Genomic DNA, 55,504 nt, shown 5'->3' with positions numbered 1-55,504 from the left:
GATGGCCTCGGCCACTTCCTTGCTCACATCGTCCGGATAGACGCCCAGCATGCCGCGCGTCACGCGGCCGCTGGCGCGCAGCTGATCGGCGACGCGCATCGCCTCGTCGATCGGGATCGCGAACGAGATCCCCATGAACCCGCCCGACTGGCTGTAGATCTGCGAGTTGATGCCGACCACCTCGCCACGCAGGTTCAGCAGCGGGCCGCCGGAGTTGCCGGGATTGATGGCCACATCGGTCTGGATCAGCGGCAGCAGGTCGCCGGTGTCGCGCGCCTTGGCGCTGACGATGCCGGCCGTGACCGTGTTGTCGAACCCGAAGGGCGAGCCGATGGCCATCACCCACTCGCCGACCTTGAGCTTGCCGACATCGCCCATGCGCAGTTGCGGCAGGTTGGTCGCCTCGATCTTGAGCACCGCGACATCGGTGCGGCGGTCCAGGCCGACGACCTTCGCCTTGAACTCGCGCTTGTCCGTCAGGGTGACCGTCACCTCATCGGCGTCGTCGACGACATGCGCATTGGTCATCACGTAGCCGTCGGCGCCGATGACGAAGCCCGATCCCAGCCCGCGGCGTTGCGGCGCGTCGTCGTCCTCGTCATCGTCCGGCGCGGGGGCCGGCGCCGCTCCCGGCGGCGCGCGGCGCTGCGGCGGCACGGGAATGCCGAAGCGGCGCAGCAGCTCGCGCATCTGCTCGTCGACCTGCGCGTTCGCGACCTTCACCTTCTCCGAGGTGCGGATGTTGACCACGGCCGGCCCGGCCTGTTCCACCAGCGCGCTGAAGTCGGGCAGCGCGCGCGCCAGTTCCGGCGCGGCCACGGGCACCGAGCCCGCGCCCGGCGCTGCCGGCTGGGCGGGCGTCTGGGCAGCGGCGGCGATCGATCCGCCCATCAAGGCGGCGCTGGCGATCGCCAGGGCGAGACGTCGAGGAGAGCGGGAACGGGCGGAATTGGGCATGAACACTCGCAGGTGGCGATGCAGGAACGAAAGGCTCACATCATGCCCGGAATTGTCTGCAGGCATCGCGTCAGCCCCGGGCGAGAAACAGATGGAGACGAAGCGGCGTCCACTGCGCGCCGAGCGCGCGCCGCGACAACGCGATCCAGCGCGACGGCGTCCGCCGGACACCCGGCGGGCCGGCATCGTCGGCGGGATCCAGCCGCAGCAACATCCATTGCTCGAGATCGATGAGGACCAGCGGCGAGATGGCAAGCGACTCTCCCGACCGCTGCCACCACCATCGCGCGCCGTCCCAGCGCAGCGTGTCCGGCGGCGCGCGGCGCACCGGCAGCGCGGCCGCCGCGCCGGCCACGGCGGCGATGGCCGGCAACACCCAGGCGCCTTCCGCGACGCCCAGTTGCAGCAGCGTGGCGACCATGGCGGCCGCCAGTCCACCGGCGAGCACCGCGCGCTGCGCCCGCTCCCAGCGCGGATCACGCGCCAATGAAAAACGCCGGGCAGCAGCCCGGCGTGATGTCGATCGGTCCGGCGTCATGGTCGCCGCCCGGATCGCGCTCGCGGATCAGATCCGCTTGAAGATCAGCGTGCCGTTCGTGCCGCCGAAACCGAAGTTGTTCTTCGCGGCGTACTCGATCGGCATCTTCCGCGCCTCGTTGGCGCAGTAGTCCAGGTCGCACTCGGGATCCTGGTTGAAGATGTTGATCGTCGGCGGAGCGACCTGGTCGTGGATCGCCTTGACGGTGAACACCGACTCGATGCCGCCGGCGCCGCCCAGCAGGTGGCCGGTCATCGACTTGGTCGACGACACGACCAGCCCGCCCTTGGCGTAGTCGCCGAAGGCCTGCTTGATCGCGTTGGTCTCGTTGGCGTCGCCCAGCGGCGTGGACGTGCCATGCGCGTTCATGTACTGGATCTGGTCCGCGTTCAGTCCGGCGTTGCGCAGCGCGTTGCGCATCGAGCGCGTCGGGCCGTCCACGTCCGGCGCGGTCATGTGGTACGCGTCGGCGCTCATGCCGAAGCCCACCAGTTCCGCGTAGATCTTGGCGCCGCGCCGCTTGGCGTGCTCGTACTCCTCGAGCACCAGCACGCCGGCGCCCTCGCCGAGCACGAAGCCGTCGCGGTCCTTGTCCCAGGGACGGGACGCGGTCTTGGGATCGTCGTTGCGGGTGGACAGCGCGCGGGCCGCGGCGAAACCGCCGACGCCCAGCGGGGACACCGTCGACTCCGAGCCGCCGGCGACCATGACGTCGGCGTCGCCCGCCTCGATCATGCGGCCGGCCTGGCCGATGCTGTGCAGACCCGTGGTGCAGGCCGTCACGATCGCCAGGTTCGGCCCCTTGAAGCCGCACTGGATCGAGACATGGCCCGAGATCATGTTGATGATCGAGGCCGGCACGAAGAACGGACTGATGCGGCGCGGGCCGCGATTGGTCAGTTCCGCGTGGGTTTCCTCGATCATCGGCAAGCCGCCGATGCCCGAGCCGACGAGCACGCCGATGCGTTCCGCGAGCGCCGGGTCGAGCGCGTCGCCCGTGGGCAGCCCCGCGTCGCGGATCGCCTGCAACGATGCCGCCAGCCCGTAATGGATGAACGTGTCCATGTGGCGGGCTTCCTTCGCGGGGATGTAGTCATCCACCTTGAAGTCCTTGACCTCGCCAGCGAAATGGCAGGCCAGGTTGCTGGCATCGAAACGGGTGATGGTGTCGATGCCGGTCCGACCGGCCACGATGTTGGCCCAGCCCTGCTCGACCGTGTTGCCCACGGGCGAGATCAGGCCGAGACCGGTGACGACGACGCGACGACGGCTCATGCTGCTTGCTTACGCCTTCTGGTGCTTGACCGCGTAGTCGATCGCCAGTTGAACGGTGGTGATCTTCTCGGCCTCTTCGTCCGGGATCTCGATGCCGAACTCGTCCTCGAGGGCCATCACCAGTTCCACGGTGTCCAGAGAATCAGCGCCCAGATCGGCGACGAAGGCCTTTTCATTGGTCACATCGGCTTCGGGCACGCCGAGTTGCTCGGCGATGATTTTCTTGACACGTGCTTCGATATCGCTCATGACTCCTCCAGGAGGGGTGGTTTGCTAGAACAACCCGGGATTCTAAGGCCTTAGAGTGGCGCCCCTAGTCGGACCTCCCGAGGCGCGCCTTCCACGATGGATACGGCGCGCGCTCGCACTCTATCAGCCCCACACCGGCCGGGTGAATCCGGTGGGTGGCCCGCCCGCGAGGGGCGGCGTCCACCTCAATTCATGTACATGCCGCCATTGACGTGCAGCTCGACGCCGGTGATGTAGCTGGCCTCCGGCGACGCCAGGAACGCCACCGCATGGGCGATCTCGGCCGGGTCGCCCAGGCGGCCCGCCGGGATCTGCGCCAGCAGCGCGGTCTTCTGCGCCTCGGGCAGCACGTCGGTCATGTCGGTGGCGATGAAGCCGGGCGCCACGCAGTTGACGGTCACCGAGCGGCTGCCCAGCTCCCGGGCCAGGGCACGCGTCATGCCCGCGACGCCGGCCTTGGCCGCGGCGTAGTTGGCCTGGCCCGCGTTGCCGGACGCCCCCACCACCGAGGTGATGTTGACGATGCGGCCGTAGCGCTGCTTCATCATCGGACGCATCACCGCGCGGCTGGCGCGGAACACCGCCTTCAGGTTGGTGTCCAGGACCGCGTCCCAGTCCTCGTCCTTCATGCGCATCGACAGCATGTCCTTGGTGATGCCGGCGTTGTTGACCAGCACCTGGATGCCGCCGTCCTGCTTGACGATCGCATCGATCAGCGCGTCGACCGCCGCGCCGTCGTTGACGTTCAGGACCGCGCCGCGGCCGCCGTGGGGGGCCAGCGCCTCGGTGATCGCCTGCGCGCCGGACTCGCTGGTCGCGGTGCCGATCACGACGAAGCCCTTCTGGGCCAGGGTCAGCGCGATCGCGCGGCCGATGCCTCGGCTGGCGCCGGTCACCAGCGCCACTTGCTTGTTGTCGGACATGGGAAATCCTCTGGAACGAAAGGGGTCGTCAGGCCAGCAGCGCCCGGGCCTCGGCCAGCGAGGCCGGGTCGAGCACCGTGGCGGCGGCGAGTTCGGCGTCGATGCGCTTGGCCATGCCGGCCAGCACCTTGCCGGGGCCGCACTCGATGACGGTGCCCAGGCCGCGGGCCTTGAGCGCCTGCATGACCTCGACCCAGCGCACCGGGCCGAACGCCTGGCGGTACAGCGCGTCGCGCAGCGCGACGGGATCGTCGGTCACGGCGACGTCGATGTTGTTGATCACCGGGAACGCGGCCGGCGCGAACGTCACCGCGGCGAGCTGCTCGCGCAGGCGGTCGGCCGCGGGCTTCATCAGGCTGGAGTGGAACGGCGCCGACACCGGCAGCGGCAGCGCGCGCTTGGCGCCCGCGGCCTTGAGCGCCTCGTTGGCCTTCTCGATGCCGCCCTTGGAGCCGGCGATCACCGTCTGCTTCGGATCGTTGAAGTTGACGGCCTCGACGACCTCGCCCGTCTCGGCGGCGACCTGCTGGCAGACCTCGCGGACCACCGCGGCGTCCAGGCCCAGGATGGCCGACATCGCGCCGGTGCCCACCGGCACCGCTTCCTGCATCGCCCGCGCGCGGAAGCGCACCAGCGGCAGCGCGTCGGCCAGGCTCAGCGCGCCGGCGGCGACCAGCGCGGTGTACTCGCCCAGCGAGTGGCCGGCCGCGGCCGACGGCACCAGGCCGGTCTCGGCGATCCAGGCGCGGTAGCAGGCGATGCCGGCGGTCAGCATCACCGGCTGGGTGTTGGTGGTCAGGTCCAGTTGCTCCTTGGGACCTTGCTGGATCAGCGCGCCGATGTCCTCGCCCAGGGCGGCCGAGGCCTCGGCCAGCGTGCGGACGACTTCCGGATGGTCGCCCCAGGCGTCCAGCATGCCGACCGATTGCGAACCCTGGCCGGGGAAGACGATTGCGAAGTTCTTGCTCATGGCGGTTCGAATCCGAGACTGTCTATATAGAGAAGGAGGAACGCGCGGCCTCGCGCCGGGACGGCCGGCGGGAAGCGCGTGGCGGCATCGACGCGGACGCCGCCGTCAGCGATCCATCAGAAATCCAGCAGCACCGCGCCCCAGGTGAAGCCGCCGCCGACGCCTTCCAGCATCACCGTGTCGCCGCGCTTGATCTTGCCGGCGCGCACGGCCACGTCCAGCGCCAGCGGAATCGAGGCGGCGGAGGTGTTGCCGTGCTCGTCGACGGTCACGATCAGCTTGTCCAGGGGCATCTTCAGCTTCTTGGCCGTGCCCTGCATGATCCGGATGTTGGCCTGGTGGGGGATCAGCCAGTCGATGTCGGCATCGGTGCGGCCGGCCTTGTCGAGCACCGAGCGCGCGACCTTCTCCAGCACGCCGACCGCCAGCTTGAACACCGCCTGGCCGTCCATCTTCAGCAGCGGATGGCCCAGGACCTCGCCGCCGGACACGGTGCCCGGGGTGCACAGGATGTCGACATGGCGGCCGTCGGCATGCAGCTCGCTGGCGAGGATGCCGGGCTCGTCGCTGGCGCCGAGCACCACCGCGCCGGCGCCGTCGCCGAACAGCACGCAGGTCGTGCGGTCCTTGAAGTCGAGGATGCGCGAGAACACCTCCGAGCCGATCACCAGCGCCTTGGTCGCGGCGCCGCTCTTGATCATCGCGTCGGCGACGGTCAGCGCGTAGACGAAGCCCGAGCAGACCGCCTGCACGTCGAACGCGGCGCAGCCGTGGATGCCCAGCTTGTGCTGCAGCAGGCAGGCGGTGGAGGGGAACACCATGTCCGGCGTGGACGTGGCGACGATGATCAGGTCGATCTCCTCGGCGCGGACGCCGGCCGACTCGAGCGCGGCCAGGCAGGCCGGCAGCGCGAGGTCGCTGGCGGTGACATGCGGGTCGGCGAAGTGGCGGGCGTGGATGCCGGTCCGCTCGACGATCCATTCATGCGAGGTCTCGATCCCGTCGCGGGCGAGGCGTTCCGCCAGGGCCGAGTTGGTGACGCGATTGGCGGGCAGGTAGCTGCCCGTACCGAGGATGCGGGCGAAGCGCGTGGAAGCAGTGGTCATGCAGCGTGGGCGGCGGTGGCCGCCTTGTCTCCTGCATCGCCGCCCTCCTCTGGCGCAGGGGCCGGAAGCGCCTGCAGCGTCGCGACGATGCGATCGTGAACCCGGTCTAGGAGCCGGTTGCGGGCCGCATCATACGCCCGGTTCAAGGCCTGCTCGAACGCGAACGCATCGGCCGATCCGTGGCTCTTGAACACCAGGCCGCGCAGGCCCAGCAGTGCCGCGCCGTTGAAGCGGCGATGGTCGACGCGGTTCCTGAAACGCTGCAGCACCGGCATCGCCAGCAGCGCGATCGCCTTGGTCCAGGGGGTGCGCGTGAACTCCGCCTTGATGAAGCTGGAGATCATGCTGGCCAGGCCTTCGGCGGTTTTTAGCGCCACGTTGCCGACAAATCCGTCGCAAACGACGACATCCGTCGTGCCCTTGAAGATGTCGTTGCCTTCCACGTTGCCGTGGAAATTGATCTGGTCATGGGCGGCCACCTCGCGCAGCAGTTCGCCGGCGCGCTTGATGGTCTCGTTGCCCTTGATCATTTCCTCGCCGATGTTCAGCAGCCCGACGGAGGGGTTCTCCTTGCCGTCGACCGCCGACACCAGCGCGCTGCCCATCACCGCGAACTGCAGCAGGTGCTCGGGGCCGCAGTCGACGTTGGCGCCCAGGTCCAGCACCGTGGTGAAGCCGCCGACCTGGTTGGGCATCACCGTGGCGATGGCCGGGCGGTCGATGCCCTCGAGCGTCTTGAGCAGGTACTTGGCGACCGCCATCAGCGCGCCGGTGTTGCCGGCCGAGACGCAGGCCTGCGCCAGCGCCGGCGAGCCGTCCTTGCCCGCCTTCAGCAGCGAGATCGCGACCCGCATCGACGAGTCCTTCTTGCGGCGCAGCGCGACCTCGATGGGGTCGTCCATGCTGACGACCTCGCTGGCCGGGACGATGCGGGTCCGCGGCCAGGCGGCGGCGGCCCGCAGCGCCTCGGGCTGGCCCACGAGCAGCAGCTCCGCCTGCGGATGCGCGGCGAGGAAGGCCTGGCAGGCCGGGAGCGTCACGGACGGGCCGTGGTCGCCGCCCATGCAGTCCACCGCCAGGCGGAGCGGCTCGGCGGAGGGCGATGAGCGGGTGGCGGGAGATGCGGTCATCGAAACCTGAGAAAAATCACCGGTCGAAGGTGCGACTGTAGCGAGCCTGCAAGAAGCGTGCGCGACAGGGACACCCTTCCGGAAGGAAGACCGGAAATGCGAAAGCCCGGCGACGCTGACAGCGAAACCGGGCTTTCTTCATTCGTGGGACCAGGCGGACGCGCCGCGGGGCGCTGTCCGGGCCGGCTGATCGATGTCGATCAGGCGGCGTCGGCCTTGGTCTTCAGCACCTTGCGGCCACGGTAGAAGCCGTTGGGGCTGATGTGGTGACGCAGATGCACTTCGCCGGTGGTCGGCTCGATCGCGGTGCCCGGGGTGCCCAGGGCATTGTGCGAGCGGTGCATGCCGCGCTTGGACGGGGACTTCTTGTTTTGCTGAACGGCCATGATTGATTCTCCTAAAGGCTTCGGCGGGCTTCGGTGGTTCGAGGCTTGCTCGGGCTCTCGAGAGAACTCGAGCTGTGCCGCGGATCCGACGAGGATGCTCCGCTACCGACGCCTCGGTCCCGGCGCGGCGCCCACATGGACGCTCATTTCGAACCGGGAAAGCCGGAAACTATAGCACAGGCGACACGCGACCGGCAAATCCTTGCGGTGGGAACCGCCATCGCCGCCCCGCGCCGCCCGGACTTCACGCCTTGCCGGCGCCGCCCTTCTTGAGCGCGGCCAGGGCCGCGAACGGGTTCGGGCGCTCCTGCGCCGGCGCGTCGTCCTCCTCGACATTGGCATGCGGCAGCGGCTCGGGGCACTCCTCGTGGCGCGGGACCACCGGCAGCGTCAGCAGCAGTTCGTCCTCGACCAGCTCGCGCAGGTTGAGGTGGCGCGCCAGCGCCAGCACGTCGTCGTCGGAATCCATGTCCAGCTCGGCGGCCTGGTCCTCGTCCTTGACGAAGCGGAACCAGCGCGACACCGCCAGGTCCTCACGCACCGGCTTCAGGCAGCGCTGGCAGGTGAGCGCGACCTGCGCCTGGGCGGACAACTCGAGCCACAGCTGCGCGTCGCCGCCCTTGGGCGTGCGCAGCTCGCCATGGGCGGCCCAGGTCACGGGCGGCCACTGGGCCGGGTCGGACTCGGGCGCGGCGGACTCGGCCAGGCGCGGCAGGCTCGGCGCGGGCCACTCGCCCTCGAGCGAGGCGCCCTCGCGGACGAAGGCCTCGACATCGAGCTTCAACGGATCGTACGAACGCGATTTCATGGGGCGCAAGTGTACGAGCCGCCCTTCCCCCGATGGGAGAATCCCGCCCCATGACCGCCCTTTCCGAGCCGCCCCGGACGCTGATCCTGGGGTCCACCTCGCGCTACCGGCGCGACCTGCTGGAGCGCCTGCGCGTGCCGTTCGACGTCGCCTCGCCCGAGGTCGACGAGACGCCGCAGCCGGGCGAATCGCCCGCGGCGCTCGCGCGCCGGCTGGCGCTGGCCAAGGCGCGCGCGGTGGCGGCGCGCTTTCCGGAGGCGCTGGTGATCGGCGCCGACCAGGTCGCGGACCTGGACGGCCAGCCGCTGGGCAAGCCCGGCACGCACGAACGCGCCGTCGAGCAGCTGCGCGCGATGCGCGGCCGCACCGTCGTGTTCCAGACCGCGTTGGCGGTGGTGTGCGCGGCGAGCGGTTTCGCCGCCGAGGACCTGGCGCCAGTGCGGGTCCGCTTCCGCGCCTTGAGCGACGCCGAGATCGAGCGCTACCTGCGCGCCGAGCAACCCTACGACTGCGCCGGCAGCGCCAAGGCCGAGGGCCTGGGCATCGCGCTGCTGGAGGCGATCGAGTCCGACGATCCGACCGCGTTGATCGGCCTGCCGCTGATCCGCACCGCGGCGCTGCTGCGCCGGGGCGGGCTCGACGTGATGAGCCGACTGCCCTGACCCCACCTTGAGCCCGCGACCGACTGCCCGAGCGTCGCGCCGCCCCACCTTCCCCTTCCTGCCTCTCGAGAGTTCCCGATGACCCGCGGCCGCCTCTACCTCGTTCCCAACACCCTGGACTTCGGCATGGAGGGCCAGGAGGTCGACCTGCGCGAGATCCTGCCCGACGCCGTGCTGGCGCGCGCCGCGTCGATCACGCACTGGGCGGCCGAGAACGCCAAGACCACGCGCGCGTTCCTGAAGCGCGTCGGCGCGACCCATCCACTGGCGGCGCCGCTGCAGGAGCAGCGGATCGAGGAACTCCCGCGTCCGCCCAAGGGCCGCGGCCCGGCGTCGACCGCCGCCACCGCGGCGGCGGCCGAGGACAAGGCCTGGGCGGCCTTGCTGCAGCCGGCGCTGGACGGGGTCGACGTGGGCCTGATCTCCGAGGCCGGCATGCCGGCGGTGGCCGACCCGGGCGCCCGGCTCGTGGCGGCCGCGCATGCGGCCGGCATCGAGGTCGTGCCGCTGGTCGGCCCGAGCTCGTTGCTGATGGCGATCGCCGCCAGCGGCCTGAACGGCCAGAGCTTCGCCTTCGTCGGTTACCTGCCGGTCGACGCCGTCGAGCGCGCGACCCGGCTCAAGGCACTGGAGGCCGCGTCCGCGCGGGAGCAGCAGACGCAGTTGATGATCGAGACGCCCTATCGCAACGCCGCGCTGCTGCAGGCGCTGCTGGCGACGCTGAAGCCGGGCTCCTGGCTGTCGGTCAGTTGCGGGCTGAGCCTGAAGGACGCGTGGACGCATTCGGCCACCGTCGCGCAATGGCGCAAGGCGCCGAAGGCGCTGCCGGACAAGGTGCCAGCGGTGTTCGCGATCCTCGGCGCGCGCTGAGCCCCACCCAAACGAAAGGCCGGACGCCTCACGGCGGTCCGGCCTTGCTGTTCCTGGTCGGCGCGAGGCGCGATCAGGATTCGCTGTCGGCGGTGACCGGCGGCCGCTTGGCGCCGAACAGCGCCGCGACCTTCTTCTTCGGCTTGATGTTGGACGACACGCTCCCTCGCGTCGCGCCGGCCGGGCCCTTCTCCCAGGACGGCGCCTCGACGCGCTCGCTGGCTTCATAGGGCTTGTCGAACAGCGGGTCGTAGGACTGGCGTTGCGGCGCGCGGGCCGGCGCGTGCGCGCCGTAGGCCTCGTCCCGGCGATCCTCGCGCTCGCGGCGGAAGTCGCGGCGCTCGCCGCCGCGGTCCTCGCCTCGCTCGCCGCCACGATCGCCTCGATCGGCGCGCGGACCGCGATCACCGCGATCGCCCCGGTCGCCGTCGAAGCGGCGGCGCGTTTCCTCGAGCTCGATCGGTTCCAGGTCCAGCTTGCGCTTGATCAGCTTCTCGATGTCGCCGACCAGGCGCGCGTCGCCCTTGGTCACCAGCGTGAAGGCCAGGCCCGAGGCGCCGGCGCGGCCGGTGCGGCCGATGCGGTGCACGTAGTCCTCGGCGTTGAACGGCACGTCGAAGTTGAAGACCGCCGGCAGGTCGGCGATGTCCAGGCCGCGGGCGGCCACGTCCGTGGCGACCAGCAGGTCGACCTCGCCGCGCTTGAACGCCTCGAGCGACTTCAGCCGCTCGTCCTGGGACTTGTCGCCGTGCAGGGCGGCGGTCCGCAAGCCGTCGCGCTCGAAGGCGCGGGCCAGGCGCGCCGCGCCGAGCTTGGAGTTCACGAACACGATCGCCTGGCGGATCTCGCGCTGGCGCAGCAACTGCTTGACCGCGGCGCGCTTGTCGTCGTCGTCGACGCTGAAGAAGCGCTGCTCGACGGTCGAGGCGGTGGCGTTCGGTCGGGCGACCTCGACCAGCTCCGGCTCCTGCAGGTAGCTCTGGGCCAGCTTCTTGATCTCCGGCGAGAAGGTCGCCGAGAACAGCAGCGTCTGGCGCGTCTTGGGCAGGTAGCTCAGGATGCGCTGCAGGTCGGGCAGGAAGCCGATGTCCAGCATCCGGTCGGCCTCGTCGAGCACGACGTACTCGACGTGGTTGAGCACGGCGTTCTTGGCCTCGATGTGGTCGAGCAGCCGGCCGGGCGTGGCGATCAGCACTTCGACGCCGGCCTTGAGCTGCAGCGTCTGGGGCTTCATGTCGATGCCGCCGAACACGCAGGCCACGCGCAGCTGCGTGTGCTTGGCGTAGGCCTTGACGTTGTTGGCGACCTGGTCGGCGAGCTCCCGGGTCGGGGCCAGCACGAGCGCGCGCACCGGATGGCGGGCGGGCGACATCGAGGCGTTCTCGTGCTTGAGCATGCGCTGCAGCAGCGGGATCGAGAACGCGGCGGTCTTGCCGGTGCCGGTCTGCGCGGCGCCCATCACATCGCGGCCGGACAGGACGATCGGGATCGCCTTGGCCTGGATGGGCGTCATCGTCGCGTAGCCCTGATCGGACACGGCGCGCAGCAGCTTGGGGTCCAGCGGCAGCGTGTCGAAACGGGGGCTCGGCGTCGGGGTGGTGTCGGTCATGGGCGCGGATTATCCTCCAAGCCCTCGAAAGCCCCGGGAAACCACCGATCCCGGCGTGTGCAACGCTGCGCGGTCCGGGCGCGATCCCTCACGGGACGGTCACGCCCGGCCCCTTGGAAATCACTGGGGCGAGCGATCGGTCAGCTTGCGCTGGTCGCCGCGGAAGACCATCCACTTCGGGGTGCGGAAGCGCACGATGCGCCAGTACAACGCGACGTAGGCGACGCCGAACAGCACCATGCAGGCGGCGATCATCGGCGTCGAGTCCCAGAACAGCAGCGCCGGCGCCAGCGACGAGATGCACAGCGTCCACAGGTAAGGGGCGGTCATCGAGTTGCGGCGCGTCATCAGGCGTGCGTCGCGGGCGCCAATCGCCCAACGCATCAGCCGGCGGTAGATCAGCGAGTGCAGGTGGATGCCGTCGGGATCGCCCGGGCTGGTGTTGCGCAGGAAGCGGCGGCGGTAGATCGAGAAGATCGTCTCGAACACCGGGTAGATGCAGACCATCAGCGCGAACAGCGGCGAGACCTCCGGATGGCGGTGGATCAGCAGGATCGCGATCTCCGCCAGGTAGAAGCCCATGAAGTAGGCGCCGCCGTCGCCCAGGAAGATCAGCCCCGCGGGGTAGTTCCAGACGAAGAAGCCCAGGATGGCGCCGACGCCGGCCAGCGCCCAGAGCGCGAGTTCGGTGTCGCCGACCTGGTAGGACACGTAGGCCAGCGACAGCAGCATCAGGCTCACGCACATCGAGGACAGGCCGTTGAAGCCGTCGATGATGTTGACCGAATTGGCGACGCCGGCGACGACGAAGATCGTGATGATCACCGCGCCGGCGGTGGTGCCGACGATGAAGTCCAGGCCGGGAATGTCGGTGCGGTTGATGGTGGCCTGGAGCAGCCAGCAGCCCAGCCCGGCGGAGACGGCGGTGGCGATCAGGCGCTCGCGCGGGGAGACCTTCTTGGTGAAGTCCTCGATGAGACCGGCGCCGAAGGCCGGCAGGCCGGCCAGCAGCAGCAGCACGCCGGTCCTGGCCTGAGGGTGCTTCAGCAGCAAGGCCGCCGCCACCATGCCGGCCAGGCCAACGAAGATCCCGACGCCGCCGATCCGCGGCACGGGGCGGGCGTGGAACTTCTGCGGGCCGGACAGGTCGTGGTCGGCGGACAGGTGCCCGTGCGTGGTGGACGAGTGCACGACATACAACGTGACGATCGCCGCCAGCGCGAACGGGATGAGCAAATACAACATGCGCGGCAGTGTAACGAGGGGCATCCCGCCGATGGGCGGTTTTGGCGCAACAGTGCTGCCATAGAATGCCGCGCTGGCCGCTCCGACACCCTTGTCTCGAGGTTCGTCCTGGGCGGCCAAGTTCATCTGAGACGAGATCACGCATGGAACTTCGCGCCCAACGCGCCCTTTCGCCGGTGTCGACGACTCCAGCCCGCGCCCCCCTCCGCAAGCCGGTCCTGGCGCTCCTGGCGGCCTGCCTGCTGGCGAGCGCTGCTACCGCGCAGACGACGGGAATTGGTCAGATCAGCTCCGACAACACGGGCGACCTCAACGGTCCGGTGCGGCTGAACTCGACGGGTCGCGCCGCGCAAGACGCGCCGTCTTCGCAACAGCAGGCCTCAACGCCCCTGGCCCGACCCGCGAAGTACGTCCCGGGCGAGTTCGAGATCTACGTCAACAAGCTGCTGGGCATCGACCTGACCGATCCCCTGACGCTGGACGCGCTCAAGCGTTCGGAGTCGGCGTATGCCGACGTGACGGCGATCTCGCAGACGCAAAGTGGTGCATTGGGAAAGACCGCCACGGTTTCCGCGGACAACGTCGTGCGCCGCCTGGGCGCCGACCTGATCTTCGACGACCGCCAGGCGCGCGGCGCCGAGGCCGAGGGCCCGCGCCAGGCGCCGTCGGACTACCTGATCGGCATCGGCGACGAGATCCAGGTCACGGCCTGGGGCTCGGTGGACGCCGACCTGCGCCTGACGGTGGATCGCGCCGGCCGCGTCACCATCCCGCGCGTCGGCCCAGTCCTGGTGGCGGGCGTGCGCTACGGCGACCTGAACGAAGTCGTTCGCGCCCGGATCGCGCAGGTCTTCAAGAACTTCCAGGTCAGCACATCGCTGGGCAAGCTGCGGACGATCCGCATCTACGTGACCGGCTTCACCGCCAAGCCCGGCGCCTACACGGTCAGCAGCCTGTCGACGATCGTCAACGGCCTGATCCGCGCCGGCGGCCCGTCCGCGGCGGGCAGCTTCCGGCAGATCGAGCTGCGCCGCAACGGCCAGGTCGTCTCCACCTTCGACGCCTACGACCTGCTGCTCAAGGGCGACAAGGCCAGCGACCGCGCGCTGCAGGCCGAGGACGTGCTGCACATCGGCCCGATCGGTCCGCAGGTGGCGGTCCTGGGCAGCGTGAACAAGCAGACCATCGTCGAATTGAAGCCGGGCGAGACGGTGGATGACGTGTTGCGCATGGCCGGCGGCTTCAGCGCCGTGGCGGACCGCTCGCGGCTGTCCATCGAGCAACTGAGCGACCGCAACGATCGCCGCGTCCGCGAGCTGCAGCTGCCGGCGCAACTCAAGACCGTGGCCTCCAACGGCGATGTGCTGCGCGTGTTCAGCAGCGTCAACACGGCGCTGCCGCTGTACAAGCAATACAAGCGCGTGACCGTCGAGGGCGAGGTCGCCCGTCCCGGCGAATACGTGCTGCCGCCGAGCAGCACGCTGCCCGACGCGATCGCTGCGGCCGGCGGCCTGACGCCTCAGGCCTATGTCTTCGGCACCGACTTCTCGCGCGAGAGCGTGCGCCAGTCGCAGCAGGAGAACTACGACCGCGCCCTGCGGGACCTGGAGACGGAGTTCACCAAGTACAGCAGCACGCAGCGCGCGTCCACCGCCGACGAGGCCGCGGCCAACGCGCAACGCGCGGCAGGCACGGAACGCCTGGTCCAGCGCCTGCGGGCCGTGCGCCCCACGGGCCGCGTGGTCCTGCAGCTCGAGTCGGACACCAAGCAACTCCCCAGCCTGACCGTCGAGGACGGCGACCGCCTGCTCATTCCGTCGGTGCCCACGACCGTCGGCGTGTTCGGTAGTGTGTTCAATGCCGGCAGCTTCCTGTTGCGCGACGGCGCCTCCGTCGACGACGTAATGAAGCTCGCGGGCGGTCCGACCCGCGGCGCAGATGCCGGTGGCGTCTTCGTGATCCGCGCGAACGGCACGGTCGTGAGCGCGCGCCAATCGAGTAGCGGCTGGCTGGGCTTCGGCTCGGGACTGACGGGGCTGTCGGCATTGCCGGGCGACACCGTCTTCGTCCCCGAGGAGATGAACAAGACCACGTTCATCCAGGAAGCGAAGGACTGGACGACGATCCTGTACCAGTTCGGCCTGGGTGCGGCCGCCCTGAAGACCATCAAGAATTGACGACGACATGAGCGAACAATCGCTGAGCACGGGGGCGGATGCTGTCACGCCGCCCTATCCCGTCGACGCACTCGATGTCGCGGTCACGCTGGCCGAGCATGCCAAGCCCATCGCGCTGATCACGGCCGTCGCGACGGCCGGGGCGGTCGCCGCCGCGCTACTGCTGACGCCGGTCTACACCGCCAAGGTCACGCTGCTGCCGCCGCAACAGCAGAACGCAGCCAGCTCGGCGCTGTCCCAATTGGGCTCGCTCGCGGGCCTGGCGGGTGGCGCGGCCGGCATCAAGAATCCGATCGACCAGTACGTCTCGCTGTTCCAGAGCAACACGGTCTCGGACGCGATCATCAAGCAGTTCAACCTGGTCGAGGTCTACGAGGCCAAGTTCCAGGAAGACGCCCGCAAGCAGCTGCACAAGCTGGTCGAGGTGGCGGCCGGCAAGCGGGACGGCATCATCAGCATCGAGGTGCAGGACACCGATCCAAAGCGCGCCGCGGCGATCGCCAACGCGCACGTCGACCAACTACGCTCGCTGACGGGTTCCCTGGCGGTGTCCGAAGCGCAGCAGCGCCGCAAGTTCTTCGAGGATCTGCTGACCCAGACCAAGGACAAGCTGACACAGGCGCAACTCGCGCTGCAGAGTTCCGGATTCAACGAGGGCGCGCTCAACGCGGAGCCGAAATCCGCGGCCGACGCCTTCGCCCGCATGCGCGCCGAACTGACGGCCGCGACCGTGCGCCTGGGCACGCTGCGCCGGAACATGGCCGACTCGTCGGCCGAGGTGCAGACGGCGCGCGAACAGGTCGCCCAGTTGCAGACGCAGGTCCAGCGACTCGAGTCCGCGGCCAAGGATGGCAACGGCGCCGACTACGTCGGCCGCTATCGCGAATTCAAGTATCAGGAAACGCTGTTCGACCTGTTCGCGAAGCAGTACGAGGCGGCGCGCGTCGACGAGAGTCGTGAAGGCGCGCTGATCCAGGTCATCGATCCGGCCTCTCCGCCGGAGCGGCGTTCGTCGCCCAAGCGCGCGCTCCTGGTCCTGGGCGCGGCCGCGGGTTCGTTCGCGGCCTCGCTGGTGTTCTTCATGCTGCGCCGGCTCCTGCGCGCGGCAGGGCGCGACGCCCACCAGGCCCGCAAGATCGAACGAATCCGCCGGGCACTCGGCCGTCAGCCGCGCTGACGGCACCACGCTTCGGCCCGCGGCGCGGACCGAAGCGAACCTGCCTGCTCAGCGGCGGAGGAATCGCGCCTTGTTGCCGGCCAGCGGCTTCAGGATGAGCGGCTCGAGGCGAGTGAACTTCTTCTCGTAGCGCTTGTCCTCGATGCAGCACACGGTCGCCTCGGGGAAGCGCGCGCGCAACTCGTCTGCCGTGGCGGTGCGCTTGGCAAAGATGAAGGACGGAGCTTCGCCCGCGCTGTCCGCCAGCAGGACCTGTTCGTCGGGTTCCGGCGCCTCGAGCCGGACGCAGCCGGGGATCGTCGGCAAGATCTCGTCGACCCAGCCCTGCAGCATCCGGAACTTGTCGTCCAGCTCCAGGTCCTTGTAGAAGGACAGCGACTTCGCGGCGGCCGGAGAGCCAGCGATGACCATCTTCTCCGGCCAGGACTTCGTGATGTTGGAGCCGATCAGGGCGACCGTGCGCGCGCCGATGGTGACGCCCGACGCGACGATGCAGGATCCCACGAGCCAGACGTCGTCCTCGATGACCACCGGGCGCTCGCCATACAGGGTGCAGCCTTCGATCTGCTCGCCGGCGGCGACGTGCGACCAGATCTGCGAGTACATGCCGACCCGCACGCCGTTCCCGATGGTCAGCCCGCCCGTGCCGTCCAAGATCGCGTTCTGCCCGAACCAGCCGTGCTGGCCGACCTTCACACCTTGGCCCGACATCACGAGGCAGCGGTCATGCAGCGTGGTCCAGTCGTCGATCTCGATGTCTCCGCCCGCGCAGATGAAGCGCACACCTGGGCCGATGACGCAGTAGTCCCCGATCGTCAGGCGGCCGGGTTTCGCGAATATGATCTCGGCCTCGTCCGAGATCCGCGTATGCCGACCGACGATGACTTCACCTTCCCCACTCTTGCGCATGCCCTTTTCCTCGTAATGGCCTAGCTCGAAAATCGAGGGCGCGAGGTTAAGTCAATCTCCAGGTCTTGTCACCCTTTACACCACCATGTCCGATACCCCGCTCCCCCTCGTGAAAGTCGGCATGCCGCCGGCTTCTGAACTGATGCCGGCGCTCGAGCAGGTGCTCTACAGCGGCCACATCGCCGAGGGCGAAGCGGTCTACCAGTTCGAGGCGGCTTTCGCGGCCCATTTCGGTCTGCCGCACGCGCTGGCCTTCAGCAGCGGCACCGGCGCGCTGCATGCCGCGCTCCTGCTTGGCGGCGCGGGCCCGGGCACCGAGGTCATCACGACGTCGATGACCGCGGAGCCCACCAACGTCGTCATCGTGCATACGGGCGCCAAACCGGTGTTCGCCGATGTCGACCCGCGTTCCGGCAACCTGTGCCCGAAGGCGGTCGAAGCCGCCGTCACGCCGCGCACTCGCGCCATCGTGGTGGTGCATTACGCCGGCTTCCCCGCCGCGATGGACGAACTGCGCGCGATCGCCGACCGCCATGGCCTGTACCTGATCGAGGACTGCGCGCATGCCCTCGGCAGCCGCTACGGCGACGCCGCCATCGGCACCATCGGCGATGCGGCGATCTACTCGCTGCAGGCCATCAAGCACATGACCACCGTCGATGGCGGCGTGCTCACGCTGCGCGATCCGGCCGCGATCGACACGGCCAAGGAACTGCGCTGGTTCGGACTGCGCAAGGGCGTGCCGCGCACCAGCATCGACGTGAAGCGCGCCGGCTACAAATACAACATGAACAACGTGACCGCGACCATCGGTCAGGTGCAACTGCGGCACATCGGCGGACTGATCGAGCGCCACATCGCCAACGGCCGCTATTTCGACGACAAGCTCGCGGAGATTCCCGGCATCGCCGTCACTGCGTTCGAATCGAAGGCGCGGCCGTCGTATTGGCTCTACACCGTCCTGTCGGACGACAGCGACGATGTCGAGCGGCGCCTCGCGGCCATTTCCGTGAGCGCGTCGAAGCTGCATCGCCCGAACCACCTGCATACGTTGTTCGGGCAGCAGGATGCCGACCTGCCTGGCCTGGCCGCGTTCTACCGCCGGATGGTCCACATTCCCTGCGGCTGGTGGGTCGGCGACGAAGATCGCGCCCGCATCGTCGCGGCGCTGTCCCGGGGCTGACGCATGCGCGCGGTCGCGTTGTTCCGTCCGGTCCACCTGGCCTCGATGGCGCAAGCCGTCGATGCCCTGCTCGCGTCCGGACAGATCGCCGCCGGCCCGCCGGTGGTCCGTTTCGAGCAGGCCTTCGCGGAACTTTGCGGCCGCCCGCACACGGTGCTGACGAGCGACATGTCGATGGCGATCCAGATCGCCCTGCGAATCGCCGGCGTCGGAGCCGGCGACGAGATCGTCGCCAGCCCTTTCGGCTGCATGTCGACCAACGCGCCGCTGGCGACGTCCGGTGCGCAGGTCGTCTGGGCCGACGTGCATCCGGACACCGGCATGCCCACGGCCAACGACGTCGCAGGCGCGATCACGCCGCGCACCAAGGCGGTCGTCGTCTATCACGCGGCGGGTTATCCGGCGGACATCGCCGCGATCGCGGCCCTGTGCCGGGCACACGGCGCGGTGCTGATCGAGGACTGCAGCACCGCCCTGGGCGCCGAGACCGACGGCCGCCCGATCGGCACGTTTGGCGACTTCGCGATCTGGTCCTTCTATCCCAACCGGCAGTTGCACGGCGGCGAGGGCGGCGCGCTCAGTTGCCGCTCCGCCGCCGAGGCCGTTCGCGCGCGCGCGCTGCGCCGTTTCGGCATCGACCTGACCGTGTTTCGCGATGGCCGCGGCGAGATCGCCGAGGACTTCGACATCCCCGACGTCGGCTGGGCAGGCACGATGAACGCGCTGAACTGCGCGATCGCCCTCGAGCAGTTGCCCACGCTGGCGGCCCGGCGCGCGCGGACCGCGCAAGTCGCTTTGGCCTATGATCACGGGTTCGCCGGCATTCCGGGCTGGCGTGCCGTGCCGGTCCCGCGCGGCGGCCGCTCCGCCTACTGGACCTACCTCGTCACGACGCCGGACGCGAAGGCGGCCATGGAGCACCTGAAGCGTCATGGCGTCGGCACCAGCGGGTTGCACGACCGGACCGACCGCTACAGCGGCTTCCGGTCCGTCACGCCGCCGCTGCCGGGGCTGGACGCTTGGATGAGGACCCATGCCGCCCTGCCCTGCGGCGACTGGATGACGGACGAGGACGTCGCCCATGTGATCGGGACCGTGCGGTCCTTCCAGCCCGAGTAGCACCTCGAAGACCACGCGGGGCAACCGTACCCCGCCTCCCAGACCCTAACGATTGCCAAGGAACCCATGCTGCAAGCCAACGAACTCGCCTCCGCCCTGAGCGGCAAACGCATCCTCGTGACGGGGGGCACGGGAAGCTTCGGCCACGAGATCCTGCGCGAGCTCGTCAAGCACAACGTCGCCTCGATCCTGGTGCTGAGCCGGGACGAGAAGAAGCAGCACGACATGCGCCTGCAGTACAGCGACCTGAAGGACCTGGATTTCATGATCGGCGACGTGCGCGACGCCGATCGCGTGAACGAGGCCTGCCGCAAGGTCGACCTGGTGTTCCACGCCGCCGCGCTGAAGCAGGTGCCGTCCTGCGAGCGTTCACCCTACGAGGCCGCGCTGACCAACGTCGTCGGCGCCGAGAACGTGCGCCGCGCCGCGATCGCCAATGATGTCGAGAAGGTGATCTCGGTCAGCACCGACAAGGCCGTGAAGCCGGTCAACGTGATGGGCATGACCAAGGCGATCCAGGAACGGATCATGCAGCAGCCCATCCCCAACGGCCCGACCTTCGTCTGCGTGCGCTACGGCAACGTGCTGGGCAGCCGCGGCAGCATCGTGCCGCTGTTCGCCAAGCGCGTTCAGGAAGGCCGTCCGCTGCCGATCACGCACCCCGGCATGACGCGCTTCCAGCTGACGCTGCCTGACGCGGTGCACCTGGTGTTCTGGGCGACCGTGCGCGGCGCCTCGGGCGACATGTGGGTCAAGAAGATGCCGTCCATCAACGTGGTCGACCTGGGCAAGTGGCTGGCCGAAGGCTTGAACGGCAACCCGGACTACCCGACCGAACTGGTCGGCACGCGCCCCGGCGAAAAGCTGCACGAGGTGCTGGTGTCGGAAGAGGAAATGTGGCGCGCCGTGGAGTACCCGGGCCATTTCCTTATCCCGTCGTGGCGTGAGTCCCTCAAGCCCGAGACCCAGAAGGTCCCGGCCTACTCCGAGTACTCGTCGGCGAACGTGGACTTCCTGAGCAAGGCCGAGTGCCACGACATGCTGGTGCGCGACGGTTGGCTGGCCGAGGGCGGCGGCGCCGGCCCCAAGGTCGGCCTGTACGTGGACTGAACCTGGCGGCTTGCCCGCGGGGCTGCTTCACCGCGCCCCGGCTTTCCTTCCCCTGACCCGCTGAACGCCCGATGACCGCGTCGACGCCGCCGATCCCGCCTGCCGGCCCCGCCACCCGCGAGGAATGGGCGGGCACGCGCGCGGTCATCGGCCTGTTCATCGTCTTCAACGTCGTCAGCCTGATCTATTCGCTGGTCACCGACGAGTACAACGGCGACTTCTACGGCGTCCCCGTGCGCATGAGCACCCTGGCGCTGTTCGGCATGTTCGTGCTGACGACACTGCCGTTCCTGGTGCTCGCGCGCCTGGGCCGCCGTTTCGACCGGACCCGCCCCCTGCTGGCGGTGAGCACGGCGATGGGCTTCCTGAAGGTGTTCGTGCCCTTGACGCTGGCCCTGCAGGCGTTCGTCACGTGGCGATACGGCGTGGGCATCATCGGCGGCGATCCGTACGAGGTCGGCGGCCCGATGAAGATCCTGGTGCTGTTGCTCAACCGCTTCCAGCCGTTCTATCTCGGCGCGCTGCTGATCGTGATGCTGCCCCGCGGGTCGTGGAAGCTGGAGTGGACGACGATCCTGCTGATGGTCGTCGTCGGTCTGCTACGCGCGGGCATCGGCGTGTTCCTGTACCTGGTGATCATCTTCGTCCTGAAGTACTTCAACGACGTGGTCGCCTTCGTGCGCCGCCGCAAGCTGGCCACGCTGGCCGTGCTGCTCGCCGCGCCCTTCCTGATCGCGACGCTCTACCAGTGGCGCAACACGCTGCGCGAGACCGAGTTCTCCGAGGAGAAGACGATCGCCGCGATCGCCGCGGGCCTGTTCACCGGCCGGATGTCATCGCTCACGAACACCGCGGTGATCTACGAGAACAGCGCGCACTTCTCGGTGGCATCGAAGGAACTGGTGCCCAGCTACTACTACCTTCAGACGCTGTCCACCTTCCTCGGGGCCGGCTTCAATCCGCCGCAGACCCCTCAGTTGATGCTGATCAACATGAATGGGGAAGGCATCGAGAACTTCTCGTACATGACCGGGTCGGTGGGTGAATTGATGATCGCCAACCACGTCTCCTGGCTCGTGGCCGCGGCCAATCTCGCCGCGGCGCTGCTGGTGACGGCCTCGACCCTCTGGCTGGCGCGCCAGTTCGACTCCCCCAAGGTGGTGCGGCTGGCGGTGGGCCTGCTCGCCTACCCGATCATGAGCGGGGTGCCGTCGGAGATGTCGGGCGTGCTGTACTTCTTCGTCGTCATGACGATGCTCATGATGACGGTGGCGGTGTTCATCCCGAAATCCGCGCGCGGCCCGCGATGAGCCCCTGGGTGGCCGCGACGCGCCGCCCTCCGATCACGATCCCCCCGAGGAGTGCAGTCTTGAGCAGCGCGATGTCGCTCGATGAATTGGTGACGGGGCGCTGCGTGCTCCTGGTGAATGCGATCCGCGCCGACGTGCCCTCCGGCGGCAACACCGCGACGCAGGCCCTGCTGACGCGCTGGCGTGAACGGGGCTTGTGCCGCCCGCATCAGCTCGACCTCAATCCCGGCGTCGGCACCTCGATGCTGGCGTTCGCGCTGGCGACGTTGCCCGCCGCGCTGTTCGTCCAGTGGGGGCGAATGTCGGGTCGGATCTGGCTGGAGTTCCTGTTCCGCGCCTCTCCCTGGCTGCTGCTGCGCTGCGTTTGGGCCCGTTGGCGCCTGCGGCCGGACGTCGTGGTGCTGAACCACCATGCGGCCTTCCTCTATCGCTGGGCCTTCGCCGGCAGCCGCTGCGTGCTGGTCTGGCATGACGTGCCCAGCCTCAAGCGCGACGAGTCGCGCGACGTTCGCCGCGACAAGCGTCGCTGCGCCGCGTTCGAGCGGTGGGCGATCCGCGGGGCGACGCTGAACGCGACCTTCTCCTTCGACGATGCCCGCGCGCTGGCCCTGCTGCATCGGCGTCCGGCCGAGGTCGTGCCCGTCATCACCCCGCCGGCCGCGCCACGCACCGTGCCGCCGAGTCCCGGCCGCTGGCTGCTCGTGGGCAACTGGACCCGCGCCGAGAACACCGAGGGGGCACAGGCCTTCCTTCTCGCCTGCGCCGAGTTCCTGGCGCGTGGCGAAGCGACCGCGACAGCCGAGTTCCATGTGGCGGGCCACGGTAGCGAGCAGTTCATGGAACGGCTGCGCGCCGCGCACCCGGCGGTGCGCTCACTCGACCTGCGCGTCACCGCGCGCTATGGTGAGATGCGCGATTTCGACGAGGCCGCCCTGCTGGCGCCGCTGCTGCGAGGCGCAGGCATCAAGCTCAAGACCATCGAGGCCTGGGCGGCCGGCATCCCCGTGGTGGGCACCCGGCAGGCCTTCACCGGCATGCCGGCGCGTCTCTGGCGCCGTGGCGGACTGCGCGTCCCGTCGATCGAGGCGATGGCGCGCCTGTGCCTGACCGCCGGCGCCTTTGCCGGCCACGCCGGGGCACTCGATCCGTCCGGCGCCTACGCCGCCTACCGCCAGGCTATCGTCGACAGCGCGGCCTGAGCCGGGCCGGGGCCGTCCGCGCGCCCGGTCCTTCAGCCGCCGTCGGCCGCCAGCAACACGTCGGCGAGCTGCGCCAGGTTGTCCACGGCCTCGCCCGGCATCGAGGCCTCCGGCGCGCCCGCGATCGAGAACGCCTGCGGGTACTGCGCGGCATAGGTGCGCATGAAGGCATTGTCCTGGCCGATGACGCGCGCGCCCGCCGCGGCGGCCGAACAGGCCAGGCCCGAGGCCGTCAACGCGTACTCCGAGGGCCCGGGCGGGAACAGGAACCACCGCGCCGCGCGCAACCCGGCCTCGAGCGCCTCGCGGGACAGGAAGCGCTTGCGCGCGAGCACCGCATCGGCATCCGTGTCGCCGGCCTCGATCACGCCCTCGCCATTGAAGCGGCAAGCAGTCGGACCGGCGTCCACGCCGGTGCCGTGAGCGGAGCCCGGCAGCCCGCGCAGCAGTTGCCGGACCGCCGCCACGTCGGCGGCCTTCTTGATCATCGCAAAGGCCCCGGCCCGCGGTGTCGCGACCGGTCCGGCCGGCGCCGCGAACACCCGGTCGCTCATCGGATGAGGACAGAAGGCCAGGCGCGCGCGCGTGCCGCCGCGCTCGCGAAGCACCCGCACGCCCTCGTCGGTGAGCATGAGATAGCGCAGCCGCGGCGACGCCAGGCGCAACGCCAGCGTCATGAGCTTCTCGCCGACCAGCCGTGGCCCCAGGCCGCTGTTGAGGAACTCGACCTCCGCATGCAGGAAGACCACCGTCGGCGCGCGGCGCCAGCGGCTGGACAGCGCCAGCAGCACGTGGGAGACGGGCGCGGCGTAGGCGACCACCAGCCGGTCGCGGCCACGCAGCGCGTTGAACGTCGGCCACAGGCTGCCGAGCTTGGTGGCGGCGCGTCCCCAGCGCGTGGGCAGATCCTCCACGCCTGCCAGCGAGTACGGTCGCGCGCGCACCCGCCCGGCGACACCGGCCGCTGGCTCCGCCATGACCGGCGCGTGCGCCGCCGTCATCGACCGCCAGCCATGGAAGGTCACGTCGGCGCCTGCGCCGCGCAATGCCTCCAGCACGCCGCGATTGAATTCGAAGTGATCGCCACCGGCCTTGCCGCTGTCGAGCACCCGCACCCTCACCCGGGAAGCCGCGCTCATGCGCGACGGCCCGACGCCGGGCGTTGCAGGGCGTCCAGGGCCTCCAGGTCCGGCCTGAACCGATCGCCGGCCAGGAAGCCGGCGACCGCGCCGATGCTGTCGAAGAGGTGCAGTTCCACGTCCATGCCGCCGCGGCCGGAGGATCGCGCTGCGCGGCGCAACCGTCCGCCCACCTTCTTCACCACCTGCGCGAGCAGCCGGGGCAGCCGCCACGGCGCCGCGCCGTAGCGCCGGGCCAGGCAGGGTTTCAGATGCGGCCAGATGTGCGGTTCGGTGACCAGCGCCGAAGCATAGAACGCGTCGTAGTCGACCGACAGGTCCTGGCCGAATCGACGGCCTACCTCGCGCAGCGTCTGCGGGTAGATAGTCAGTTCCGACCAGACCCGCGGGATCAGCGGATCCCACTGCTCGACGGTCTCGCGCGGCAGATGCTTCTGGTCCTCCAGGCGGCCATAGTGACGGCCGGCCGCGGTCATGCCGCCGCCGCTGTTGCGCGATGCGCCGAAGATGCTGATCGGGTACTCGACGTAGAGATAGTCGTCCATCACCAGCGCGAGCGCGGCGCTGAAGGCCATGTCCGGCGATGCGCCCGGCACGTAGGTGCCGGCGCGCGCCTTGATGCGCTCCAGCGATGCCCGCGAGACGATGCCGTGATAGAAGCGCGGCAGCTCGCCATAGTTGACGCCGCCGATGCGCAGGATGCGGTCGAGCTCGCCGCGCGCGGACATCCGCCGGGCGGCCCCATCATGCGAGCCTGCCAGCCAGAAGGCCCCGGGGCGGTGGTACATCGTCTCGCGGTCGAACTTCACCGTCGGCCACCAGTAGCGCCCGGCGCTGTACGACAGCGCCTCGCAGCCGATGCGCTTCATCCATTCGACGAAACTCATCACGTGCGGCGAGACGAGGTCGTCGTCGCCGATGAAGATCAGGAACTCGCCGCGACTGGCTTCGATCGCCTCGACCGTGTTGCCGACGATGGACAACGCCTCGGCCGTGTGGCGATAGCGCACGCGCGGATCGTCGATCTCGCGCGCGAAGTCGCCGGCCGGCATCGGATGGGCCGAGTTGTCCTGCACGACGATCTCCACGCGCGCGTCGTCCAGCGTATCGAGCTGGGCCCGCAGCACGGGCAGGAGCGTCTCATAACGATCCTTGGTCGGGACGATGATGGACAGGAGGGGGGCTGTGTTCATGGGTGATCGGGGCCCGAGACGGGCGCCGGTTTGGAATCGGGGACAGGGACAGGGGCGGAGGCGGAGGCAGCGCGGCCACCATGGCGCGACCGCAGCAGGGCGAGCACCTGGCGCCGCGCCGAGGCAACGACGACGCTGGCGGTCGCCGCCATCGCCACGCCGAGCGCGGCGCCTTCGGGCAGGCCAAGGTGGCGCAGTTGCGCCGCCGCCGCGCCGGCGGCCAGCACGCCGCTGCCCACCGCGGCCGTCGGCAGCGTCACGGCGCGCCAGGCCCAGTCCCGCAGCGCATCGGGCACGAAGCGCAGGTGCAGCGCCAGCCCGAGCCAGACCAGCGCGACGAGGTTCATGAACACCCAGGGCGTGGCCGCGCCGAGCAGGCCGAAGCGCTGGCTCAGCACATAGGTCAGCACCGGGTTCACGACCAGGAAGACGACGCCCAGCTTCAGGTTGGTCGAGTTGTGGCCGTGGGCCAGCGACAGGTGGTAAGGCATCAGCTGCAAGCTCAACAGCAGCGAGCCCAGCATCAGCACCTGCAGCACCGGCGCGGTCCGCGCGGCCAGGTCCGCGTCGCCCGTCCACAGCCGCACCAACGGCGCCGCCCACTGGCAGGCGAAGGCGGTCGTCGCGACCGCGACGATCGTGATGAGGCGCGCGTAGCCCAGGTACTCGCTGGTGAGTTCGGCGCGCCGCTGTTGCTCCACGTGCTGCGTCAGCCGGGGCAAAAGCGCCAGCGCGACCGGCAGCGTCAGCATGACCGGCGCCTGCGCGGCGATGCCGGCCAGCGAGTAGACGGCGTAGTCCTTGAGCGGCAGCGCGAAGCTGGTGACCAGCTTGTCCATCTGGGTGTTGAGCGCGGCGACGATCGCCATGCCCATCATGCCCAACGCGTACGCCCAGACGCCCCGCAGGCTGCGGGGCTCGAACCGCGCCCCAGCGCCTCCGCCCAGCTCCCGCCACAGCGCGTGGCGCAGCAATGCCAGGAACAGCAGCGCCGCGCCCAGCTGCCAGGCGAAGTACACGCGCAGGTCCGGCTTGAACCACAACGGCAACAGCACCAGCCCGGACCGCACCATGCTGAAGGCGACCGCGTAGCCATTGGCGCGCGCCTGTTGCTGCAGGCCCATCAGGCCGCCGCTGTACAGGCTCATGGCGAGTTGCGTCGCGGTGGTGGCGCCCAGCAGCGCGATGCACAGCGCCAGCAGCGCCGGATCGGACCCCTTGAGCCAGTGCGCCGCGATCCAGTCCCGGGCCAGCGCGACCACGAGCGCCAGCAGCGCGCAGCCGGCGAGCAGCAGCGTCTCGAGCGTACGCAACAGCGTGCGCAGGTAGGCCCGGTCCTGGCTGCGCGCCATCTCGCGCCCGAAGGCCGGCACCAGACCCGCATCGGCCATCAGCATCAGCGCCAGGACCACGTTCTGGAACGCGATGACGCCGTAGGACTCCACCCCCAACAGCCGGATGTAGAAGGGCACGAACAGGTAGATGGAGACGATGCCCCAGAGCTTCCCGATGTAGTTGGCGAGGATGTTGCGGAACAACATGGCGCGGTCATCCGGGCCGGCGGCGGCGGGCGCTCAGCCCCGCCACAGGAAGCGGGCCATGCTGCGCGAATGCCAGCGCAGGTGACGCCAGTTCTTCATCGTGGCCCGCCGCGCGTCGTGCATGACCTGCGTGCCCACGACCACCGTGGCCCACCCGCGTCGACCCAGGCGGCGACAGATGTCGGCGTCCTCGAGGTACATGAAATAGGCCTCGTCGAAGCCGCCCACCGCCGCGTAGGCATCGCGCCGGAAGGCCACGAACATGCCGGCCACCCAGTCCACGACCGTGCGGGGCGCGGCGCCCACGTCATAGTCCGGAGGATTGCGCAGGCCGCGCAGGCGCCGCGCGACGCGGTGCGCGATGCGCGCCACCGAGGGGAAACGCCGCGCGCTGTCCTCGACCACGCGGTCCGGACCGACGACGACCGGCGCGCTCGCGCCGATGCCGGCTTCCCTGAGCGGGGCGAGCACCGTCTCCAGGTCGACCGACATCAGGCGCAGATCCGGATTGAGCACGACGAAGCGCTCGCCGCGGCTGCGCGCGAAGGCCTGGTTGTGGTTGGCGCCGAAACCCTTGGGTTCGGCGTTGCGCAGCACCTCCACCGGATAGGGCAGGCCCGACAGGAAGCCTTCGTCCTCGGGCAGGTTCAGCGTGACCAGCACCTGCGCGCGGTCGCCCGCCCAGCGCGCCAGCTCCTCGAGCAGCGGCCGGACCAGGCCGCCCTGGCCGTGGCTGACGATGGAGAAGGACAAGGTTTCCGGAGAAGTCATGAGGATGGACGGGAAAGGTGGGGGCGACACGTCGACAGGCCTGGCGAGGGCCGGCTGCGGATTCAGGGCGCGGGCTCCAGGACGAACAACGGCACGCGGGAAGGGTCGAAAGCGTCGCGATTGGCGCGTTCGGCGAAGGGCGGCGAATGGTCGCCGACCACGACGACCAGCGGGGTCGCGTCCGATGCCGCCAGTTCGACGGCAAGCGTGTCCAGCACGCCGCCGACGCGGGCGACGAACTCGCAGGCCGTCAGCGGCGTGCGGGTGTCCTCGCAGTAGGTGGCCAACACCGGATCGATCGGCGCGGCGGGGGTGGGAACGGGCAGGTGCGTGTCCAGCGTCAACGCGTAGATGAAGCGGCCCGGCGCCTCGCCAGCCTGGGCGACGGCTTCGCGCAACAGGGGCCGGTCGCACAGGCCGGGGAAGGCCCGATTGCAGCCGACCTCCGGCACGGAGCCCTCGCGGACGCGGCCATTCCAAGGCTCCAGCCCGATGCGCGGCCACCAGTCGCGACGGTCGAACATGCGCAGGTGAAAGCCATGCAGCGCGGCGGCGGTCATGCCGTCGCGCCGCCACTGTGCCGGGAGGCAACCCGCGGCCAGGGCATCCGTCAGCCGCGAGTAATGCCCCCGGAGCCCGCACAGCACCCGCAGCTCACCGGAGGTGGTGTTGCCGGAGAACGGCTCGCTGCCAGCGCTCAGGCGCCAACGGCCGCGAAGCGCGGGCGTGTCCAGCCGTCCCGCGAGCCAGGCGGCGAGCGACGACGAGCGCGGCAGGCCCATCGACTCCACCAGCACCAGCAGCACGCTCCGTCCCGGATGCGCGGCGTGCCAGTCGCGCATGCGGTGGAAGGCGGCCGGATCCTCCGACGGGCGTGGCGCCGCGTCGCTGTACAGGCCGGCACGCAGGCCGTTCAGGATGTTCCAGGCCGGGCTGCCCGCGACGTTCATCGGCACCAGGGACTGGTCGGCGCCCAGGCCCGCCACGCGCAGCGAGCCATTGACGCCGTCCAGCAGCGGGAGCACCAGCAGCGCCGCCGCCAACGCGAGCGCCAACCGCGGCCGGCCGCGCGCCTGCCGCAACACGGTCCATGCGCACAGGAGTAGGACCGCCGCAGCCGCCACGCTGGCGACCGTGACGAACTGGCCCAGGCTGAGGAGGCTGGCGAACCGGCCGGCGTCGACGAAGTCGAACACCGACATGAAGTGATAGTTCTTCGCCGCGGCGCGCAGGCCTTCCGCGATCCAGGCGCCCCCCAGCGCGGCCAGTCCCAGCCATGTGCTGAAACACGCGACGATCGCGGCCACGACCAGGTCGAGGTTGAAGAGCGGACGCTCCTCGAAGCTCAGGTTGCCGGTGGCCATTTGCCAGAGCCAGCTGGGCGCCTGCAGCGCGATCATCACCGTCAGCCACCGCCACGCCAGGCGTGACCCGGCCGGCCGAGGGCCGGCGGACCGACGCGTCAGCCGGTGCCAGGCGAACATCGGCTCAGCCGCCATGGACCCACTCCGGACACCGCAGGCCGTTGACGACGTACACGCCGAAGACCCCGCCGGCCTGGGCGGCGGCCAGCGCCTCGCAGCCATGCACCGGATGCACGTGCACGCGCAAGCCCGCCGGGCGATGGGACAACGCTGGCAGCCGCTCCAGCGGCAGCGTCAGGTCCCGCACGCCACGTTCCGCCAGGGCCGCCGCGATGTGGTCGACCGCTCGATGGCTGCGGTAGGCGGTGACGAGCGGGGCCGCCAGCGGCAAGTCCGCCTGCCAGCGCCTGAACAGCGCCAGGTGTTCTGGCCGGTAGAGCTGGAAGATCACCTGCGGCGCCTGCCCGGTCCGACGCAGCACGCGCGCCACGTGATCGCCGGCCGCCTCGAAATCGGTCTTGATGTCGAGCATCAGCCAGCTGTCGGCCGGCAAGGCGGCGAGCAGCGTCTCCAACCGGCAGTCGCGGTCCGTCCCGGACACCACCGTCCCGGCGGGCGCCTCGTCGTGCTGGCAGCTCATCGTGTCGCCGTCCAGGCGCAGGTCGGTCTCGAACACCCGGATGCCTTCGGCGTGTCCGCGGGCCATCGCCGCGAGCGAATTGGCGGTCGGCCGACCGGCCTCGCCCAGTGCATGCCCGATACGCAGCGGCGTGCCGCCGGCCCGCGTCCAGGCGTCGTCCTGCGGGCCTGGCAGCGGTGCAGCGCGTCGCCAGTCCTCGTCGCCCTTCCAACGGGCCAGGCCGTCCATCAGCGACTCGTGCAGCCAGCGCCGGTCCAGTGCGTGCAAGGCGTGGCGTACCAGGCCCTGCTCGTCCCGCAGCGACGCCGCGAGGCCGATGCCCGCCACCACGGCGGCGAAGGCGATCCACGCGACCGCGCGCGCGCGCGGTCGGCGTTTCGCTGCGGCGGCGATGGTCGACAAGGCAGTCCTCTCCTGGGGGTTCTTCGTGACGCGGCCCGGCCCCGCGGGGAAGGGGCGGCCGCGCCGCGTGGCCGGCATTGTCCGCGATTTGCCCGGGCGGACCGGGGCGGACCGGGGCGGACCGGCTCAGCGCGCCGCGTACTCCGGCACGAAGGTCTTCGTGCGCAAGCGCACGTCCCGCTCCGACAGGCCGCTGTCCGGGGCCTCCAGCCAGCCGGTCAGCGCCCGCAGCCAGTCCTCGGGCACGGTGTCCTGCAACTGCGCGATGCGCAGGCGCGGATGCGGCGAGGCCAGCGTCTGGTCCGAATCCGCGAGCAGTTCCTCGTACAGCTTCTCTCCGGGACGCAGCCCGGTGAAGGTGATGGCCGTGTCGCGGTGGCCGCTCAGGCGCAGCAGGTTGCGCGCGAGATCGACGATGCGCACCGGCTCGCCCATGTCCAGCACGTAGACCTGCCCGTTCTCCGCCAGCGCCACGGCCTGCAGCACCAGCGACGCGGCTTCGGGGATCGTCATGAAGTAGCGCGTGATCTCCGGATGTGTCACCGTGAGCGGCCCGCCCTTGGCCAACTGCTCCTTGAACTTGGGGATCACGCTGCCGCTGGAGCCGAGCACGTTGCCGAAGCGCACCGCCATCATTCGGGTGGTGCCGTCGCATCCCGCCAGGGAGGACAACACCATCTCCGCCGCCCGCTTGCTCGCCCCCATCACGTTGGTCGGATTCACCGCCTTGTCGGTGGAGATCAGCACGAAGCGTTCCGCCTCGACCTCCATCGCCGCCAGCGCCGCGCGATAGGTGCCCAGCACGTTGTTGCGCAGGCATCCCCACGCGTTCTCCTCCTCCATCAACGGCACATGCTTGTAAGCCGCCGCGTGGAAGACGATCTGCGGCCGGTACTTCCCGAACGTGAACCGCAGGTGCTCCAGATCCTTCACGTCCCCGATCAGCCGCACCAGCGGGATGTGCGGGAACTTCTCGCCGAGCTCCTGCTCGATCCGGTACAGCGCGAACTCGCTCAGCTCATACAGCACGATCCTCGACGGGCCATAACGCGCCACCTGCCGGCACAGCTCCGAGCCGATCGACCCGCCCGCGCCCGTGATCAGCACCGTCTTGCCGCCGACGCACTCGCTGATGCCGCCCTCGTCGAGCTCCACCGGCTCGCGCCCGAGCAGGTCCTCCGGCTCGATGTCGCGCACCTGGTTGACCGCGCGGCCCGCCAGCAGCTCCTGGCTGCTCGGCACCGTCAGCACCGCCAGCCCCGTCTTGCCCGCCAGGTCCAGCGCGCGCCGGCGCTCCGCCGTCGTCGCACCCGGCATCGCCACGATCACGTGCGTGATGCCGTGCAGGTCCGCCTGCCGCGTCGCGTCCTCCAGCGTCCCGATCACCGGCACGCCGGCCACGCGCGCGCCGCGTTTCTCCGGCGCGTCGTCCAGGTAACCCACCACCACCCAGCCCTGCTGGTACTGGATCCCCGCCACCAGCAGCCGCCCCGCGTCGCCCGCGCCCATCACCAGCGCCCGTCGCTGCTCCTGCGCGCTGCCGCTGATGCGGCTGCGCATGTGCTCGTACAGCATCCGGTAGCCCATGCGCATCGTCGCCAGCGCCATCAGCGTGAACACCGGATGCAGCGCCAGCACCGCGCGCGGCACCTTCGTCAGCTGCGCCATCAGCACCGCCACCGCCGCGATCAGGCCCGCCGCGATGCACACCGCCGCCAGCCGCTTGACCTCGCCGAAGCCGCTGAAGCGCCACATCCCCTTGGGCACGTGGAACGCCTTGAGCAACACCCCGTACAGCCCCACGATGCCCAGCATCACCCAGGGGTCGTAGTCGGGCCGGGCCTCGAACCAGCGCTCGAAGCCCAGCCGGAACAGGTAGGTGGCCTGCCACGACAGCGCCACCGCCACCATGTCCAGCGCCAGCGCCAGGCCCTCCCGCCAGGGGCGGATCCGCGTCAGGAAGGCATCCAGGGACAACCAGTTCATCGTGTTCTCTTGTTCTGGGGCCGCTCAGGCCTTGATCGCGCCCAGCGTCGCCAGGATCAGCCGGATGTCGCCGCCCAGGCTGGCGTTGCGCACGTAGTCCGCCGCCAGCCGCAGCTTCATCGGCATCACCACCTCGACGTACTCCCGCTCCGGATCGGCGGCGCGGGCCAGCAGTTCGCTCTCGTTGCGGAAGCTCAGCGACGCCGGATCGGTGATGCCCGGCCGCACCGACAGCACCACCTCGCGCAGCTCCGCCGGGTACATCGCCACGTAGCGCGGCACCTCCGGCCGCGGGCCCACCAGGCTCATCGCGCCGCGCAGCACGTCCCACAGCTGCGGCAGCTCGTCGACCTTGGTCGCGCGCAGCCAGCGGCCGCTGCGGGTGATGCGGGCATCGTCGCCGACGGTGATCTGCGGGCCCAGGCGCGGCGCGTCCACCCGCATCGTGCGGAACTTGTGGATGCGGAACGGCACGCCGAAGCGCCCCACCCGCTCCTGGCGGAACATCACCGGCCCGCGCGAGTCCAGCCGGATCCACGCCGCCACGGCCAGCAGCAGCGGGCTCAGCAGCAGCAGGCCCAGGCCCGCGCAGACGATGTCGAAGAGTCGCTTGGCCATCGGCCTGTCCCGTCCCTGCCTGGTTCCCGTTCCTGGCGCGGTCGCGCTCAGCGGCCCAGGCTGCGGCGCACTGCGTCGATCACGCGCTCGACCTGCGCGTCGGTCATCGCCGTGTACAGCGGGATCGTCACCGTGCGCTCGTAGGCCTTCTGCGACTCGGGGAACATCTCCGGCGTCAGCCCGTAGCGCTCCTTCCAGTACGGGTGCTGGTGCAGCGGCACGTAGTGCACGCTGCAGCCGATGCCCTGCTCGAACATGCGCTCGATGAAGACGTCGCGCGACACCTCCGCCGCGTCGGACAGGCGCAGCACGTACAGGTGCCAGCTGTGCACGTCGCCTTCCGGCGCCTTGGGCGGCAGGATCAGCGGCAGGTCGGCCAGCGCCTCGAAGTAGCGCGCGGCGATCTGTTCCCGGCGCTGCTGGAAGGCCGGCAGCCGCTTGAGCTGGTGCAGGCCCATCGCCGCGGCGATGTCGGTCAGGTTGTACTTGAAGCCGGGGGCGACGATCTCGTAGTACCAGCTCGGCACCTTGGCGGTGAAGCGGTCGAACGCGTCGCGGTTGATGCCGTGCAGCCGCATCACGCGGGCGCGCTTGGCCAGCTCCGCATCGCGGGTGACGAGCATGCCGCCCTCGCCGGTCGTCATCGTCTTGTTGGCGTAGAAGCTGAACACCGTGGCGTTGCTGCCCATCGTGCCGATCAGCTCCTTTTCCAGCGTCGTGGGCAGCGCGTGCGCCGCGTCCTCGACCACCTTCAGCCCGTGCCGCCGCGCGATGTCCAGCACCGACAACATGTCGACCGCCAGGCCCGCGTAGTGGACCGGGATGATGGCCTTGGTGCGGGGCGTGATCGCGGCCTCGATCTGGTCGATGGCCAGGTTCATCGTCGCCGGGTCGATGTCGATCAGCTTCACGTCCGCGCCCACGTAGCGCACCACCTCGGCGGTGGCGGTGAAGGTGTGGGTGGTGGTGATGACCTCGTCGCCGGGGCCGATGCCCAGCGCCTCCAGCGCCAGGTGCAGGCCGGCGGTGGCGGAGTTGACCGCGATGCACTCGATCTGCGGCTCCTTGAGGAACTCGGCGAAGGCCTGCTCGAAGCGCTTGGCCTTCGGGCCGGTCGTGATCCAGCCGCTCCTGAGCGTGTCGACGACTTCCGCGATCTCCTCGTCGCCCAGCTCGGGCAGCGCGAAGGGCAGGAACGGCAGCTTCTGATCGGGGTTCTGGCTCATGGTGTCTTGGTGATCAGCGCCAGCACGTGGCTGCGCAGGAAGGGCATCGAGTTGAAGACGCGGTACGCGCCCGGATGGAGGCGGCACACGGCGCGGGCGATCGGCGGGGCCAGCGTGACGCGGCGCACCGTCGTCCGGCCCTCGGGGAACAGCGCGCGCACCCGCCGCAGCGGCACGCCCCGGACGTCGGGATTGCGCGGATTGTCGACGATGAAGTCGTACCAGAGCACCGCGCCGCCCGGCTTGAGCCAGCGCCACATCGCGCCGGCCAGCCGGCGCTGCAGCGCGTCGTCCAGGATCGAGGAGAACACCGTCGACTGCAGCACCAGGTCCTGGCTGCCGGGCTCGATGTCGGCCTGCGACGCGTCGCCGGCCAGCAGCCGCACCTGCTGCGGCAGCGTGGCGCGCGCGGCCTCCAGCCGCTCGGGCAGCAGCTCGATGCCGGTCAGGTGCTGCGGCAGCACGCCCAGGCGCAGCATGTCGGTCAGATTGCCGCCAGCGCCACAGCCGACCTCGGTCATGCGCCAGCCGGCCACCGGCGCCGCCGGATCGGCCTGCGCCGCGCGGTGCGCCGCCAGCAGCCGCCACATCGCCGCCTGGCGCTCGTGCAGCATCTGCCAGACCTCCGGGCGCAGCAGGCTGTAGCGCTCCAGCCCCGCCAGCCGCTCGTCGCGGCGGGCGTAGCGCTGGGCGATCGCCTGGAGTTCTCGGTCTTGCGTCATGTCGTCGTCGGCGGGGCCGTGGTGAGGACTGCGTGGATCGTGAGGGCTGCGGCAGGCGCGGGGAAGTGCGGAAAACGTTGGGCCGCGGCGCTCAGGACACGGCGTCGACGAAGCGCCGCGCCAGCACCGGGTAGGTGTGGTTCGCAAGCACGAATTCGCGCCCGCGGCGGCCCATCTCGGCGCGCTCCCCGGCCGGCACGGCGGCGAGCGTCAGCAGCCCGTCGGCGACCGCCTGCGGGTCCTGCGGCGGCACCGTCAGCCCGGCGCCGGCCTCGGCGACCGGGTCGTTGCCCGCCTCCACCGAATGCAGCACCGGGCGCTGCGCCATCAGGTAGTCCATCAGCTTGTTGGGCGCGATGCCGAAGCGGTAGATCGGCGTGCGCTGCCAGCCGATGTAGGCGATGTCGAATCCCTTGAGCAGCGACGGGATCTGCGCCTTCGGGATGGCCGGGAACATCGCGACGTTGGCCAGGCCCTCGTCGCGCACGCGCGCCTCGAGGTGCTCGCGCAGGTGGCCGCCGCCGACCAGCACGAAGCGCAGCGCCGCCGAGGCCGCGTCGCCCTTCGCCTGGAGCCGTTTCGCCGCGTCCAGCAGCACGTCCAGCGCGTTGGGCTCGCCCATCGAGCCCGCGTAGCCGACGACGGTGCGGCCGGCGGCGCGCTCGGCGTCCAGGTGCGCCTGGATCGCGGGCTCGAGCGGCTCGCCGTCCTCGGACCACTCGTCCAGCGTGATGCCGTTGGGCACGATGTGCAGCTTCGTCAGGTCCAGGCCGTGCGCGGCCATGTGCTGGTGCACCTTGGGCAGCATCGACACGACGACGTCGGCATCGCGGTAGGCGTCGTTCTCGGCCTTCTGGCAGAGCATCGCGAACGGGTGCCACTTCGACATGCCCGACAGCTCGATCGGCGACAGCGGCCAGAGGTCGTGGACCTCGTAGACCAGCTTGGCCTTGGCCAGCTTCGCGACGCGGCGCGCGACCCAGATGTCCATCGGGTAGGTGCTGGAGGCGATGACGACGTCCGGCGCGAACTCGCGCGCCAGGATGTCGGCGTCCTTCCAGACCTGGCGGCAGAACGACCAGATGTTCTTGACACGGCCCATGCCGTTGCCCTGGTACTCGGGCGTGTCGTAGAAGAGGTAGTTCACGCCGCTCATCGCGGCCATGCCGGGCTCGGGCTGCGTGGCGCGCACATGCGAGTAGGACGCGCCCAGGATCAGCGCCTGGTGCCCGGCCCGGACCCATTCGCGGGCCAGGTAGAACGGGCGGAATTCCATGCCGTGCTTCGGCGAGCCGGCGTAGTGGTTGATCAGCAGCAGCTTCATGGGGTGGAGATCAGGCGCGCTTCAGGCGCTCGATGAATCGGGTGACGGCCGGGCCGAACATCGCGTGCTCGGCGACCCAGGCGCGGTTGGCGGCGCCGAGCCGGTCGGCGTCGACCGACTGGCCGGCCACGTCGGCCTGGCCCGCCAGCAGCTTCAGCCGGTCCGCCAGCGTGGCAAGGTCGTCGTCGTCCTTCAGGATCAGGCCGTGCCGGCCCAGCAGCTGGACGTTGGGATGCAGCGCGGCATCGATGCTGCCGGTGCCGCCGGTGCCCAGCAGCTCGTCGTTGGCGGGCAGGTCGGACAGGATGGGCAGGCACTCGTGCGCCATCGCCTCCAGCACCGACACCGACACCGAATCGCTCTGCGGCAGGCTCAGGAACCAGCGCGCCGTCGCGTAGCGGCGCCCCTGCGAGCTGGCGTCCAGCCGGCCGACGAACTCGACCCGGTCCGCCAGCCCCAGCGACCGCACCTGATCCTCCATCGCGCCGCGCAGCGAGCCGTCGTTGGCAACGACCAGCCGGGCCTCGGGCTGCTTCGCGGCGATCGCGGCGAACACCTCGACCACGCGGTGCGGTCGGTAGATCGGCTCCAGGCCGCGGTTGGCGTAGAAGAGCCAGGGCTGCTTGCGCACGTTCTGCTTGGGCAGCTGCTCCAGGCCGAAGGGGAAGGTCATCACCTCGCCGGCGCCGAGTTCGCGCATGCGCTCGCTCATGTGCTCGGAGTCGGAGGTCGTGATCGCGCAGGCCTTCAGCACCTGCGTGGTCAGCCAGCGATAGGCCCAGCCCTGCTCCGGCGTGACCAGGATGTCGCTGCCCCAGGCGGAGCCGGCGATGCGCGCGCGCAGTTTCCAGCCGCGGCGCGCGGCCCAGGCCAACGTGCCGTGCGAGGTCAGGTAGTGCGCGTGCAGCCAGTCGGCATCGACCTTGCGGAGCCAGGCGCCCAGCGCCGGCAGCTGCTTGAGCACCGCGATGTTGCCGCCGGCATGGGCCGGGTCGGTGTTCAGCGCGAGGCGGCGGTCCTCGGGGATCAGGAAGTGGAACTCCGGCGCGAAGCCGCGGGTCGACGCGGCCCACAGCTCGAGCTCGCGCTGCTGCGACAGCGCGCGCGCCCATTTCAGGAGGTGGGGACTCTCGCCGTCCCCGATCAGGACCAGTCTCATGCAGGCACTCCGTCGAGGGCCGGGCGCGGCGCCGCGCCGCGCACCAGCCACGCGAGGTAGATCGCGAAATAGATCGGCAGCAGCACCGCGATGGCGCCCAGCGCCGTCGTCAGCGCGCCGCCGGCGCTCAGCACCACCGCCACCGGCAGCACGTACAGCGCGTTGCCGACCAGGCTGAAGACCAGCGCGCCGCGCTGGCGGCCGGTGACCATCGGCGTCACCGTCAGCGGCGCGGCGATGAAGTGCGCGGCGACGTAGGGCGCAAGCCAGCGGCCGTACTCGCCCGCCGTCGCCCAGTCCGCGCCGAGCAGCCAGCCGAACAGCGCCGGCCCGGTGGCGATCAGCACCGCCATGCAGGGCAAGGCCACCATCGCCAGCAGCTTGATGCCGCGGACCAGGCGCGGGCGCAGGTCGATGCCCTGCTGCCAGTCGCGCGCGAGCTGGCCGAGCAGCGCCTCGGACAGCGCCCCGCCGACCAGCGTGGCCGGCGCCTTCACCAGGCGCACCATCAGCGCGTAGTAGCCGGCGGTCGCCGCGTCGGCCCAGGCGGCGATCAGCGCCAGCACCAGCGTCTCCTGCGCCGCGTTGACGAACGCATGCGGGCTGTTGAGCAGCGGGAACTGCTTGTAGCGCCAGGCCAGGCGGCGCAGGTGGCGCCAGTGCCAGGACTTGCCGGCCTGGTCGAGCCGCGTCGCGCGGCGCCAGCGGCTGCCGCGCGCCAGCAGCCACAGCGGCGCGAGCAGCGCGGCCAGGCTCTGCGACAGCACCAGCGCCGCGACGCCGGCGAAGCCGCCCAGCGCCGCCAGCGCCTGCGCCGCGGCCATCACGCCCTGCTGCAGCACGCGGGCCTGGGCGATCGCGTCGATGCGGCCCTGGCGGTTGTTCCAGAGGCTGAGCGCCTGCTGCATGCCCGCCAGCGCCACCACCGGCGCGAGCATCAGCAGCCAGGGGTCGAGCTGGTCGAGCGACACCCAGCGCCCGCCGAGCCGCGCGTGATGCGCCATCGCCAGGTGCCAGGCACCGGCGCCGGCGGCGGTCAGCAGCCCGACGCCCAGCGCGATCCACAGCGCCAGCTGCAGCACCAGCGCGGCCTCGCCATCGCGGCGGGGCAGGACGATCGCGAACTCGTAGCGCGCGTTGGCGATCGTGGCCAGGTTGGCGGCCAGCGCGACGAACAGCGCCCAGTGGCCGAGCGCCTCCGCGCCGTACCAGCGCGTCAGCAGCGGCGCGAACAGCATCGGGATCGCCTGCGTCAGCATCGACGCGCCGGCGAGCTGGGCGAAGCGGCGGCGCACCGTCATCGGACGAGCCCGCCATGGCGTTCGGCGATCGCGCGCACCGCGGCGCGCTGCGACGGGCCCAGGCGCGCGTGGCGGCCCAGCGGCAGGTTCAGCACGGTGCGCGCGGCGCGCTCGCCGTTCGGGCAGTCGCCCTCGGCGTAGCCGAAGCGCCGGCTGCCGCGCGGATGCACGACGTCGTCGAACCAGGTGCCGCCGACGATGCCCGCGGCCTCGAGCGCCGCGACGGCCGCGTCGCGCGTCGCCGTGTCGGACAGCAGCAGCGGATACCGCAGCAGCACCGCGCCCGGCGCCCGCACCGGCGACTCCCAGCCCGGCAGGCGGGTCAGCAGCGCGTCGTAGTCCTGCGCCTGCGCGCGGCGCTGCGCGTGGATCTCCTCATGGCGGCGCGCCTGCGTCAGGCCGATCGCCGCGCTCAGCGGATGCAGGCCGGCGCGGTAGTCGGGCTGCGTGTCGCCCGCGACCTCGCTGTCCGGCGTCTTCGCCACGACGCCCAGCATCCGCGACGGCGCGCGCAGCAGCGCGGTCAGCGCGGTCAGCGCCGGCCGCGGCAGGTTCATCGTCAGCCGGTGCCAGCCCAGCGTCAGCAGCTGCTTGGCCACCGTGGCGGAGGACGGCGGCCGCAGCGCCGGCATGCGCGCGGCGAAACGCGCCCGCAGCGCCGGGTCGTGGATCACCAGCGCGCCGCCGATGCCGGTGGTCAGCGGCTTCGAGTACTCGAAGCTGAAGAAGGCCGCCTGGCCCAGCGTGCCCACCGTGCGGCCGATCGCGTCGGTGCTGCCCCAGGCATGGGCGGCGTCCTCGACGAAGACGACGTCGGGATGCTTCACCCGCAGCACGTCCAGGCCCTCGGTGACCAGGCCGAAGTTGTGCGGCACGACCACCAGCCGCGTCGCCGACGCGATGGCGTCGGAGATCGCGGCGGGCGACGGGTTGAAGTCGTCGCGCGCGATGTCGACGTAGCGCACCGCCAGCCCGAGGTGCATGAACACGTTGGGCACGACGACGCAGGTGTAGCCGGGCAGCAGCACCTCGGAGCCGGGCGGCAGGTCCAGCGCCGCGACGAAGGCGTGCAGCGCCGCGCGGCCGGTGCCGAAGAGCCGCACCTCACCGGCCGTCGCCGGGTCCAGGCGCAGGCTGGCGGCGAACGCGGCGCGGAAATCCTCGGCGCTGGCGTCGCCGCGCCGCAGCCAGTGCAGCAGCGCGGCGGGGAGGTCGCGCCAGCGCAGCGCGCCGGCGACGTGACCCTTCACGACGCGGCCGACGGCGCCCGGGCGCCGTCGATCCGGTGCAGCGGCGCCGCGGGGACGCCGCCGTAGACCCAGCCGCTCGCGAGGTGCCCGCGCACGACCGCGTGCGCCGCCACGACGACGTGGTCGTCGATGACGCTGCCCGGCAACACCGTCACGCGGGCGCCGAGGAACACGTTGGAGCCGATGCGGATGTCGGCGCGCCGGTAGTGGTCGCGGAACAGGCCGTGCGCCGTCACCGCGTTGGACTCGCAGAACAGCATCAGGCCGGGGCCGATGGCGACGTCGTCACCGATGGCCAGGCGCTGGCCGCCGACCAGCAGGTAGCCGCCGGGGGCGACGTGGCTGCGCGCGCCGATGGTGAAACGGCCGTCGCCGGTGGCCAGCACCTGGACGTCGCGGTACAGGATCGAGCCGTCGCCCAGCGCGCTGCCGGAGCCCGAGCGCACGCGCGCGCCGGGGTGGATCTGCGCCCGGACCCCGACGCGCAGGCCCAGCCACGCCGCGATCCGCGCGCGGATCCGGGCGCGCACCGCGTCCAGCGTGTAGCCGATCAGCATCGGGGAAGCTTTCTTCAGGTCGACCGAGCGGGATGACGACCCTCACCCCTGCCCTCTCCCGCAGTGCGGGAGAGGGAGCCGTCCGGGCGGGAGAGCGCGGCGCGCAGCGCGGCCACGACCTGGTCCTGCTGCGCCTCGCTCAGGTCGGCGCTCATCGGCAGGCTCATCACGCGCTGGGCCGCGGCCTCGGCGTGGGGCAGCGGCGTCGCGACGCGGCAGCGCTGCTCGTAGGCCGGCTGGCGGTGCAGCGGCCGGGGGTAATGGATCGCGGTCGGGATGCCGGCCTGCTTGAGCGCGTCGACGACGGCCTCGCGGCCCTCGACCTGCACGGTGAACTGCGCCCAGACGCAGTCGCGGTCCTCGCGCACCGCCAGGCGCCGCAGCGGCAGCTCGGCCAGCAGGCGCTGGTAGCGCGCGCCGATCGCCAGGCGGCGTTCGATCTCCCAGTCGAAGCGTTCCAGCTTGCCCAGCACGACCGCGCATTGCAGCGTGTCCATGCGGCCGCCGACGCCCACCCGGGTGTGGGTGTAGCGCTGGCTCTGGCCGTGCACGCGGATCTCGCGCGCGGCCTGGGCCAGCGCGTCGTCGTCGGTGAACAGCGCGCCGCCGTCGCCGTAGCAGCCCAGCGGCTTGCTCGGGAAGAAGCTGGTCGCGCCCCAGGTCGACAGTCCGCAGGACTTGCGGCCCTTGTACGAGGCGCCGAAGGACTGCGCCGCGTCCTCGATGACCGGGATGCCGCCGTGTCTGGCCGCGACCGCGTTGATCGCGTCCATGTCGCACACCTGGCCGTACAGGCTGACCGGCATGATGGCCTTCGTGCGCGGCGTGATGGCCGCCTCGACCCGCGTCGCGTCGAGGTTGCAGCCGTCGGGCTCGATGTCGACGAACACCGGCACGCCGCCGGCCAGCACGATCATCTCGGCCGTCGCGGCGAAGGTGAACGGCGTGGTGATCACCTCGTCGCCGGGCTGCAGGTCCATCGCCATCAGCGCGATCAGCAGCGCCTCGGTGCCGCTGGCCACGGTGATGCAGTGCCGCACGCCGGCGTAGGCGGCCAGGGCCGTCTCCAGCTCCTTGACCTCGGGGCCCATGATGTATTGGCCGTGGTCGAGCACGCGCTGGATGCGGGCGTCGATGGTCGTCTTCAGCGCCGCGTACTGGGCCTGCAGGTCGATGAAGGGGAGGCTCATGCCCGGGGCTCCTGGGTCGTCGCGGGGGACGCAAGCGCGTCGACCAGGACCAGCGTCCGGTCGTCGAGTTCATAACGGTCGCCACTGGCCGGGCAGGTCGCGCGCCCGTGGCCGTGGAGGGGCAGGTCGAGCTTCTCGCCGTGCCGGCTCATCCAGCCGATCTGGCGGGCCGGCACGCCCACCATCAGCGCGTGGGGCAGGACGTCGCCTTTGACGACGGCACCGGCGCCGACGAAGGCGTATTCGCCGATCGTCGCGCCGCAGACGATGGTGCAGTTCGCGCCGAGCGTCGCGCCGCGCTTGACCAGCGTGCGGCGGTACTCGTTCTTGCGCGGCACCGCCGAGCGCGGGTTGTAGACGTTGGTGAAGACCATGGACGGGCCGCAGAACACGTCGTCCTCCAGCGTCACAGCGTCGTAGACCGACACGTTGTTCTGGATCTTCACGTTGGCGCCGATCGTCACGTCGTTGCCGACGTACACGCCCTGCCCCAGCGAGCAGCCCGCCCCGATGCGCGCGCCGGCGCACACGTGGCTGAAGTGCCAGACCTTGGTCCCGTCGCCGAGCTGGGCGCCGTCGTCGACGACGGCCGAGGCGTGTTGCCAGAACCCCATGTCAGAACACCAGCGGCAGGCCGACGCGCTGGCCGTCGCGCGCGCTGCGGTAGGCGGCGATCAGCAGCTCCAGCGAGCGCAGGCCCTCGTAGCCGTCGACCTGGGCCTGGGCCTCGCCGCGCAGCGTCTGGATGACGTTGTCGTAGTAGGCCGCGTGGCCGAAGCCGTAGACGCTGGTGGTCTCGTAGCTGGCGTTCTTCACCAGCTCGTCGTCGGGGTGCGGCGTGTCGAAGGCCCAGTGCTCGATCTTGTTGACCGCGGTGCCGCCGATCTTGACCGTGCCCTTCTCGCCCAGGATGGTGATCGAGCCCTCGAGGTTCTGCGGGTAGGTCAGCATCGTCACGTTGATGCTGGCCAGGCCGCCGTGGCGCAGGCGCAGGGCCAGCACGCCGGTGTCCTCGGCCTCGATGTCGCGGGCCAGCGTGGCGGTGTAGGCGTGGACGTTGTCCACCGGCCCCACCAGCCAGTCCAGCAGGTCGACGTAATGGCTGGCCTGGTTCATGAAGGCGCCGCCGTCCATGTCCCAGCGGCCGCGCCAGCGGGCGGCGTCGTAGTAGCTCTGCGGGCGGGTCCAGAACACGTTGACCGTGCTCATGAAGACGCGGCCGAAGCGGCCCTGCTCCAGCGCCTTCTTCACCAGCTGCACGGTGGCGTTCAGCCGGTTCTGCTTGACGACGAACAGCTTCACGCCGGCGTCGCGGCAGGCGCGGACCATGGCCTGGCCTTCCTCGAACTTGGTCGCCATCGGCTTCTCGCTGAGCACGTGGCGGCCGGCGCGGGCGCAGGCGATGGCCTGCTGCGCGTGCAGCCCGCTGGGCGTGGCGAGCACGACGAGGTCGGCGTCGGAGCCCGCCAGCAGCGCGTCCAGCGAGGCGAAGCCGCGTTCTGGCGGCAGGCCGGTCTGGGCGAGCGCGGCCTGGACGGCCTCGGGCCGGGTGTCGCAGACGGCGACCAGTTCCGCGCGGCCCTGGTGGCGGGTCAGCGCGTCGACGTGGTTCTTGGAAATGCGGCCGCAACCGACCAGGGCGACGCGGACCGGGCGGTCCAGGATGGGGAACTGAGACATGGCGCGCGATTTTAAAAGCCTAAAATCGCGCCCTGCCTTTTTTGCAGCCCACGATGAGCCAGTCCCAAGACCCCCAGAACGGCGCCGACACGCCGGCGCCCGCCCAAGACGAGAACAAGCTGATCGCCGAACGCCGCGAGAAACTCGCCGCGATCCGCGAGAAAGCCCAGGCCAAGGGGGTCGCGGCCTTCCCGAACGACTTCAAGCCGCAGCACCGCGCGCAGCCGCTGCAGACGCTGTACGGCGAGCTGACCAACGAGGAGCTCGAGCCCAAGGCGGTCGCCGTGACGGTGGCCGGCCGGATGATGCTCAAGCGCATCATGGGCAAGGCCAGCTTCGCCACGCTGCAGGACGCCACCGGCGCGATCCAGCTGTTCCTGTCCAAGGACGCGCTGGGCGAGGAGGTCTACAACGACTTCAAGCACTTCGACCTGGGCGACATCCTGGGCGCCGAGGGCACCCTGTTCCGCACCCGCACCGGCGAGCTGTCGGTCAAGGTGACGACGCTGCGCCTGCTGACCAAGTCGCTGCGCCCGCTGCCGGACAAGTTCCACGGCATGGCCGACCAGGAGCAGAAGTACCGCCAGCGCTACGCCGACCTGATCTCCGACGGCAAGGCGCGCGAGCGCTTCGTCGCGCGTTCCAAGGCGGTGTCCTCGATCCGGTCGTACATGGTCGAGAACGGCTTCCTGGAAGTCGAGACGCCGATGCTGCACCCGATCCCGGGCGGCGCGAACGCCAAGCCCTTCATCACCCACCACAACGCGCTGGACCAGGAGATGTACCTGCGCATCGCGCCGGAGCTCTACCTGAAGCGCCTGGTGGTGGGCGGGTTCGAGCGGGTCTTCGAGATCAACCGCAACTTCCGCAACGAGGGTATCAGCGTCCGGCACAACCCCGAGTTCACGATGATGGAGTTCTACGCGGCCTACTGGACCCACCAGGAGGTCATGAGCTTCACCGAGGAAGTGATCCGCCACGCCGCGCGCGCCGCCACCGGCAGCGCCCAGGTCACCTACGCCGGCAAGCCGGTCGACCTGGAGAAGCCGTTCACGCGCCTGTCGGTGCGCCAGTCGCTGATCGTGCACGCGGGCGTGAGCGAGGCCGAGGCGGACGACGCCGAGGTGCTGCGCGCCAAGCTCAAGGCACTGGGCGAGGAAGCGCCGAAGCACTGGGGCCTGTCGGCGCTGCAGTTCGGCCTGTTCGAGGCGGCGGTCGAGGAGAAGCTCTGGGAGCCGACCTTCATCGTCGACTACCCGGTCGAGGTGTCGCCGCTGGCGCGCGCGTCCGACGCGGACCCGACGATCACCGAGCGCTTCGAGCTGTTCATCACCGGCCGCGAGTACGCGAACGGTTTCTCGGAGCTGAACGATGCCGAGGACCAGGCGGCGCGTTTCCAGTCGCAGGTGGCCAACAAGGACGCGGGCGACGAGGAAGCGATGTTCTTCGACGCCGATTTCATCCGCGCGCTCGAGTACGGCATGCCCCCGACCGGCGGCTGCGGCATCGGCATCGACCGCCTGATGATGCTGATCACCGACAGCCCGTCGATCCGCGACGTGATCCTCTTCCCCGCGCTGCGCCGCGAGGGCTGAAGACAGGCGGGCCGGCCCGCCACCCGGCCTCACGAATGCAAAAAGGGACACCGCGAGGTGTCCCTTTTCTTTTCGTTCCCCCTGGCCGGCCGGTGCCCCGGCAGTGTCGAGGGGGAAGCGAGCGCCTTACTTGGCGGCGTTGCCTTCGTTCGACGCGCCCTTCTTGGCGGCGGTCTTCTGGGCGGCCTTCTTGGCGGCGATCTGGGCAGAGGTCGGCGCGTTGATGCCGTTGTTCAGGGCGCCGACGCCGGCTTGCTCGGCGCTCAGCGAGGCGATCTCGCCGGATTCGCGGGCGGCTTGCAGTTCGGCGATGACTTCGGCGCGGGTCTTTTCGGTGGACTCGGCGGCGAAGGTGGCGCCGGCGGCCAGGAAGGAGGCGGCGATCAGGGTGGTCTTGATCAGGGTGTTCATGGCGGTTCCTCTCTCGGTTCGTTGCACCGGACTCCGCACTCCGCGTCGTCCATGGGCTGAACTCTAGGCGCCGCCCCCCAGGGGAAACACTAGGTAATCTGGAAAGATCCGTTCACGGATCGTCAACAATCCCCGCGCCGTACAGCAAGCGTACACCGCTCGGGGTCAAGGATTGTTTCAAAAGACGCTGCCTAGGCAGCGAACGCCACTGCCCCGGCGCGCGCTTTGGCAACGATCCGCCGACGGACAGGCCGCCGGCGGGGTGCCGTCACTGGTGCTTGAACGCCGGCGCGCGCTTGGCCAGGAAGGCATCCATGCCCTCGCGCTGGTCGTCGGAGCCGAACAGCGCATGGAAGTAGCGCCGCTCGATCGCGACGCCGTCGGTCAGCGGCCCCTGGAAGGCCAGGTTCACCAGCTCCTTGATCAGCATCGTCGACGGGCCGCTGAAGCCGTTGATCGTCTCCGCCGCCGTCAGCGCCTCGGCCATCAGCTGTTCCGCAGGCACGACCCGCGACACCAGCCCGGCGCGTTCGGCCTCGGCCGCGTCCATCATCCGGGCGGTCAGCAGCATGTCCATCGCCTTGCTCTTGCTCACCGCGCGCGGCAGGCGCTGCGTGCCGCCGGCGCCGGGGATGATGCCCAGCTTGATCTCCGGCTGGCCGAAGCGGGCCGTCTCGGCCGCGATGATGAAGTCGCACATCATCGCCAGCTCGCAGCCGCCGCCCAGCGCGAAGCCGGCCACCGCGCCGATCACCGGCTTGCGCACCTGCAGGATGGTTTCCCAGTTCTTGGAGATCAGCCCGCTCTTGAAGGCCGACATGAAGGTGTGCGGCGCCATCGTCGGGATGTCCGCGCCGGCGGCGAAGGCGCGTTCGCTGCCGGTCAGCACGATGCAGCCGATGCCGTCGTCCGCGTCGAAGGCCAGCAGCGCGCGGCCCAGTTCGTCCATCAGCGGATCGCTCAGCGCATTGAGCTGCTTGGGCCGGTTCAGCCGGATCACGCCGGTCTTGCGGTCGCCGGTGCCGGCGACCTCGACCAGGATGTTCTCGAAGCTCACGCCGTTCAGGGCCTGGATCATGGGGGTCTCCTTCAAGGGTCTGGATTCTTGGCATCGCCGGGATCCGGATCCGCGACGGCGGGATCCCGGACCCCGGAATGGCGGCAACTATAGGGGGGCGGACGCGGGCGCCGATGACGGCGCGGGGGAAGCCCCTGAGGCCATCGCCGCCGGCGGCGCCGGTGCCATCGCCTGCTTCGGCGCCGCCTTGAGCACCAGGTCGATGTGGGTCCGCGGGTCCTGCGGCCGGTTCTGCCAGATCCGCACCCGCACCGGCAGGAACTGCAGCGACGGCGCCAGCCAGAACTCCGCCTGCATGTCGCCGCGGGTGTCGGTCATGTCGGAGTCCACGTGCCAGGCCGGGATCGGCCCGAGCGGCGTGGCGACGTCCTCGAGCGTGCGCACCTTGTAGCGCCACAGGTGCACGTTGCGCGGCAGCGCCAGCGTCTGCTGGATCAGCAGGTCGTCCTGGGCCGGCTGCCGCCCGGTGAGGAACAGCCAGGTCATCTGCACGAACTGGCTGGCCGCGTCCTGCGTGCCGTCGGGCACCGGCTCGCGCCGGCCGTTGGCCAGGCGCACGCCGCCCACGTCGAACATCAGCGTCGCATGCCGGTTGCCGCCGGCCAGGCCGCCGGTCACCTCGTCGAAGCGCCGCGGCACCAGGCCGGCCGGCGTGATCTCGCCGTCGCTGCTGAGGCGGCGCGACATCAGCGGCGCCAGCTTCGGTCCGATCCAGGCTTCCAGGTGGACCTGGTAGTGCGACCCGTCGCGCAGCCACTGCACGCGGGCATCGCCGTAGACGGGGCCGCGGTAGTCGCCGGTGAGCTTGTAGTCGAGCTCGGTGGACAGCGGCCATTCGATGCCCGGCATCCATTCGCCGACCGCGTCGGAGATCGCCAGCGCCGGCGGCATCGCGAGCGCCTGCGCCTCGGGCGGCGGCTCACTGGCGGCGGGGTCGCGCGGCAGCGGCGCGGGGCCGGCGCCGGCGGCGGGCAGCGACGGGACCACGTGCCGGGGCGTGCCGGGCGGTCCGTTCCGCTCGGCGGAGGTCGAGGGCGGCGGCGGCGCGGCCGGTTTCAGTTCGCGGATGAACGCGGCCTGCAGCCGGTCCGGCTCCGGCGTCTGCGGCATCCAGCGTTCATGCAGGTCGCGCGCGCCGCTGATCAGCCACAGGTGAACGACCAGCACCGCGGCCGTCAGCCCGGCCAGCGCGAAGGCGCCGCGGCGGCGGGCGCTGCCCGCCTCGCCGCGGCCGGCGTTCAGCCGCCCAGCCATGCGCGACGCAGGCTCTGCGCGCGCGCCGGCGCCTTGTCCAGCAGGCCCAGGCAGACCGGCCGCGCGGCGCTGTCCTGCGTCGGCAGCACCAGCGCCAGGCTCAGCATCCGCTGGTCGCGCGCCACCAGCAGCTCCAGCCGTTGCGGATCGACGTGGTTGAGCGTCAGCGGCAGGTCCTCGAGCCGGCGCACGCGCCAGCCGTTGCAGGCGACCAGCTCGTCGCCCGCGCTCAGCCCGGCCGCCAGGCCGGCGCCTTCCAGCAGCACGTTCTTGATGGTGACCACGCCGTCGGTTTCCGTCACGCGCAGTCCCAGCCGCTGCGCCAGCGTCGGCTTGTCATGGGCCCAGCGCACGCCGAGCTTCTCCAGCAGTTGCGGCAGCGGCAGGTCGTCGGTGCCGTGCACCCAGCCCGACAGCAACTGCGCGACGGCTTCGCCGCCGAGGTCGGCGAGCTTGGCCAGGATGCGGGCCTCGCTGACCGGACCGCCGCCGGTGTCCTTCCACAGGCCGCGCATCAGGTCGTCGAGCGAGGCCGCCCGGTCGCCCTTCTCCGCGCCGCGCAGCGACAGGTCCAGCGCCAGCGCCACCATCGCGCCCTTGGCGTAGTAGCTGACGACGGCGTTGGGCGTGTTCTCGTCCTGGCGGTAGTACTTGGTCCAGGCCTCGAAGCTGGAGCGCGCCACGCTGTGGTGCTTGCGGCCCGGCGCGCCCAGCACCTGGGTGAAGGTCTGCGCGATCAGCTTGAGGTAGCGCGCCTCGTCGATCAGGCCGCTGCGCACCAGGAACAGGTCGTCGTAGTAGGAGGTGAAGCCTTCGAAGAACCACAGCAGCTCGGTGTAGTTCTCCTGCTCGTAGTCGTAGCGCTCGAACACGTCCGGCCGCAGCCGCTTGACGTTCCAGGTGTGGAAGTACTCGTGGCTGATCAGCCCCAGCAGCTTGACGTAGCCGTCCGAGACCTCGGCCTGGCCCAGGCGCGGCAGGTCGCGCCGCGACGCGATCAGCGCGGTGCTGGCGCGGTGCTCGAGGCCGCCGTAGCCGTCGTCGGTGCAGTTGAGCAGGAAGACGTAGCGCGACATCGGCGGCTTGCCCTTGCCGCAGTGCCAGAAATGGATCTGCGCCTCGCAGATCTTCTGCGCGTCGCGCAGCAGCCGCTCGCCGTCGAAGACCGGCAGCGCGCCGGACACGACGAACTCATGCGGCACGCCGCCGGCGACGAACTCGCCGCGCCAGAACGGGCCGAGCTCGAAGGGATGGTCGGCCAGTTCGTCGTAGCCGTCGGCCTCGAACTGGTCCGCCGCGTCCTCGACCGGCGCCATCGCGGTGGCGACGTCCCAGCCCTCGGGCAGGCCGCTGAGCTCCACGCGATGCGGCAGCTCGTCCTTGCCGTGCGCGCGCAGGCACAGGCTGGTGGCGTTGAAGAAGCCGCGCTGCGTGTCCAGGAAAGCCGCGCGCACCGAGGTGTCGAAGGCGTACACCGCGTAGCTGACGACCAGCGCGCCGCGGCCGGCGCAGTCGAATTCCCAGCGGTTCTTCGCGGTCTGCTCGACGAGCACCTCGCGCGTGCCCTGGCGCGCGGTGACCGGGCCGAGGTGGCGGGAGAACTCGCGCACCAGGTAGCTGCCGGGAATCCAGACCGGCAGGCTCAGCGCCTGGCGGGGCTCGGGGGCCGGCACGGTCAGCGTCACCTCGAAGCGGTGCGCGCGCGGATCGGCGACGGCGATGCGGTAGTGGATCGTGGGGCGAGCGGTCATGAGGGACAGCCTACAAGCCTTTGCCCGGCCGCGGGATGCGGCTGGGCGGTTCTCGTTCAGGTGCCTTGGGCGGCGATGAAGCAGCTCAGCGCGGCCACCGCGCTGAGCCGGAAACGCAGCGTCAGCCACGCCGAGGCGCCCAGCGCCGGGTAGGCGCGGCGGTCCACGACGTAGCAGACGATCAGCAGGACGCCCTCGATCACCAGCCCCGCGTAGGCGGGCATGGTCGAGGCGATCCAGGCCAGCAGCGCCGGCACCACGCCCCAGATGAAGGGCGCGGGCGACGGCACCGTCTGGCGGAAGCCCAGGCCCCAGTGGATCGCGCCCAGGAACGAGATCACCACGGCCGCGTAGCGCGACAGGCCGTCGGTGACGTAGGGGTGCGCGTCCTCGCGGACCAGCCAGACCAGCGCCGCGCCCAGCACGAACGGGATCAGGCCCGCGTAGCCGAGCCGCACGGCGACCGGGTTGACGGAGGCCGCGCCGGTCAGGGCGGCGGAGGAGGCGGTGCGGTCGTTCATCTGGGGTGGGCGCGGGGCCGTGGCGGTCGTGGGCCGATCCCGGCGGGGATCAGGATTTCTTCTGCGTCTTGTCGGGGTTCTGGATGGCCTGCAGGCGCTGCTCGAGCTGCTGCGCGCTGAGGGCGCCCGGGGCGCGGGTGCCGTCCTCGAACAGGATCGCCGGCGTGCCGTTGACGCGGATCTTCTGGCTCAGCGCCACGTTGCGGTCGATGGCGCCGGAGTCGCACTTGGCGTCGGCGGTGGGCAGGCCGGCGCCGTCGACCATCCAGTTGCGCCAGGCGGTGGCGTTGTCCTTGGCGCACCAGGCGTTGCGCGACTTGTCCGGCGAGTCGCCGCCCAGGATCGGGATCAGGAAGGTGTAGACGGTGATGTTGTCGACCTCCTGCAGCGACTTCTCGAAGCGCTTGCAGTAGCCGCAGTTCGGGTCCGCGAACACGGCGATGCGGCGCTTGCCGTCGCCCTTCTTCCACACGATCGCGTCCTTGAGCGGCAGCGACGCGAAGTCGATCGCGGTGATCTTGTTGATGCGTTCCTGGGTGACGTTGCGGCGGTTCTTCAGGTCGATGATCTCGCCGTCGACCAGGTACTGGCCGGTCGCGTCGGTGTAGCGGATCTCGTTGCCGATGCGCACTTCCCACAGGCCCGGGATCGGGGCCGGGCGGACCTCGTCGATCTTGAGCTCCTTGGGCATCGCGGCCGACAGGTTCTTGCGGATCGTGTCCTCGTTGGCGTTGGCCGAGCAGCCGATCAGGCCCAGCGAGGCCATCGCCACGGCCAGGGCCAGGGTCTTGCGGGAGAAGGAGGAGAACGTCATGGTCATGCTTTCGAAATCGTCGGGGCGGTGGAGAAGTCCGGTCAGTGGACGGACACCGCGATTCATTGGCCGAGCGCGCGGGCGGTGAGCCATTTCTTGATCGGGCCGGCGCGCTCGACCAGGCGCAGGCCCTCGTTGCGCAGCCGGGCGATCACCGGCGCCTGGCTGGCGAAGCCGCGCAGCAGGCCGTCGGTGAGCTCGCCCATCGCCCAGGTCGGGGCCACGCGGGCGCGCGCGTAGCGGCGCAGCAGCTTCTCGTCGCCGAGGCCGCGCCAGGATTCGCGCCGCGCGATCACGTCGACGAGCGCCTCGACATCGGCCAGGCCCAGGTTCAGGCCCTGGCCGGCCAGCGGATGGACCAGGTGGGCGGCGTCGCCGAGCAGCACCCAGCCGGGCCCGCTCAGCGCGTCGGCGCGGCACAGCTGCAACGGCCAGGACTGGCGCTCGCCGGCCAGCTTCAGCGTGCCGGCGGCGCCGCCGGTGGCCTCGAGCAGCGCGGATTCGAATTCGGCGGGGCCGGCGGCCAGCAGGCGGCGTGCCTCGTCGCGCGGCAGCGACCAGACCAGGCCGTAGCCGTGGCCCGGTTCCGGGCGGTCGAAGGGCAGCAGCGCCAGCACGTCCGGCGAGCGGAACCATTGCCAGGCCTGGCCCTGGTGCGGCTTGCTGGCGATCAGCCGGGTGGCGACGCCGAGGTGGCCGTAGTCGTGGCGCTCGTAATGGACGCCGAATTCCTGCGCGGCGGCGGTGTCGCGGCCCTCGCACAGCGCCTGCAGCGCCGCGGGGACCGGCTCGGTCACGCGCTGGACGTGCGGGGCGAAACGCAGCGCGGCGTCGAGCTGCTCCTCGAGCGCGGCGGCGTCGACGATGTGGGCGAGCTCGCCGGCGCCCTGCTGCCAGGCGCTGAAGTGGAGCTCGGCGCCGGCGCGGTCGCCGTGGATGCGCATGTCGTGCACGGGGGTGCGGGCGTCCTCGGCCAGGCCGTCCCAGACGCGCAGCCGGGTCAGCAGCGCGACCGAGGCCGCGTTGAGCGCGTAGGCGCGCACGTCGGCGGCGGCGGCCGGGGCGGACGGACGGCTCAGCAGGGCCACGCGCAGGCCGCGGGCGCCGAGCGCCAGCGCCAGGCTGCGGCCCACGCAGCCGCTGCCGCGCACCAGGACGTCGTACTTTTCCATGGGCGGCGATTGTAGGCAGGGGGGACGACGACGCTTCCTGGAAGGAATTGCGGGTTGACTAAAATGCCGCCTTCCTGGTCCGAGCGCGTCGCCGCCGGCCCACACCAGACTCCAGCATTTCCCTCGAAAGCGAACCATGAGCCTCAAATGCGGCATCGTGGGCCTGCCCAATGTCGGCAAGTCCACCCTCTTCAACGCGCTGACCAAGGCCGGCATCGCCGCCGAGAACTACCCGTTCTGCACGATCGAGCCGAACGTGGGCATCGTGGAACTGCCCGATCCGCGCCTGGCGCAGCTGGCGGAGATCGTCAAGCCGGAGCGCATCGTGCCGGCGATCGTGGAATTCGTGGACATCGCGGGCCTGGTGGCCGGCGCGTCCAAGGGCGAGGGCCTGGGCAACCAGTTCCTGTCGCACATCCGCGAGACCGACGCGATCGTGAACGTGGTGCGCTGCTTCGAAGACCCGAACGTGATCCACGTGAACGGCAAGGTCGATCCGATCGCCGACATCGAGGTCATCCAGACCGAGCTGTGCCTGGCCGACCTGGGCACGGTGGAGAAGAGCCTGCACCGCTACAACAAGGTGGCGCGGGCGGGCGACAAGGAAGCGGCGGCGCTGGTGAAGGTGCTGGAGAAGTGCCAGGCGGCGCTGGACCAGGCCAAGCCGGTGCGCACGATCGATTTCAGCAAGGAGGAGCTGGTCATCCTCAAGCCGCTGTGCCTGATCACGGCCAAGCCGGCGATGTTCGTGGGCAACGTGGCGGAAGACGGTTTCGAGAACAACCCGTTCCTGGACCGCCTGAAGGAATACGCGGCGGCGCAGAACGGCCCGGTGGTGGCGATCTGCGCCAAGACCGAGGCGGAGCTGTCGGAGATGGAGGACGAGGACCGCGCGATGTTCCTGGCCGAGATGGGCCAGGACGAGCCGGGCCTGAACCGGCTGATCCGCGCGGGCTTCAAGCTGCTGGGCCTGCAGACCTACTTCACGGCCGGCGTGAAGGAAGTGCGGGCGTGGACGATCCACATCGGCGACACGGCGCCGCAGGCGGCCGGCGTGATCCACACCGACTTCGAGCGCGGCTTCATCCGCGCGCAGACGATCGCCTTCGACGACTTCATCCAGTTCAAGGGCGAGCAGGCGGCGAAGGACGCCGGGAAGATGCGCGCGGAAGGCAAGGAGTACGTCGTCAAGGACGGCGACGTGCTGAACTTCCTGTTCAACGTCTGAGGCCCGCGGCGCCCCGGCCGGGGCGCCGCCGCCAGCCGGCGATCGCGCGACGGGAGTGCCCGTCCGGCGCGATGCCCCGTCCGATCAGCCGGCCGGCTTCTTGAAGCGCAGCACGAAGCGGTCGGTCTTGCCGCGGATGGCCGGATCGAACACCTTCAGGCTGCGTGCCGTCCCGCACGCAGTGCTCACTGCCGTCATCGATCACCACGGCTGTCTGACGCGAGAGCTGAAAGCCGAGCGCGAAAAGGCCGCGGTTTGAGCAGAGCGCGGCTGTGGCGCGCGAGCGTGAGCGCGTCTTGCAGGTCGAAGTGGATGTGCTGGACCAGTTCCTGCGGGAGCACACGCCGAAGCGCGAGGCGGAACCGATTCTCGGAGCCCCGCTCGCGTCGGTGGCCATCGACACCATCCCGACGTTGCGCGACTTGCTCGATGGGCCGCAGTGATGCGCGTCCCCTTCCTCGACATCGACGGCGTCCTCAACAGCTCGAAGACCGCCGTCGCCTTCGGCGGCTATCCGCTGGAGCTGACGCACATCGGCGCCTTCGACCGGGTCGCGATTCGGCTGCTGCATCGGTTCTGCGATTCCGCCAGGGTGCAGGTCGTGCTGTCCAGCGCCTGGCGGCTTCACCACCCGTTCGCCGACGTCGGCAAGGCCCTGGGACTTCCGATCATCGATGCGACGCCGTGGCTGTGCGGGCAGCCGCGCGGCTTCGAGATCGCGTCTGGCTGCTGCTGCACCCTGACGTCAAGCAGCACGCGATCGTCGACGACGACACCGGCATGACAGACGAGCAGTTGCCGCGGTTCGTCTGTCGGAATCCAGTCAGCAATTCCGTTCTGTATAGATGCGGGCCCTATCGCGATGGTGCCCCGCGTCCACTTCAACAAAGCGACGGAGGCGACATTGGAAGACTTTAAGGTTCAGGCTCCTTCAGACGATACGGTGTTATGGCGTTACATGGACTTGTCCAAACTCCTCAGCCTGCTTGAGGACAAGAAGCTGGTCTTCCCTCGCGCGGACATTCTCGAAGACCTATACGAAGGGCATTGGTCGGACGAGTCCCTGCGGCAGCTGAAGGCTCTCGAAGATGAAGGTGGTACAGCCCAGGCAATTGCGAAGCAACCGTTCGTCGAGCGTGAACGGATGTTCGTCAGCTGCTGGCATGAGAATCCATCAGAGTCGGCGGCGATGTGGCGCATCTTCCTGAAGAGCAACGATGGCGTTGCAATTAGGACCACGGTGTCTAGCCTGAAAGAGCAGTTGCGGCGAACATACTTGCACGTGGAGTTCGGTCGCGTTCGATACATTGATTATTCTGAGGATTTCATTTCTCACTTGCGGACGTTCTATCCGTATTTCCATAAGCGGAAGGATTTTGAGCATGAGAAAGAAGTTCGGGCCGTTGTTTGGAATATGCCTAGTGGCACGCACCAAATTCGCGTTGAGCCTGGATCAAAGGTCTTTTCGATTGATGTCAATCCAGTGGAATTGATTCATTCAATCGTCATTGCGCCAAAGGCCGATTCTTGGTTTAAGCAGTTGGTTGAGAAGGTGGTAAAGAACCGATATGGGCTGAACTGCGAAATCACCAGTTCCAAGGTGGACACTGCCCCAGTCAGACTACGGGATGATCCTCCCGCGCACTGATTCGCGACGACCGGCCGGCGTGCAGCTGCCCTCGCTGGTGCTGCCGTCGGCCGCATTAACTTCTCGTCGACATCGATGCGCAAGTTGTGCTTGTACAGATCGCACGAACACAGTGACTGCTGAACGCACCCGGTGACCTCCGCGATACTCCCGCGACAACAACAGGAGGATGGGATGCAGGAGTTCGGGCCGGCTTGGGACTGGCTGCCGAAGACGCTAGTGGACTGGGCGCAGGTGCTCAGCGCGATCGGGACCTGTGGCGCAGTAATCGTCTCGCTCTGGATCGCGCTGCGGCGGAGCAAGCCGGAACTCAGGATCAGAACCAGCGTCGTCGTGCTGCTGAATGGCCCGGCGCTCCGCATCGGCCCAGATCCCGAGTTCCTGAACATCTCCCTTGTGAACGCCGGCACGCTGCCGGTCACTGTCACCGCCATCGGATGGCAGGTTCGACGTCGCCTTTGGCGCGGGTATGAAAATGGCTATGCCCATCAAATGTTTGGGGAGCAACGCTTCCCCCCGAATCCGAGGCTGCCGCTGAGCCTCACCCATGCTCAGGGTTCCGACATTTACCTGGAACTCGACGGGAAGAACGACTGGCGCGCTGCCCTGGTACACCCTGGGTTCTTCAGGGATCGATTCAAGTCGCGGCGATCGCTCCGCAGGCTGCGCATTGCCGTCGGCACCTCCGTTGGGATCACGTGCAGGGCAAAGCCGGATCAGCAGGTGTTGGACCTCATCTGGGCTGAACTGCAGAAGCCGGTACAGCAGGAGCCGGATGCGACGTAGGTCGTGCCAAGGATGACAGATTGACGCCTCCACCCGTCGAAGGCGCCATGCGTTACATCCCGCTCTACGACCCGGCCCGCGCCAGCTTCCGGCTGACGCAGACGGCCTCGCCGTCCTGCTGCTGAACCCACCGGCGGCCCCGCGCTGAACCACCGCTTCGGTGGCAATCAGCGTCGCCGGGCGCGCGAGGAGCAGGCTCGGCTGAGCGCTCAACTGCACAAGGTCAGCGACACGCTGGCCTACATCGCGAAGACCGCGATCGAGCGCGAGC

At 70.1% G+C, this 55,504-nt stretch carries 53 protein-coding genes (1 of these 53 running past the window's edge); 15 read left to right on the top strand and 38 right to left on the bottom strand.

Translation table 11 applies throughout. The annotated features are described in order from the left end of the window. The 10 genes from N5D62_RS01970 to N5D62_RS01925 all read right to left on the bottom strand — a co-directional run. On the bottom strand, nt 1-957 hold the 5' portion of the coding sequence (locus N5D62_RS01970) for a DegQ family serine endoprotease (protein WP_279755737.1). The gene continues 564 nt to the left of window position 1, outside the view; 957 of the gene's 1,521 nt are visible here — the first part of the coding sequence; the start codon lies at nt 955-957; its stop codon lies off the left edge, out of view. Between the two features lie 70 nt (nt 958-1,027). Next, on the bottom strand, nt 1,028-1,495 hold the full coding sequence (locus tag N5D62_RS01965; protein WP_279755736.1) for a hypothetical protein: 468 nt from the start codon (nt 1,493-1,495) through the stop codon (nt 1,028-1,030). Between the two features lie 27 nt (nt 1,496-1,522). Further along, nucleotides 1,523-2,770, bottom strand: coding sequence for a beta-ketoacyl-ACP synthase II (gene fabF, locus N5D62_RS01960; RefSeq protein ID WP_279755735.1), 1,248 nt, complete (start codon nt 2,768-2,770; stop codon nt 1,523-1,525). 9 nt (nt 2,771-2,779) lie between these two features. Beyond that, a complete protein-coding gene (acpP, locus tag N5D62_RS01955; RefSeq protein ID WP_058936430.1) occupies nt 2,780-3,019 on the bottom strand; it encodes an acyl carrier protein in 240 nt (79 codons plus the stop codon). Between the two features lie 185 nt (nt 3,020-3,204). Then, complete coding sequence (gene fabG, locus N5D62_RS01950; RefSeq protein ID WP_279755730.1) at nt 3,205-3,942, bottom strand: 3-oxoacyl-ACP reductase FabG; 738 nt, start codon at nt 3,940-3,942, stop codon at nt 3,205-3,207. Between the two features lie 28 nt (nt 3,943-3,970). Next, entirely contained in the window at nt 3,971-4,912 is a 942-nt protein-coding gene (gene fabD, locus N5D62_RS01945) for an ACP S-malonyltransferase (RefSeq protein WP_279755729.1), read from the bottom strand. A gap of 116 nt (nt 4,913-5,028) precedes the next feature. Continuing rightward, nucleotides 5,029-6,018 carry a ketoacyl-ACP synthase III gene (locus tag N5D62_RS01940; RefSeq protein WP_279755728.1) on the bottom strand — a complete coding sequence of 330 codons (990 nt, stop codon included), beginning with the start codon at nt 6,016-6,018 and terminating at the stop codon, nt 5,029-5,031. Continuing rightward, complete coding sequence (gene plsX / locus N5D62_RS01935; RefSeq protein WP_279755727.1) at nt 6,015-7,148, bottom strand: phosphate acyltransferase PlsX; 1,134 nt, start codon at nt 7,146-7,148, stop codon at nt 6,015-6,017. Before plsX ends, N5D62_RS01940 begins: the two co-directional genes overlap by 4 nt. 200 nt (nt 7,149-7,348) lie before the next feature. Continuing rightward, nucleotides 7,349-7,534, bottom strand: coding sequence for a 50S ribosomal protein L32 (gene rpmF / locus N5D62_RS01930; protein WP_091726670.1), 186 nt, complete (start codon nt 7,532-7,534; stop codon nt 7,349-7,351). Between the two features lie 244 nt (nt 7,535-7,778). After that, nucleotides 7,779-8,342, bottom strand: coding sequence for a YceD family protein (locus N5D62_RS01925; RefSeq protein WP_279755726.1), 564 nt, complete (start codon nt 8,340-8,342; stop codon nt 7,779-7,781). A gap of 50 nt (nt 8,343-8,392) precedes the next feature. Here N5D62_RS01925 and N5D62_RS01920 point away from each other — a divergent pair, with 50 nt between their 5' ends. Continuing rightward, a complete protein-coding gene (locus N5D62_RS01920) occupies nt 8,393-9,004 on the top strand; it encodes a Maf family nucleotide pyrophosphatase (RefSeq protein ID WP_279755725.1) in 612 nt (203 codons plus the stop codon). Between the two features lie 78 nt (nt 9,005-9,082). Continuing rightward, nucleotides 9,083-9,874, top strand: coding sequence for an SAM-dependent methyltransferase (locus N5D62_RS01915; RefSeq protein ID WP_279755724.1), 792 nt, complete (start codon nt 9,083-9,085; stop codon nt 9,872-9,874). 73 nt (nt 9,875-9,947) lie between these two features. On the opposite strand, the gene N5D62_RS01910 is transcribed toward N5D62_RS01915, so the two are convergent. After that, nucleotides 9,948-11,483 carry a DEAD/DEAH box helicase gene (locus N5D62_RS01910; protein ID WP_279755723.1) on the bottom strand — a complete coding sequence of 512 codons (1,536 nt, stop codon included), beginning with the start codon at nt 11,481-11,483 and terminating at the stop codon, nt 9,948-9,950. Between the two features lie 120 nt (nt 11,484-11,603). After that, the gene (locus N5D62_RS01905) at nt 11,604-12,728 is read right to left on the bottom strand and encodes a glycosyltransferase (RefSeq protein ID WP_279755722.1); all 1,125 of its coding nucleotides are present in this window, start codon (nt 12,726-12,728) and stop codon (nt 11,604-11,606) included. 143 nt (nt 12,729-12,871) lie between these two features. Between N5D62_RS01905 and N5D62_RS01900 the strand changes: the two genes are divergently transcribed. Both N5D62_RS01900 and N5D62_RS01895 read left to right on the top strand, forming a co-directional pair. Then, on the top strand, nt 12,872-14,905 hold the full coding sequence (locus N5D62_RS01900) for an SLBB domain-containing protein (RefSeq protein ID WP_279755721.1): 2,034 nt from the start codon (nt 12,872-12,874) through the stop codon (nt 14,903-14,905). 7 nt (nt 14,906-14,912) lie between these two features. After that, nucleotides 14,913-16,082: a Wzz/FepE/Etk N-terminal domain-containing protein gene (locus tag N5D62_RS01895; protein ID WP_279755720.1), complete on the top strand. Its 1,170-nt coding sequence runs from the start codon at nt 14,913-14,915 to the stop codon at nt 16,080-16,082. A gap of 48 nt (nt 16,083-16,130) precedes the next feature. Here the strand turns inward: N5D62_RS01895 and N5D62_RS01890 are convergent, their stop codons facing one another. Next, nucleotides 16,131-16,991, bottom strand: a complete 861-nt coding sequence (locus tag N5D62_RS01890; RefSeq protein ID WP_279755719.1) for a hypothetical protein — start codon at nt 16,989-16,991, stop codon at nt 16,131-16,133. 121 nt (nt 16,992-17,112) lie between these two features. Here N5D62_RS01890 and N5D62_RS01885 point away from each other — a divergent pair, with 121 nt between their 5' ends. The 5 genes from N5D62_RS01885 (at nt 17,113) to N5D62_RS01865 (ending at nt 22,912) form a co-directional block, all read left to right on the top strand. Next, complete coding sequence (locus N5D62_RS01885; protein WP_279755718.1) at nt 17,113-18,174, top strand: DegT/DnrJ/EryC1/StrS family aminotransferase; 1,062 nt, start codon at nt 17,113-17,115, stop codon at nt 18,172-18,174. A 3-nt stretch (nt 18,175-18,177) separates the two neighbouring features. Next, a complete protein-coding gene (locus N5D62_RS01880) occupies nt 18,178-19,293 on the top strand; it encodes a DegT/DnrJ/EryC1/StrS family aminotransferase (protein WP_279755717.1) in 1,116 nt (371 codons plus the stop codon). Nucleotides 19,294-19,359: 66 nt separating this feature from the next. Continuing rightward, the gene (locus N5D62_RS01875; RefSeq protein WP_279755716.1) at nt 19,360-20,403 is read left to right on the top strand and encodes a polysaccharide biosynthesis protein; all 1,044 of its coding nucleotides are present in this window, start codon (nt 19,360-19,362) and stop codon (nt 20,401-20,403) included. Between the two features lie 71 nt (nt 20,404-20,474). Next, nucleotides 20,475-21,713, top strand: coding sequence for an oligosaccharide repeat unit polymerase (wzy, locus tag N5D62_RS01870; protein WP_279755715.1), 1,239 nt, complete (start codon nt 20,475-20,477; stop codon nt 21,711-21,713). A gap of 59 nt (nt 21,714-21,772) precedes the next feature. Continuing rightward, complete coding sequence (locus N5D62_RS01865) at nt 21,773-22,912, top strand: glycosyltransferase (protein WP_279755714.1); 1,140 nt, start codon at nt 21,773-21,775, stop codon at nt 22,910-22,912. Nucleotides 22,913-22,944: 32 nt separating this feature from the next. Here N5D62_RS01865 and N5D62_RS01860 read toward each other — a convergent pair whose 3' ends face one another. The 18 genes from N5D62_RS01860 to N5D62_RS01775 form a co-directional block, all read right to left on the bottom strand. Then, nucleotides 22,945-24,051 (bottom strand): hypothetical protein, encoded by a 1,107-nt coding sequence (locus N5D62_RS01860; RefSeq protein WP_279755713.1) that lies wholly within the window; start codon nt 24,049-24,051, stop codon nt 22,945-22,947. Next, nucleotides 24,048-25,244 carry a glycosyltransferase gene (locus N5D62_RS01855; RefSeq protein WP_279755712.1) on the bottom strand — a complete coding sequence of 399 codons (1,197 nt, stop codon included), beginning with the start codon at nt 25,242-25,244 and terminating at the stop codon, nt 24,048-24,050. Before N5D62_RS01855 ends, N5D62_RS01860 begins: the two co-directional genes overlap by 4 nt. Beyond that, nucleotides 25,241-26,785: a lipopolysaccharide biosynthesis protein gene (locus N5D62_RS01850; RefSeq protein ID WP_279755711.1), complete on the bottom strand. Its 1,545-nt coding sequence runs from the start codon at nt 26,783-26,785 to the stop codon at nt 25,241-25,243. Before N5D62_RS01850 ends, N5D62_RS01855 begins: the two co-directional genes overlap by 4 nt. Before the next feature lie 33 nt (nt 26,786-26,818). Then, on the bottom strand, nt 26,819-27,556 hold the full coding sequence (locus tag N5D62_RS01845) for a glycosyltransferase (RefSeq protein WP_279755710.1): 738 nt from the start codon (nt 27,554-27,556) through the stop codon (nt 26,819-26,821). A gap of 62 nt (nt 27,557-27,618) precedes the next feature. Then, nucleotides 27,619-29,055: a hypothetical protein gene (locus N5D62_RS01840; RefSeq protein WP_279755709.1), complete on the bottom strand. Its 1,437-nt coding sequence runs from the start codon at nt 29,053-29,055 to the stop codon at nt 27,619-27,621. Further along, the gene (locus N5D62_RS01835) at nt 29,045-29,962 is read right to left on the bottom strand and encodes a hypothetical protein (RefSeq protein ID WP_279755708.1); all 918 of its coding nucleotides are present in this window, start codon (nt 29,960-29,962) and stop codon (nt 29,045-29,047) included. The genes N5D62_RS01840 and N5D62_RS01835 overlap by 11 nt, the downstream gene beginning before the upstream one ends. A gap of 126 nt (nt 29,963-30,088) precedes the next feature. Then, nucleotides 30,089-31,948 (bottom strand): nucleoside-diphosphate sugar epimerase/dehydratase, encoded by a 1,860-nt coding sequence (locus N5D62_RS01830; RefSeq protein WP_279755707.1) that lies wholly within the window; start codon nt 31,946-31,948, stop codon nt 30,089-30,091. A gap of 24 nt (nt 31,949-31,972) precedes the next feature. Beyond that, a complete protein-coding gene (locus N5D62_RS01825; RefSeq protein ID WP_279755706.1) occupies nt 31,973-32,566 on the bottom strand; it encodes a sugar transferase in 594 nt (197 codons plus the stop codon). Nucleotides 32,567-32,613: 47 nt separating this feature from the next. Beyond that, complete coding sequence (locus tag N5D62_RS01820) at nt 32,614-33,792, bottom strand: DegT/DnrJ/EryC1/StrS family aminotransferase (protein WP_279755705.1); 1,179 nt, start codon at nt 33,790-33,792, stop codon at nt 32,614-32,616. After that, on the bottom strand, nt 33,789-34,514 hold the full coding sequence (locus tag N5D62_RS01815) for a class I SAM-dependent methyltransferase (RefSeq protein WP_279755702.1): 726 nt from the start codon (nt 34,512-34,514) through the stop codon (nt 33,789-33,791). Before N5D62_RS01815 ends, N5D62_RS01820 begins: the two co-directional genes overlap by 4 nt. 91 nt (nt 34,515-34,605) lie before the next feature. Next, the gene (locus N5D62_RS01810; protein ID WP_279755701.1) at nt 34,606-35,838 is read right to left on the bottom strand and encodes a glycosyltransferase family 4 protein; all 1,233 of its coding nucleotides are present in this window, start codon (nt 35,836-35,838) and stop codon (nt 34,606-34,608) included. Nucleotides 35,839-35,848: 10 nt separating this feature from the next. After that, on the bottom strand, nt 35,849-36,997 hold the full coding sequence (locus N5D62_RS01805) for a glycosyltransferase (protein WP_279755700.1): 1,149 nt from the start codon (nt 36,995-36,997) through the stop codon (nt 35,849-35,851). Next, the gene (locus N5D62_RS01800) at nt 36,994-38,298 is read right to left on the bottom strand and encodes an oligosaccharide flippase family protein (protein WP_279755699.1); all 1,305 of its coding nucleotides are present in this window, start codon (nt 38,296-38,298) and stop codon (nt 36,994-36,996) included. Before N5D62_RS01800 ends, N5D62_RS01805 begins: the two co-directional genes overlap by 4 nt. Then, a complete protein-coding gene (locus N5D62_RS01795; protein WP_279755697.1) occupies nt 38,295-39,548 on the bottom strand; it encodes a DegT/DnrJ/EryC1/StrS family aminotransferase in 1,254 nt (417 codons plus the stop codon). The genes N5D62_RS01800 and N5D62_RS01795 overlap by 4 nt, the downstream gene beginning before the upstream one ends. Continuing rightward, complete coding sequence (locus tag N5D62_RS01790) at nt 39,545-40,105, bottom strand: hypothetical protein (protein ID WP_279755696.1); 561 nt, start codon at nt 40,103-40,105, stop codon at nt 39,545-39,547. The genes N5D62_RS01795 and N5D62_RS01790 overlap by 4 nt, the downstream gene beginning before the upstream one ends. Nucleotides 40,106-40,119: 14 nt before the next feature. Continuing rightward, entirely contained in the window at nt 40,120-41,295 is a 1,176-nt protein-coding gene (locus N5D62_RS01785) for a DegT/DnrJ/EryC1/StrS family aminotransferase (RefSeq protein WP_279755693.1), read from the bottom strand. After that, the gene (locus tag N5D62_RS01780) at nt 41,292-41,909 is read right to left on the bottom strand and encodes an acyltransferase (protein ID WP_279755692.1); all 618 of its coding nucleotides are present in this window, start codon (nt 41,907-41,909) and stop codon (nt 41,292-41,294) included. The genes N5D62_RS01785 and N5D62_RS01780 overlap by 4 nt, the downstream gene beginning before the upstream one ends. Nucleotide 41,910: 1 nt before the next feature. Further along, nucleotides 41,911-42,975 (bottom strand): Gfo/Idh/MocA family oxidoreductase, encoded by a 1,065-nt coding sequence (locus N5D62_RS01775; RefSeq protein ID WP_279755690.1) that lies wholly within the window; start codon nt 42,973-42,975, stop codon nt 41,911-41,913. Between the two features lie 53 nt (nt 42,976-43,028). On the opposite strand from N5D62_RS01775, the gene lysS reads away from it, so the two are divergent. Further along, the gene (lysS, locus tag N5D62_RS01770; protein WP_279755689.1) at nt 43,029-44,570 is read left to right on the top strand and encodes a lysine--tRNA ligase; all 1,542 of its coding nucleotides are present in this window, start codon (nt 43,029-43,031) and stop codon (nt 44,568-44,570) included. A gap of 126 nt (nt 44,571-44,696) precedes the next feature. Here lysS and N5D62_RS01765 read toward each other — a convergent pair whose 3' ends face one another. From N5D62_RS01765 to N5D62_RS01735, 7 genes are all read right to left on the bottom strand, one after another. Beyond that, a complete protein-coding gene (locus tag N5D62_RS01765; RefSeq protein WP_279755687.1) occupies nt 44,697-44,981 on the bottom strand; it encodes a DUF4148 domain-containing protein in 285 nt (94 codons plus the stop codon). A gap of 268 nt (nt 44,982-45,249) precedes the next feature. Beyond that, nucleotides 45,250-46,038, bottom strand: coding sequence for an enoyl-CoA hydratase (locus N5D62_RS01760; RefSeq protein ID WP_279755928.1), 789 nt, complete (start codon nt 46,036-46,038; stop codon nt 45,250-45,252). A gap of 108 nt (nt 46,039-46,146) precedes the next feature. Beyond that, the gene (locus N5D62_RS01755; RefSeq protein ID WP_279755686.1) at nt 46,147-47,313 is read right to left on the bottom strand and encodes a DUF3108 domain-containing protein; all 1,167 of its coding nucleotides are present in this window, start codon (nt 47,311-47,313) and stop codon (nt 46,147-46,149) included. Further along, nucleotides 47,298-49,064 (bottom strand): PDZ domain-containing protein, encoded by a 1,767-nt coding sequence (locus N5D62_RS01750; RefSeq protein ID WP_279755685.1) that lies wholly within the window; start codon nt 49,062-49,064, stop codon nt 47,298-47,300. The genes N5D62_RS01755 and N5D62_RS01750 overlap by 16 nt, the downstream gene beginning before the upstream one ends. A gap of 56 nt (nt 49,065-49,120) precedes the next feature. Then, on the bottom strand, nt 49,121-49,585 hold the full coding sequence (locus N5D62_RS01745; RefSeq protein ID WP_279755684.1) for a DUF3429 domain-containing protein: 465 nt from the start codon (nt 49,583-49,585) through the stop codon (nt 49,121-49,123). A gap of 49 nt (nt 49,586-49,634) precedes the next feature. Next, entirely contained in the window at nt 49,635-50,399 is a 765-nt protein-coding gene (locus tag N5D62_RS01740; RefSeq protein ID WP_279755682.1) for a DsbC family protein, read from the bottom strand. Between the two features lie 62 nt (nt 50,400-50,461). Next, complete coding sequence (locus tag N5D62_RS01735; RefSeq protein WP_279755681.1) at nt 50,462-51,571, bottom strand: FAD-dependent monooxygenase; 1,110 nt, start codon at nt 51,569-51,571, stop codon at nt 50,462-50,464. Between the two features lie 136 nt (nt 51,572-51,707). On the opposite strand from N5D62_RS01735, the gene ychF reads away from it, so the two are divergent. From ychF to N5D62_RS01710, 5 genes are all read left to right on the top strand, one after another. After that, nucleotides 51,708-52,799 (top strand): redox-regulated ATPase YchF, encoded by a 1,092-nt coding sequence (gene ychF, locus N5D62_RS01730; protein WP_279755680.1) that lies wholly within the window; start codon nt 51,708-51,710, stop codon nt 52,797-52,799. Nucleotides 52,800-53,095: 296 nt separating this feature from the next. Next, a complete protein-coding gene (locus N5D62_RS01725) occupies nt 53,096-53,242 on the top strand; it encodes a hypothetical protein (RefSeq protein WP_279755679.1) in 147 nt (48 codons plus the stop codon). Further along, entirely contained in the window at nt 53,242-53,583 is a 342-nt protein-coding gene (locus N5D62_RS01720) for an HAD domain-containing protein (protein ID WP_279755678.1), read from the top strand. Before N5D62_RS01725 ends, N5D62_RS01720 begins: the two co-directional genes overlap by 1 nt. A gap of 78 nt (nt 53,584-53,661) precedes the next feature. Next, on the top strand, nt 53,662-54,447 hold the full coding sequence (locus N5D62_RS01715; RefSeq protein ID WP_279755677.1) for a DUF2971 domain-containing protein: 786 nt from the start codon (nt 53,662-53,664) through the stop codon (nt 54,445-54,447). Nucleotides 54,448-54,621: 174 nt separating this feature from the next. Next, nucleotides 54,622-55,233: a hypothetical protein gene (locus tag N5D62_RS01710; RefSeq protein ID WP_279755676.1), complete on the top strand. Its 612-nt coding sequence runs from the start codon at nt 54,622-54,624 to the stop codon at nt 55,231-55,233. The last annotated feature ends 271 nt before the right edge of the window (nt 55,234-55,504 follow it).

Source organism: Mitsuaria sp. GD03876 (genome assembly GCF_029840635.1).
Taxonomy (GTDB): domain Bacteria; phylum Pseudomonadota; class Gammaproteobacteria; order Burkholderiales; family Burkholderiaceae_C; genus Roseateles.
The sequence above is the reverse complement of the archived record's forward strand: the minus strand, read 5'-3'. Positions and strand labels throughout refer to the sequence as shown.

Bases quoted from the DNA above. Each gene is read 5' to 3' on its own strand.
- N5D62_RS01820 (WP_279755705.1), bottom strand. From the start codon at position 33,792: ATGAGCCAGAACCCCGATCAGAAGCTGCCGTTCCTGCCCTTCGCGCTG.
- N5D62_RS01905 (WP_279755722.1), bottom strand. From the start codon at position 12,728: ATGTTGTATTTGCTCATCCCGTTCGCGCTGGCGGCGATCGTCACGTTG.
- ychF (WP_279755680.1), top strand. From the start codon at position 51,708: ATGAGCCTCAAATGCGGCATCGTGGGCCTGCCCAATGTCGGCAAGTCC.
- N5D62_RS01815 (WP_279755702.1), bottom strand. From the start codon at position 34,514: ATGACGCAAGACCGAGAACTCCAGGCGATCGCCCAGCGCTACGCCCGC.
- N5D62_RS01755 (WP_279755686.1), bottom strand. From the start codon at position 47,313: ATGGCTGGGCGGCTGAACGCCGGCCGCGGCGAGGCGGGCAGCGCCCGC.
- N5D62_RS01890 (WP_279755719.1), bottom strand. From the start codon at position 16,991: ATGCGCAAGAGTGGGGAAGGTGAAGTCATCGTCGGTCGGCATACGCGG.
- N5D62_RS01775 (WP_279755690.1), bottom strand. From the start codon at position 42,975: ATGTCTCAGTTCCCCATCCTGGACCGCCCGGTCCGCGTCGCCCTGGTC.
- N5D62_RS01785 (WP_279755693.1), bottom strand. From the start codon at position 41,295: ATGAGCCTCCCCTTCATCGACCTGCAGGCCCAGTACGCGGCGCTGAAG.
- N5D62_RS01745 (WP_279755684.1), bottom strand. From the start codon at position 49,585: ATGAACGACCGCACCGCCTCCTCCGCCGCCCTGACCGGCGCGGCCTCC.
- N5D62_RS01710 (WP_279755676.1), top strand. From the start codon at position 54,622: ATGCAGGAGTTCGGGCCGGCTTGGGACTGGCTGCCGAAGACGCTAGTG.
- fabF (WP_279755735.1), bottom strand. From the start codon at position 2,770: ATGAGCCGTCGTCGCGTCGTCGTCACCGGTCTCGGCCTGATCTCGCCC.
- N5D62_RS01910 (WP_279755723.1), bottom strand. From the start codon at position 11,483: ATGACCGACACCACCCCGACGCCGAGCCCCCGTTTCGACACGCTGCCG.
- N5D62_RS01765 (WP_279755687.1), bottom strand. From the start codon at position 44,981: ATGAACACCCTGATCAAGACCACCCTGATCGCCGCCTCCTTCCTGGCC.
- N5D62_RS01735 (WP_279755681.1), bottom strand. From the start codon at position 51,571: ATGGAAAAGTACGACGTCCTGGTGCGCGGCAGCGGCTGCGTGGGCCGC.
- plsX (WP_279755727.1), bottom strand. From the start codon at position 7,148: ATGACCGCATCTCCCGCCACCCGCTCATCGCCCTCCGCCGAGCCGCTC.
- N5D62_RS01715 (WP_279755677.1), top strand. From the start codon at position 53,662: ATGGTGCCCCGCGTCCACTTCAACAAAGCGACGGAGGCGACATTGGAA.
- N5D62_RS01895 (WP_279755720.1), top strand. From the start codon at position 14,913: ATGAGCGAACAATCGCTGAGCACGGGGGCGGATGCTGTCACGCCGCCC.
- N5D62_RS01800 (WP_279755699.1), bottom strand. From the start codon at position 38,298: ATGACGGTGCGCCGCCGCTTCGCCCAGCTCGCCGGCGCGTCGATGCTG.
- N5D62_RS01855 (WP_279755712.1), bottom strand. From the start codon at position 25,244: ATGAACACAGCCCCCCTCCTGTCCATCATCGTCCCGACCAAGGATCGT.
- fabG (WP_279755730.1), bottom strand. From the start codon at position 3,942: ATGTCCGACAACAAGCAAGTGGCGCTGGTGACCGGCGCCAGCCGAGGC.
- N5D62_RS01885 (WP_279755718.1), top strand. From the start codon at position 17,113: ATGCCGCCGGCTTCTGAACTGATGCCGGCGCTCGAGCAGGTGCTCTAC.
- rpmF (WP_091726670.1), bottom strand. From the start codon at position 7,534: ATGGCCGTTCAGCAAAACAAGAAGTCCCCGTCCAAGCGCGGCATGCAC.
- N5D62_RS01845 (WP_279755710.1), bottom strand. From the start codon at position 27,556: ATGACTTCTCCGGAAACCTTGTCCTTCTCCATCGTCAGCCACGGCCAG.
- acpP (WP_058936430.1), bottom strand. From the start codon at position 3,019: ATGAGCGATATCGAAGCACGTGTCAAGAAAATCATCGCCGAGCAACTC.
- N5D62_RS01920 (WP_279755725.1), top strand. From the start codon at position 8,393: ATGACCGCCCTTTCCGAGCCGCCCCGGACGCTGATCCTGGGGTCCACC.
- N5D62_RS01940 (WP_279755728.1), bottom strand. From the start codon at position 6,018: ATGACCACTGCTTCCACGCGCTTCGCCCGCATCCTCGGTACGGGCAGC.
- N5D62_RS01740 (WP_279755682.1), bottom strand. From the start codon at position 50,399: ATGACGTTCTCCTCCTTCTCCCGCAAGACCCTGGCCCTGGCCGTGGCG.
- N5D62_RS01875 (WP_279755716.1), top strand. From the start codon at position 19,360: ATGCTGCAAGCCAACGAACTCGCCTCCGCCCTGAGCGGCAAACGCATC.
- lysS (WP_279755689.1), top strand. From the start codon at position 43,029: ATGAGCCAGTCCCAAGACCCCCAGAACGGCGCCGACACGCCGGCGCCC.
- N5D62_RS01925 (WP_279755726.1), bottom strand. From the start codon at position 8,342: ATGAAATCGCGTTCGTACGATCCGTTGAAGCTCGATGTCGAGGCCTTC.
- N5D62_RS01790 (WP_279755696.1), bottom strand. From the start codon at position 40,105: ATGCTGATCGGCTACACGCTGGACGCGGTGCGCGCCCGGATCCGCGCG.
- N5D62_RS01840 (WP_279755709.1), bottom strand. From the start codon at position 29,055: ATGGCGGCTGAGCCGATGTTCGCCTGGCACCGGCTGACGCGTCGGTCC.
- fabD (WP_279755729.1), bottom strand. From the start codon at position 4,912: ATGAGCAAGAACTTCGCAATCGTCTTCCCCGGCCAGGGTTCGCAATCG.
- N5D62_RS01810 (WP_279755701.1), bottom strand. From the start codon at position 35,838: ATGAAGCTGCTGCTGATCAACCACTACGCCGGCTCGCCGAAGCACGGC.
- N5D62_RS01860 (WP_279755713.1), bottom strand. From the start codon at position 24,051: ATGAGCGCGGCTTCCCGGGTGAGGGTGCGGGTGCTCGACAGCGGCAAG.
- N5D62_RS01720 (WP_279755678.1), top strand. From the start codon at position 53,242: ATGCGCGTCCCCTTCCTCGACATCGACGGCGTCCTCAACAGCTCGAAG.
- N5D62_RS01825 (WP_279755706.1), bottom strand. From the start codon at position 32,566: ATGGCCAAGCGACTCTTCGACATCGTCTGCGCGGGCCTGGGCCTGCTG.
- N5D62_RS01880 (WP_279755717.1), top strand. From the start codon at position 18,178: ATGCGCGCGGTCGCGTTGTTCCGTCCGGTCCACCTGGCCTCGATGGCG.
- N5D62_RS01850 (WP_279755711.1), bottom strand. From the start codon at position 26,785: ATGTTGTTCCGCAACATCCTCGCCAACTACATCGGGAAGCTCTGGGGC.
- N5D62_RS01780 (WP_279755692.1), bottom strand. From the start codon at position 41,909: ATGGGGTTCTGGCAACACGCCTCGGCCGTCGTCGACGACGGCGCCCAG.
- N5D62_RS01900 (WP_279755721.1), top strand. From the start codon at position 12,872: ATGGAACTTCGCGCCCAACGCGCCCTTTCGCCGGTGTCGACGACTCCA.
- N5D62_RS01915 (WP_279755724.1), top strand. From the start codon at position 9,083: ATGACCCGCGGCCGCCTCTACCTCGTTCCCAACACCCTGGACTTCGGC.
- N5D62_RS01805 (WP_279755700.1), bottom strand. From the start codon at position 36,997: ATGAGACTGGTCCTGATCGGGGACGGCGAGAGTCCCCACCTCCTGAAA.
- wzy (WP_279755715.1), top strand. From the start codon at position 20,475: ATGACCGCGTCGACGCCGCCGATCCCGCCTGCCGGCCCCGCCACCCGC.
- N5D62_RS01750 (WP_279755685.1), bottom strand. From the start codon at position 49,064: ATGACCGCTCGCCCCACGATCCACTACCGCATCGCCGTCGCCGATCCG.
- N5D62_RS01830 (WP_279755707.1), bottom strand. From the start codon at position 31,948: ATGAACTGGTTGTCCCTGGATGCCTTCCTGACGCGGATCCGCCCCTGG.
- N5D62_RS01965 (WP_279755736.1), bottom strand. From the start codon at position 1,495: ATGACGCCGGACCGATCGACATCACGCCGGGCTGCTGCCCGGCGTTTT.